The organism is Pseudomonas anatoliensis (assembly GCF_017976235.1).
Taxonomy (GTDB): domain Bacteria; phylum Pseudomonadota; class Gammaproteobacteria; order Pseudomonadales; family Pseudomonadaceae; genus Aquipseudomonas; species Aquipseudomonas anatoliensis.
In genome coordinates this window covers 1-57,671 of record NZ_JACVHC010000006.1, presented here as the reverse complement: position 1 = coordinate 57,671, position 57,671 = coordinate 1, and the positions used below count along the sequence as shown (strand labels likewise).

The 57,671-nt window shown below is 57.8% G+C and carries 45 protein-coding genes, 1 rRNA gene and 1 pseudogene; 15 read left to right on the top strand and 32 right to left on the bottom strand.

What is annotated here, in order from left to right; genetic code table 11:
* Positions 1–235 precede the first annotated feature (235 nt).
* From ICA16_RS19890 to ICA16_RS19870, 5 genes are all read right to left on the bottom strand, one after another.
* Entirely contained in the window at positions 236–1,954 is a 1,719-nt protein-coding gene (locus ICA16_RS19890) for a hypothetical protein (RefSeq protein WP_210701339.1), read from the bottom strand.
* 311 nt (positions 1,955–2,265) lie between these two features.
* The gene (locus tag ICA16_RS19885) at positions 2,266–2,898 is read right to left on the bottom strand and encodes an AbiU2 domain-containing protein (protein ID WP_210701338.1); all 633 of its coding nucleotides are present in this window, start codon (positions 2,896–2,898) and stop codon (positions 2,266–2,268) included.
* Positions 2,899–3,001: 103 nt separating this feature from the next.
* Positions 3,002–4,363, bottom strand: coding sequence for an ATP-dependent nuclease (locus tag ICA16_RS19880; RefSeq protein ID WP_210701337.1), 1,362 nt, complete (start codon positions 4,361–4,363; stop codon positions 3,002–3,004).
* On the bottom strand, positions 4,363–5,319 hold the full coding sequence (locus ICA16_RS19875; protein WP_210701336.1) for a reverse transcriptase domain-containing protein: 957 nt from the start codon (positions 5,317–5,319) through the stop codon (positions 4,363–4,365). Before ICA16_RS19875 ends, ICA16_RS19880 begins: the two co-directional genes overlap by 1 nt.
* Before the next feature lie 1,194 nt (positions 5,320–6,513).
* The gene (locus ICA16_RS19870; protein WP_210701335.1) at positions 6,514–7,314 is read right to left on the bottom strand and encodes a hypothetical protein; all 801 of its coding nucleotides are present in this window, start codon (positions 7,312–7,314) and stop codon (positions 6,514–6,516) included.
* A 170-nt stretch (positions 7,315–7,484) separates the two neighbouring features.
* On the opposite strand from ICA16_RS19870, the gene ICA16_RS19865 reads away from it, so the two are divergent.
* Complete coding sequence (locus ICA16_RS19865) at positions 7,485–8,561, top strand: PliI family lysozyme inhibitor of I-type lysozyme (protein ID WP_228734203.1); 1,077 nt, start codon at positions 7,485–7,487, stop codon at positions 8,559–8,561.
* Positions 8,562–8,667: 106 nt separating this feature from the next.
* On the top strand, positions 8,668–10,074 hold the full coding sequence (locus tag ICA16_RS19860; RefSeq protein WP_210701334.1) for a DUF2252 domain-containing protein: 1,407 nt from the start codon (positions 8,668–8,670) through the stop codon (positions 10,072–10,074).
* Positions 10,075–10,087: 13 nt separating this feature from the next.
* Here ICA16_RS19860 and ICA16_RS19855 read toward each other — a convergent pair whose 3' ends face one another.
* Together ICA16_RS19855 and ICA16_RS19850 are read right to left on the bottom strand one after the other, a co-directional pair.
* Complete coding sequence (locus ICA16_RS19855) at positions 10,088–11,950, bottom strand: hypothetical protein (protein WP_210701333.1); 1,863 nt, start codon at positions 11,948–11,950, stop codon at positions 10,088–10,090.
* 96 nt (positions 11,951–12,046) lie between these two features.
* Entirely contained in the window at positions 12,047–12,733 is a 687-nt protein-coding gene (locus ICA16_RS19850; protein ID WP_210701332.1) for a hypothetical protein, read from the bottom strand.
* Positions 12,734–13,107: 374 nt separating this feature from the next.
* Between ICA16_RS19850 and ICA16_RS19845 the strand changes: the two genes are divergently transcribed.
* Positions 13,108–13,479, top strand: coding sequence for a DUF6124 family protein (locus ICA16_RS19845; protein ID WP_210701331.1), 372 nt, complete (start codon positions 13,108–13,110; stop codon positions 13,477–13,479).
* 271 nt (positions 13,480–13,750) lie between these two features.
* On the top strand, positions 13,751–14,338 hold the full coding sequence (gene rimJ / locus ICA16_RS19840; RefSeq protein WP_210701330.1) for a ribosomal protein S5-alanine N-acetyltransferase: 588 nt from the start codon (positions 13,751–13,753) through the stop codon (positions 14,336–14,338).
* Positions 14,339–14,400: 62 nt separating this feature from the next.
* Here the strand turns inward: rimJ and ICA16_RS19835 are convergent, their stop codons facing one another.
* Together ICA16_RS19835 and pmrG are read right to left on the bottom strand one after the other, a co-directional pair.
* Entirely contained in the window at positions 14,401–15,234 is an 834-nt protein-coding gene (locus tag ICA16_RS19835; protein ID WP_210701329.1) for a phosphatase PAP2 family protein, read from the bottom strand.
* Positions 15,231–15,902 (bottom strand): lipopolysaccharide core heptose(II)-phosphate phosphatase PmrG, encoded by a 672-nt coding sequence (gene pmrG / locus ICA16_RS19830; RefSeq protein ID WP_210701328.1) that lies wholly within the window; start codon positions 15,900–15,902, stop codon positions 15,231–15,233. The genes ICA16_RS19835 and pmrG overlap by 4 nt, the downstream gene beginning before the upstream one ends.
* 251 nt (positions 15,903–16,153) lie before the next feature.
* On the opposite strand from pmrG, the pseudogene ICA16_RS28535 reads away from it, so the two are divergent.
* A pseudogene (locus ICA16_RS28535) lies at positions 16,154–17,215 on the top strand (methyl-accepting chemotaxis protein); the annotation flags it as partial.
* Positions 17,210–18,073 carry a methyl-accepting chemotaxis protein gene (locus ICA16_RS28530; RefSeq protein ID WP_411959666.1) on the top strand — a complete coding sequence of 288 codons (864 nt, stop codon included), beginning with the start codon at positions 17,210–17,212 and terminating at the stop codon, positions 18,071–18,073. The pseudogene ICA16_RS28535 and the gene ICA16_RS28530, both read left to right, overlap by 6 nt.
* 259 nt (positions 18,074–18,332) lie before the next feature.
* Here ICA16_RS28530 and ICA16_RS19820 read toward each other — a convergent pair whose 3' ends face one another.
* The 6 genes from ICA16_RS19820 to ICA16_RS19795 form a co-directional block, all read right to left on the bottom strand.
* A complete protein-coding gene (locus ICA16_RS19820; RefSeq protein WP_210701326.1) occupies positions 18,333–19,706 on the bottom strand; it encodes a DUF1329 domain-containing protein in 1,374 nt (457 codons plus the stop codon).
* Positions 19,707–19,855: 149 nt separating this feature from the next.
* Positions 19,856–21,814 carry a DUF1302 domain-containing protein gene (locus ICA16_RS19815; RefSeq protein WP_210701325.1) on the bottom strand — a complete coding sequence of 653 codons (1,959 nt, stop codon included), beginning with the start codon at positions 21,812–21,814 and terminating at the stop codon, positions 19,856–19,858.
* A gap of 48 nt (positions 21,815–21,862) precedes the next feature.
* Entirely contained in the window at positions 21,863–23,152 is a 1,290-nt protein-coding gene (locus tag ICA16_RS19810; RefSeq protein WP_210701324.1) for a phospholipase C/P1 nuclease family protein, read from the bottom strand.
* Between the two features lie 239 nt (positions 23,153–23,391).
* A complete protein-coding gene (locus tag ICA16_RS19805; protein WP_210701323.1) occupies positions 23,392–24,960 on the bottom strand; it encodes an FGGY-family carbohydrate kinase in 1,569 nt (522 codons plus the stop codon).
* A 20-nt stretch (positions 24,961–24,980) separates the two neighbouring features.
* Positions 24,981–26,573, bottom strand: a complete 1,593-nt coding sequence (locus ICA16_RS19800; protein ID WP_210701322.1) for a glycerol-3-phosphate dehydrogenase/oxidase — start codon at positions 26,571–26,573, stop codon at positions 24,981–24,983.
* Positions 26,574–26,578: 5 nt separating this feature from the next.
* Positions 26,579–28,174: an FAD-binding oxidoreductase gene (locus tag ICA16_RS19795; RefSeq protein ID WP_210701321.1), complete on the bottom strand. Its 1,596-nt coding sequence runs from the start codon at positions 28,172–28,174 to the stop codon at positions 26,579–26,581.
* 209 nt (positions 28,175–28,383) lie between these two features.
* On the opposite strand from ICA16_RS19795, the gene gliR reads away from it, so the two are divergent.
* Entirely contained in the window at positions 28,384–29,400 is a 1,017-nt protein-coding gene (gene gliR, locus ICA16_RS19790; protein WP_210701320.1) for an AraC family transcriptional regulator GliR, read from the top strand.
* A gap of 513 nt (positions 29,401–29,913) precedes the next feature.
* Complete coding sequence (locus ICA16_RS19785) at positions 29,914–30,279, top strand: DUF6124 family protein (RefSeq protein WP_210701319.1); 366 nt, start codon at positions 29,914–29,916, stop codon at positions 30,277–30,279.
* 254 nt (positions 30,280–30,533) lie between these two features.
* On the opposite strand, the gene ICA16_RS19780 is transcribed toward ICA16_RS19785, so the two are convergent.
* The 4 genes from ICA16_RS19780 to ICA16_RS19765 form a co-directional block, all read right to left on the bottom strand.
* Complete coding sequence (locus tag ICA16_RS19780) at positions 30,534–30,902, bottom strand: glyoxalase superfamily protein (RefSeq protein WP_150595137.1); 369 nt, start codon at positions 30,900–30,902, stop codon at positions 30,534–30,536.
* Positions 30,903–31,052: 150 nt separating this feature from the next.
* Positions 31,053–32,510 (bottom strand): N-acyl-D-amino-acid deacylase family protein, encoded by a 1,458-nt coding sequence (locus tag ICA16_RS19775; RefSeq protein WP_210701318.1) that lies wholly within the window; start codon positions 32,508–32,510, stop codon positions 31,053–31,055.
* Position 32,511: 1 nt separating this feature from the next.
* Positions 32,512–33,372 (bottom strand): MurR/RpiR family transcriptional regulator, encoded by an 861-nt coding sequence (locus ICA16_RS19770; protein WP_210701317.1) that lies wholly within the window; start codon positions 33,370–33,372, stop codon positions 32,512–32,514.
* 15 nt (positions 33,373–33,387) lie between these two features.
* Positions 33,388–34,737, bottom strand: coding sequence for a GntP family permease (locus ICA16_RS19765; protein WP_115148412.1), 1,350 nt, complete (start codon positions 34,735–34,737; stop codon positions 33,388–33,390).
* Positions 34,738–35,235: 498 nt separating this feature from the next.
* Between ICA16_RS19765 and ICA16_RS28220 the strand changes: the two genes are divergently transcribed.
* On the top strand, positions 35,236–35,493 hold the full coding sequence (locus ICA16_RS28220) for a hypothetical protein (RefSeq protein WP_228734202.1): 258 nt from the start codon (positions 35,236–35,238) through the stop codon (positions 35,491–35,493).
* A 54-nt stretch (positions 35,494–35,547) separates the two neighbouring features.
* Here the strand turns inward: ICA16_RS28220 and ICA16_RS19755 are convergent, their stop codons facing one another.
* The 3 genes from ICA16_RS19755 to mdaB form a co-directional block, all read right to left on the bottom strand.
* Complete coding sequence (locus ICA16_RS19755) at positions 35,548–36,441, bottom strand: NAD-dependent epimerase/dehydratase family protein (protein WP_210701316.1); 894 nt, start codon at positions 36,439–36,441, stop codon at positions 35,548–35,550.
* A 103-nt stretch (positions 36,442–36,544) separates the two neighbouring features.
* Positions 36,545–37,456: a LysR family transcriptional regulator gene (locus ICA16_RS19750; RefSeq protein ID WP_150617056.1), complete on the bottom strand. Its 912-nt coding sequence runs from the start codon at positions 37,454–37,456 to the stop codon at positions 36,545–36,547.
* Positions 37,457–37,583: 127 nt separating this feature from the next.
* Positions 37,584–38,174, bottom strand: coding sequence for an NADPH:quinone oxidoreductase MdaB (gene mdaB / locus ICA16_RS19745; protein ID WP_150617055.1), 591 nt, complete (start codon positions 38,172–38,174; stop codon positions 37,584–37,586).
* Positions 38,175–38,359: 185 nt separating this feature from the next.
* Between mdaB and ICA16_RS19740 the strand changes: the two genes are divergently transcribed.
* Positions 38,360–38,674, top strand: coding sequence for a putative quinol monooxygenase (locus tag ICA16_RS19740; protein ID WP_150617054.1), 315 nt, complete (start codon positions 38,360–38,362; stop codon positions 38,672–38,674).
* Here ICA16_RS19740 and ICA16_RS19735 read toward each other — a convergent pair.
* Entirely contained in the window at positions 38,664–39,428 is a 765-nt protein-coding gene (locus ICA16_RS19735; RefSeq protein ID WP_210701315.1) for a sulfite exporter TauE/SafE family protein, read from the bottom strand. The genes ICA16_RS19740 and ICA16_RS19735 overlap by 11 nt on opposite strands.
* Before the next feature lie 230 nt (positions 39,429–39,658).
* Between ICA16_RS19735 and ICA16_RS19730 the strand changes: the two genes are divergently transcribed.
* The 4 genes from ICA16_RS19730 to ICA16_RS19715 all read left to right on the top strand — a co-directional run bounded on the left by ICA16_RS19730 (position 39,659) and on the right by ICA16_RS19715 (position 42,038).
* Positions 39,659–40,540 (top strand): LysR substrate-binding domain-containing protein, encoded by an 882-nt coding sequence (locus ICA16_RS19730; protein ID WP_210554465.1) that lies wholly within the window; start codon positions 39,659–39,661, stop codon positions 40,538–40,540.
* Positions 40,541–40,585: 45 nt separating this feature from the next.
* The gene (locus ICA16_RS19725; RefSeq protein WP_210701314.1) at positions 40,586–41,161 is read left to right on the top strand and encodes an NAD(P)H-dependent oxidoreductase; all 576 of its coding nucleotides are present in this window, start codon (positions 40,586–40,588) and stop codon (positions 41,159–41,161) included.
* Positions 41,162–41,209: 48 nt separating this feature from the next.
* Entirely contained in the window at positions 41,210–41,581 is a 372-nt protein-coding gene (locus ICA16_RS19720; RefSeq protein WP_210701313.1) for a MerR family transcriptional regulator, read from the top strand.
* Positions 41,582–41,687: 106 nt separating this feature from the next.
* Entirely contained in the window at positions 41,688–42,038 is a 351-nt protein-coding gene (locus ICA16_RS19715) for a cupin domain-containing protein (protein WP_150617050.1), read from the top strand.
* Positions 42,039–42,220: 182 nt separating this feature from the next.
* Here ICA16_RS19715 and mmsB read toward each other — a convergent pair whose 3' ends face one another.
* On the bottom strand, positions 42,221–43,108 hold the full coding sequence (gene mmsB, locus ICA16_RS19710; RefSeq protein WP_007962098.1) for a 3-hydroxyisobutyrate dehydrogenase: 888 nt from the start codon (positions 43,106–43,108) through the stop codon (positions 42,221–42,223).
* Between the two features lie 10 nt (positions 43,109–43,118).
* The gene (locus ICA16_RS19705; RefSeq protein ID WP_047299658.1) at positions 43,119–44,645 is read right to left on the bottom strand and encodes a CoA-acylating methylmalonate-semialdehyde dehydrogenase; all 1,527 of its coding nucleotides are present in this window, start codon (positions 44,643–44,645) and stop codon (positions 43,119–43,121) included.
* A gap of 149 nt (positions 44,646–44,794) precedes the next feature.
* Between ICA16_RS19705 and ICA16_RS19700 the strand changes: the two genes are divergently transcribed.
* Positions 44,795–45,742, top strand: a complete 948-nt coding sequence (locus tag ICA16_RS19700; protein WP_150617246.1) for a LysR family transcriptional regulator — start codon at positions 44,795–44,797, stop codon at positions 45,740–45,742.
* On the opposite strand, the gene yfiB is transcribed toward ICA16_RS19700, so the two are convergent.
* The 7 genes from yfiB to rrf form a co-directional block, all read right to left on the bottom strand.
* The gene (gene yfiB / locus ICA16_RS19695) at positions 45,739–46,233 is read right to left on the bottom strand and encodes an outer membrane lipoprotein YfiB (protein ID WP_210701312.1); all 495 of its coding nucleotides are present in this window, start codon (positions 46,231–46,233) and stop codon (positions 45,739–45,741) included. The two genes, ICA16_RS19700 and yfiB, sit on opposite strands and share 4 nt — an antisense overlap.
* A 5-nt stretch (positions 46,234–46,238) precedes the next feature.
* Positions 46,239–47,507 (bottom strand): diguanylate cyclase DgcN/YfiN, encoded by a 1,269-nt coding sequence (dgcN, locus tag ICA16_RS19690; RefSeq protein ID WP_210701311.1) that lies wholly within the window; start codon positions 47,505–47,507, stop codon positions 46,239–46,241.
* Positions 47,504–48,079: a regulatory sequestration protein YfiR gene (yfiR, locus tag ICA16_RS19685; protein ID WP_210554460.1), complete on the bottom strand. Its 576-nt coding sequence runs from the start codon at positions 48,077–48,079 to the stop codon at positions 47,504–47,506. Before yfiR ends, dgcN begins: the two co-directional genes overlap by 4 nt.
* A gap of 119 nt (positions 48,080–48,198) precedes the next feature.
* On the bottom strand, positions 48,199–50,307 hold the full coding sequence (gene recD / locus ICA16_RS19680; protein ID WP_210701310.1) for an exodeoxyribonuclease V subunit alpha: 2,109 nt from the start codon (positions 50,305–50,307) through the stop codon (positions 48,199–48,201).
* Positions 50,304–53,993, bottom strand: a complete 3,690-nt coding sequence (gene recB, locus ICA16_RS19675) for an exodeoxyribonuclease V subunit beta (protein ID WP_210701309.1) — start codon at positions 53,991–53,993, stop codon at positions 50,304–50,306. Before recB ends, recD begins: the two co-directional genes overlap by 4 nt.
* Complete coding sequence (recC, locus tag ICA16_RS19670) at positions 53,990–57,442, bottom strand: exodeoxyribonuclease V subunit gamma (protein ID WP_210701308.1); 3,453 nt, start codon at positions 57,440–57,442, stop codon at positions 53,990–53,992. The genes recB and recC overlap by 4 nt, the downstream gene beginning before the upstream one ends.
* Before the next feature lie 154 nt (positions 57,443–57,596).
* A 5S ribosomal RNA gene (rrf, locus tag ICA16_RS28570) occupies positions 57,597–57,671 on the bottom strand; the annotation flags it as partial.

Below are 57,671 nucleotides of genomic sequence, written 5' to 3'. Positions count from 1 at the left end.
TGGTCTTCCACTAGTCAAATGCTATCAAGTGCCTGTCTCCCGCACAACAGGATTGCCTGAGTTAGGTTAATAACCGCCCTTCCCGAAAGCAATCATCGACTCAACATGAACGCTAATACGATCAGCCCCCAATTTAGTAGGCGGTTTGAGCGTCTGGCGTTGGCTGAATTCTACGGGTCATGACAGGCGGATCTCGGCTAAAGCAGACACCCAATAAACAGTTCGCCGCCAGGAATTATTCAGCACCATCGCCAGTAATGGAGCTAGGTAACAAAATATCCGCTCCGTGGATTGGCGTGTCTGGATCAATTTCTGCTTCCAACTGCACGAGGCGTTGATGCCCTGGATGGCTTTCCACTGCAAGCGCGACCATTTTTCTACATTGATCCATGTCCCCTATTAGACGGAAGCGCTCCGCCAGATCCAGTGATACTGCCGCCTCAAACAACCTTGGAAAACGCAGACCGGTAGGCTTTCCACGTCGCTTGAAATAGCTTTCCAATACCTGCAGATGAACCTCCAAAGGCCAACTGGCCACCTTGCCTAAGATGGTATTTGTGATAAGCGCTTCCGCCGAAGGCTGTGAAAGCTCTTTTTGAATAAGCTTGTTGATCGATTCAGATATTGGTGCCCGACTACTCTCTGGCACAACTCCATTGAAAAGCACATATAGAGCAAGATACGGCAAGCGGAGATTCTTTTTGGCGCTTGGCAGGAGCTCCGCCACCGGGATCAGAACTGGCCGCAAATCCGTTAGGGATGCCCCTTCTTCACTCAACGCACAGGGTAAAAATTGCTCTAAAAACCCTTCAAGCTTGCGTCGACCGGCGCTGATCACATCTCCCTCAGCGTTCGCAACCCAGTACTCCGGTGCCATCTCTATCCGGATTACTCCGGTACGCTCCAAGACGTACTCATGTTCCTCGCGTTCCAACGAAGGTTGGCTTTTGATGAATTCAATGATCACATTGCGCATCAAACGAGATAGTCCTTGAAGGGTCAAGAACGTTACACGTTCGTGCAATGCGGTCTCACTATAGCCGTGACCCAGAACAACTGCGTCCGGGAGCTTCTTTAGCTGGTGCACATACTTGGATCGTGACTGATAGGCCATTGCCAAGACTTCTGTGAGGTCTGAGCGCGAGAGAGCCTGATTCACTAGTAGTGAAGCTTCGCGAAAATAACTGGGAGGGGTATGGGATATAGCAAACTCACGAAACCGGCGCGCCAAAGCCGTATGCTCCACCCTTAATAGTGCCCCCCTGACCCGCTGCGCGAGGCCTTCCTCGGCACCAATCAACGCCTCATCAACCGCAAGTCTCTTACGCTCATCATAGGACTCCCAGTCACTCTCATGCTCATCGAAATCCTGGGCTAGAGACTCAACTGAAGCGACTAACAGGGTGTAAGCCAGCTCCAAGTCATCGGCGATACGATGCATACCATTTATGTAAGTCCGGATCGCACGCATGACGCAAAGATATGTGTTGCGAGGCAATCCAATCAGACGTGTAGTGAACTCCTGCAGGAATGCTATTTCCTCTGGCTTGCACCATAGTTCGGAATCGAAGAAGCGACGTACAAATTTTTGCGGAGCCGCACGAGTGGCTAAACCTTTCTCGCCACTCGTCAAACGTCGTGCCAGATCAATATCCGGAGTGCATACGCAATTCAAAGCAAAAGATGCCACAACGGCAAAATCATTCAGATACGGTTCGACACATGATGATAAGAGCACACCTGGTCCACGCTCTTCGGCCTCCATTCGCTCCACCAACTCATACACGAGAACACGAGGGTGAATCGAGTAACTGGTAGACGGTAAAAGTTTACCCACAGCCGTTTCTACCGCATTTTCTTTCGGAAACGTAGCATTGGTGTAAAGCACTCCGCGCAGCAAGTTTTCCCAGCCTACGGGGCGACTAAAGAGCTTTCCAGTGGCGATCTGAAGCATATGTTTTCCTTTTTTAAATCTTGCAGCTCAGCGATTCCATAGACACCAATCATGCAGCCATTCCCCACATCGCTGCAACCTACACTTCCCATTAGGATGTACCGCCGTACGAGTGTCCAATAGATGCATTTCTATGAATCACTTATACGCCGCAATATGCCTATAGCTGCCCTTCGCAATACGCAGCGACCTGCCAAAGGCAACCGATTATGAAGGTTGCTTCCATCTTTGAAAGATATTCATCATGAGGAAGTTAGATGGCCAGATTTATTTTGCTACCGCAAATTACGGCGATCGGTCTTAGCGCACAATTAGATAGTGTTTTCTACGGCGCTGTCACCTTGTAGCCGCTCTAGCTTACGTAACTTTTGTATTAGCAGCCTTGCGCCACTATCATCGACGAAGCGTTCATACAAGACAGTGGTCTCTCTGAAATGGTTATCTAGATGATTCATGACATCTCTCAGTGCTGCGAGCATATTTTCAACTGTGGTTCTACTGATGCCACTCAGAGGATTGGAATTTCGGTTACTGAGATAGTTATGATCTTGATGGGCGATACGTTTATTGCGATGCTCGCGAGCAAACGCTGTCGCCGCCACTGCCTTAGTGCAGAGATCCTGCACCTCCGTCTTTACCGCATAGTCAGTTATTAATAGGGATAGCGACTGCACGGTTAGATTCTTAAATTTTCCTGATCCCGGTGGATCCGTCATTCGTGACACGCCAAGAAGTACACTATCCCAGAGTTCGTCTTGTACTATTTTAAAGAATAACCCCGCCGTTCTGTTGAGTAGCTGAACCGTATCAGTTGTATTTCCGAAAAGCTGTCGGTATTGCTGCCAGAGAATATGAAGCTCCACAAGCTCTACATAAAGTTCGTAGAAATCAGCCCCAAGCTCTTGCCCCATCGCTGAAATATAATCAGCTCGCACTTCATCCATGGATCTGGTCACCATTGAGTACACCCTGAATACTATTTGGCTACACAACTACCGATCTAGCACATCGATTTATACCGCTTCTTGCCCTCTGCAAGCCCCCGGCCTACCCTAGAGACGAATCGAGCCCGTAGGCGTTCGGACGCGCGAGAAAATCTGCCAAAATATCGCAGACAACCTTTGTTTCGTCCGGATAAATCTCATTCAAATAAATATACAAGTCTTGATCAGAGACGCCGTGAACCAACTTAATCGCCTTTCGGAATTGTTTATTATTTTGCGGCTCCCTATCAAAAGGGGAGCTTAGAGAATATTTGCCGCTCTGATAATCTTCAAATACCTTTTTCTCTATACTAGGAAAGGGTATGCAGTAAGTGTTTTTTTGACGCTCGTTTCTTGAGCCGGCATAATCTCCATCCAAAATTGCTATGACATGATCTCCAGGCCCAAAAAAACCTTCCGCCACATTCTTTCGAAGCAACTGTACAACGTTATCGCCGCCACCAACCGGTATTATCTGAAACGAATAAAAAATTGGTATTTTGTGAGTGGCGATTAAAAATTTAAAATAACCTTCCAGCATAGGATCTTCGGTAAGGATATACCGATCCCATCCTGAAAACCCAAATAGAACTGACTTAATATAATTATAAGATACGAGCTTTGTTTTTATAGCACCATCATCACTGTACATGTAGTAAAGCTCTTCATCCAGCATTGTGCGCATGATAGCCATTGAATGCGTAGTGAAGACAACGTTAACCTTTTCGTTTTTGCAAAACCTTCTGAGCCAGCCTATAAGTCGACTCTGGGCTGCAGCATCTAAAGAAATATCAATTTCATCTATTACAATAAGTCGAGATGCGCCCTTTATTTTTCTATATAACGAAATTAAGAAAAACTCTCCCGAGCTAAGATGATCTTCCCTAACATAGCGATCATTCTCTAGCGGAATAATATAATAGCTATTTCTTCCGACTCTTACTTCCTTGAGGGTGGCGAATTTATCATCACAGTACACATCAGATAGTAGCGCAATTAGCTCAGAAGGCGTGTAATACTCTTCAAGCATAACTGCTGTTCGAATATCATTATCTGCGGAGCTTATGCTTTGAAAGGTATTAAATCGCTGCCCCCATGGCATAGGTAGTTCTACTTCGATTTGCTTTTTAAGGTCTATCGGAAAAACTGATTTACTGTTGAGATCTTGGAGATTCTCATCATACTCAAACTTGTAGTCTACACCATCACAATTGTATACGATTTGACTGCCTTTCTTTATTGCTCCGGGCTGAGCCATCTTAGAGAAAGTATCAGCGACCTTAACATTTCTTATTGATTTTATCAGCGTAGTCTTTCCAACCCCATTCTTCCCTACTATGCACATCAATCCATTTCTACCGAGATCAAAATCAATGGAAAGATTATTTATATGCTGAACATTATTGAGCTCGATATGTAATAGCATCAGGACCCCACCGAGACATGTATAACTCTGTCCACCGCAGTGGCCCCATACTTCCTTCTAAGCTTATCCAAGAAACTCGGATCTACTGTATTTATATAATTTAGCTGACCTGAGAATTTCTTTAGCGCCTTGTCAAAATCACTTTCTTTTAAAAAAGAAATAAATTTATCTTTGTCGTTAAGCAAGCAATACATTGCGGTTTCAGAATGTTTTTTCAATCGCCCATCAACTGAAACTTTTCCATTGGGCAAGATTGCAACCCCAAGAATCCTAATTTTCTCGCCCGGACGTAAAAATTTGGTTTTTCCGGTATTTAACTTTATTTGACCTTCGAACTCGCAATTCAACAACTCTATTATCTTGGGAGCAATAAGATGCATTTCATCTTCGCCACCACCGGAAATTATCAAGTCGTCTGCATATCGACTGTAAATGAAGTTATTTTTTTTACACCAATCAAGGAATCTCTTATCAAAACTATAAAGACAGGCATTGCTTATTGAAGGTGATGTCGGATATCCAGGAGGTAGTACGTCATTAACGGTAACCATATCCAGTATTCTTTCCAGCCACTGCTCAATATCAGATATAGGGCAGGTATCTAATGCAGACAAAATAGATTTACGGATCGTACTCCGACTAATACTTCCAAAAAAATTCTCTATGTCGGACTGTAAAAAATATCTGTTAGCACTATGCTTTTCTACTGCATTTACAACGTTCACGCCCTTTCTATACGAGAACACCACATCACTCTCTACAGGAAGTCGATCGAACAAGACCCTACTTAAAAATCCAAGATATTGTTTTAAAAGCTTATCAGGACTATAAACCACACGCCCGTCATAATCCTTCTTCGTATAGGCGGAATTAACATCAATTTCTAAAAAATCGGCAAACCTCTGCTTATCTCTAAACATTGCAAAAAACAATTGTTCTAGCGGGCGTTTATTCATAGCTCATTTTGCCTATCAACTGGGCGATACGCAGCATTCATAGTGTTTTAAACGATACTAGCTGATCTTCCGAGAAAAATCGAGAAAGTCCTCTCTTAACGTGGCTGCAGAGTCATGTAGGCAACTTAAAGAAAATCGATAGCGCTGAATTACAAAAGCATAGCGTATAAAAGTTCGGGAAATGAGCTTCGCGCGGGAATTCGGTCGAATATTGGGGGGGGAGAGAGGAGGCGGAGAGGCGGAGGCAAATTAGCTTAAGCTGAACCGGGACTTGATAGCCCTTACTATCTGTGTAGGCCAATGCCGTTTTGCTCAGCATTAACCCACACAAACGTAAGACGGAGACTAGACACCTGTAGAGGCCAGCATTCCAAACCGACTGGAGGTACTCCTAGTCACTGGCATGAAGAGACTATAAGCGAGGCTCTCTCTGTAGACAAGCCCATGCTAGGGAAAGCTAGTGATATAGGCTAGGTAAGATGCAGCCACTGCGGCTAAACGATACCTGTTTCAGGTAGATGTACCGCCCTACACACACCGGTGCGTCAGCTGTTGACCAGAAAACTGAGACAGGACAGCAGCTATTGGCCGAAAGCAGTCTTTGCGACTGCCTGAAAATTGCTGACACAAGTGATGGCCTGATGCCAGGTGATTACCGACGGCTAACCATTACTTACGGTCGGTCAGCCAGTTGGAGCGCCCGGCTCTCATCTGAGACTGTTACACGACTTGACTCAGTTACACGCTTGAAAATTGGTGTGTCAGATCGGTGTAACTCAAACAAAACTCAATAAATACAATATCTTACTGATTTTTGTTACACCAGTTACACGAGTTACACCACATTTTGAACAGATACGAGCCCCGCTCCCCGGCAGCACCAATCCCTCCAGCGGACTTCAGGCGCATCTCCCGCGTTCTGCCGGGGCCCCTGAGGTTTTCATTGAGACACGGGGTCGGAAACCCGCAGGACCTTGTTAGCGGGAGAACTCCCAGCTTAGTGAACAGGTGAACCCGGTGAACTGCCGGTTCACCTGTGCATTTGCCCTATGGAATGACCTATCTGAGGTGACCATTACCGAAACGGTAATGGTGGTTGTTTTTCGATGTGTTTCTTTCAATTTCAATGACTGAAATTTCAGTAACTCTTGAGTCCTCCCACTAACGAAGCCCCGCGGGTTTCCGACCCCGTACCTATGCCTTTTCTCCAGGGGCCCCCGCCTGATTCGCAGCAGCGGAAGCGGGCGCATTGGCATCGGAGGAAAGAAAACTGCAATTTGCGAGTGCGAACGTAGACGTAGCATCTAAAAACTCTTCGACTTTCGCTGCACGATTGCGTACGCGGACAACCCATTCGCGGGTGAGCTTTCGGTAAGCTCTTTCCCTCTCTTTTTTCCAGGACAAGCCGCTCGGTGTCGTGGAGAGAGCATGAGCGAGAAATACCCTATCGATTGCCTGATCTTTAAAACGCTGATGGTGATGGACTGAGTTCCTGGCGCGAAGCTCCGAATCAAATTCCTTATCGAACGACTTTATAAAACGACCAATTTCAATCCGATGACTGGGTAGGGCACGATCGAGAGCGTTGAGGTAATTCTTGAGCCGCTCTCTGAACTCATAAAATCGGCCAAAATACATCTCGCAAACATTCGTGATGTGGTCTGAGTAACTGATTGGCAAGCCGTGGAAAGGAAAGCGTCGAAAGTAAAACTCACAGTCGCTCAAAACGTGAACTGTCTGGTGTAGACCTAGATACTGGAAGGCGACGTCGTACTGCCTTTCCATATCATCGGAAAAAGTAAAGTCCCCTAGAGGCTCACGCTCCTCATCTGTCAGCCAATCGTCATCGAGCAGCGTCCGGTTGAATCTTTGTGTATTCCACTTTTTCCATCCCGGATAGTCGTCAAGCCGCTGAATCCACTTAAAGACTGCTTCTATCATCTCTTTGTTGTTCGGCAGCGTCGTGTGCCTGCCATGACCGTTCCAATTAGTCATTTGTCCAGCCCCTGCCTTCCGTCGCCAAGTGATGCTCAGAACCTCAATTTAAACGTTTCTGTCAGGCCGTGGATGCACAACACCCCTCAGCTTGTATCCCTATATGTATCCCAACCATGCGGCTCGACCAGCAAACCCAATAGAAACAGGCATCTGGCCGCCTAGTTCAAATGCCCCCGGCCCACCAACTCAACAACAAAGCCCGCCCAGTGCGGGCTTTGTCGCATCTGAAGATCGGGATTGATCAACAGCCCCGTTGGACGCGCGTGCCGCCCCGCATCTATGCTTCGGAGCACTCTGGCAATAACCCAAGGAATCTCATGAACATCTGGCTCGGCGCCGCACTGGCTGCTCTACTTTCACTGTCTGCCCACGCCGCGACTACCGAAATCTCGCCAAGAATCCAGCTGGTCAACTACAAAAGCGGCCACGGCAGCGTGCAGTTCAAACAGTCGATTAAGGGCTATAAAACGGCGGAGTACAAAATCAACGCCAAGGCTGGGCAGATACTGACCGTGGACTTCAAGCCCACCAACACGTCTGCCTACTTCAACATCACCGCCAAAAACTCCGATTACGCCCTGTTCAACGGCTCGATGATGGGCAATCACTTTCTCGGTTCGCTGCCCGCCGATGGCGAGTACACGGTGCAGGTCTATCTCATGCGCAATGCTGCCCGGCGAAATGAAGTGGCCGATTACGAGATCTCACTGATCCTCGCCAACGGCGACGCTGTGGATAACAACCCGGCATTCGACCAGAACCTGGAATTGCAGGGCATCCACTTTCATGTAAAAGCGGATCAGGTCGACGGCAAATCCATCGTGCGCATCGAACCCAAGGGCCTGGAAATCGACAACACGGTGCAGACCCGTCCGCTTAACGGCAACATCGTCCGTGCCGAGATTGGCGATCTGAATAACGACGGCTCACCTGAGATCTACGTCTTCACTCGCACACCCGGGCGCGGTATGCCGGGCGAACTGATCGCCTATTCCGCCAACAACAAAAAATCCCTGAGCGAAATCTATCTGCCGCCCATCAGCGAAAACCCGAAAATCGCCGACGGATATCAGGGTGAAGATTCATTTGCCGTGGTGGAGAACACGCTCGTGCAGCGCTTCCCTGTTTACAACAGCGCCGACGCGGGTGCCGGCCGGACGGGGAAGATGCGGCAGGTTCAGTACAAGTTGGTGGCGGCAGAAGCAGGATGGATTTTGCGTGAGGACAAGGTGACGGAGTATTGAGCGAGACGCTTTTCCAGTCGACAAGACAGAGCACGCTGCAACCTGGCGGATAAACCCCAAAAGCGCTTCTACACTCACAGCGCCCACTCCGCCAGAAAACGCCGCCATGAACACCCTGAAAGACCGTATGCAACTGGGCAAGGACGCCCGCAAGAAATGCCCGCGCAATGCTCAAGCCTCCACGGGCAAGATGAATCGCGACCCGATTCCGCTGATCAAGGCGTCAAGTCAGGGGCGTGTCGAGTCGCTGGTCGAGTTGCGTTACGGGCGCATGCTGGAGTCGCCCTTCAAATTCTTTCGTGGCAACGCGTTGTTGCAGGCTCATGATTTGTCGGGCACGGCGAACATGGGGCTGGTTTCGCCGATTTGTGGTGACGCTCACTTGCTGAATTTCGGTGGGTTCGCCACGCCTGAACGCAATCTGCTGTTCAGCCTCAACGATTTCGATCAGGCCCATCCCGGTCCGTGGGAGTGGGATCTGAAACGGCTGGCGGCAAGTTTCGTGATCGCTGCGCGGGACTTGCGCCATGGTGAATCGGTCGAAGAGTCAGTCTGCCGCGACATGATCGGTGCCTATCAGGCAACGTTGTTTGAGTGCGCCGAGCAAAGCTCAATGGAGACTTGGTACGAGTCGATTACCCACACGGATCTGCTCGCGCAGGCGAGCAAAAGTACGCTGGAGCATGTGGAGCGCGCCATCGAAAAAGCCGAGCGGCGCACTCACGTCCAAGGGCTGCCAAAGATCATTGAGCGCGACGCCCATGGGCGTCTGATGATTCGCGATGACTTGCCGGAAATTTTCCATCTGCACAAAAAAACTACGTTGCTGGATGCCGAGGATGACTGGCTGCGGTTGGCCGATTGGCGGCCTCTGTGTGACACGCTCATGCGCGAATATCGCGGCACGCTGCAACCCGACCGTCGCGAACTGTTGTCGCGTTTTCATGTGCAGGATCTGGCATTCAAAGTGGTCGGCGTGGGCAGTGTCGGCATGCGGTGTCTGGTGGTGCTGTTGAGCGACGATCAGCAATTCCCGCTGTTCCTGCAATTCAAGGAGGCGCGGCGCTCAGTGCTCGCTGACTACGTCAAAAGCAAATCGCGGGTGCGCCACGAAGGTCAGCGCGTGGTTGAAGGTCAACGCTTGATGCAAGCGGCCAGCGATCTGTTTCTGGGCTGGACCACCGGGCCCAATGGTCGGCACTTCTCTGTGCGGCAATTGCGCGACATGAAGATTTCCGCCGAACTGGAAACCTTCGATGTCGAGACTTTTGCTGCCTATGGCCGGGTTTGCGGACGCGCCCTGGCCCGCGCGCATGCCAAAGCGTCCGGGCTCGCCGCGCAGATCAGCGGCTATATCGGCAAGGGCGATGCGCTGGCAGATGCCTTGCTGAAATACGCGAAAAGTTACACCGCGCAGAACGAAAGCGACTTCGAACGCTTTCAGATAGCGTGTCGCAAGGGCCGGTTGCAGGCACGTACGGAGGCTGATTTCGCTGCCGATCACGTGCCTTGAGCCGAAACCACTTCTACCACGACACCGCCTGTGCAACTTGATCCGCTTCAGCACTGGACCGACTATTGTCCGTGACAGGAGCCCGCAGCATCGACCTTTGTTCTTTGCGATCGACGATCCAGAACGTCATTTTCGTCGGTGTTTTACGCACGGCACCCGAGACAGGTTTTTTGCTGGAATGATCTTGTTCTTCCGGCAGCGGTGCCACCTCGAACTCCCACTTCTGGCCGATTACCGAGACGCCTTCATGCACAGCCGACCGGGGTGAGAACTTAGCCTTACGTATACCTGCGGCTTGCAGCCCCAGAGTTTTCGACATGAAGGAACGAAGCGTCAGTTCCAGCTCCTGCTCGGAGGATTGTGGCATGCCTACTGTCAGGCCGATTTGTGCCCCGCTCTGCAGGTTTTCGTAGTAGAACCGCCCGTGTGTGTCCGGACGTAGACGGTAGTCACCCACGCGCAAGGGCAAATGCACGCCTTGGCGGTTGTTGACCAAGGCGTTTTCATCCTTCGGCACTGACCAGCCCAACGTTGCATCACTTTCCTGCCATTCAATCAGTTTGCGATTCAGTGCCACGGCGTCTTGGCTTCGTCCTTGGCGATAGGCGATGTCGGCGGCGTAATCCAGCGCATTGCGATAAAGAACATCATTGATGAAGGAATTCTCCCAGGCAGGCACGGCCAGACCCAGCGCTCGGCGGGCGGCGTCGAAGTTTGCGCGCCGATATTGATCCACGCCTATGTAAGTCTGCATCTGCGCAATCTCTTCCGGGAAATGCGCATCGGGCAATGCCTGCTCCGCCAGTTCAGCAGCCTTGGCTACGCCATTCGCAAGTGACGCGGCCACCTCGATATTCCGAATCTGCTCGGCCAGCGGTCGCTCACGAAACAGCGGCGGCGCACTTTGCCATTTCAACGCGGCAAACAATTGATGCATTTGCTCAGTGGCTTTGGCCTCGTCGTGTAATCCAAAGGTGACATCGATGTCCATGCGCCAGTCACCACGAAACGCCAGCCAATGAACATTGAGGCATTCCTCGCCTTCACATACCGACTGCTCTCCCCGCTTAAAAGAAGTCAGACCGTCGAACGAGAGATCGGGCATTGCCGTTTCGAGTGCGCTTGGCTTGTGCCGCTTAAGATAGGCATCCGCCGACTCTTGCCGCTCGGCTGCGCTCTGCTTGCGTTGAGCTTCGTCATAAGACAGGGCAATCTCGGCACTCAGGCGGCCGCCCGGCAACTCCTGTGTATAGAGAACAATAGTGTTGGAATCGCGTTTTTGTGCTGGCTCGAATTTGGTCAATTTCCACTGCCCCAGCATGAGGGGCATCGAGAAGTCAGCGAGGTCGTAGCGCAAGCGCGGTTCATCCGGCAACATGCGCCATAGACCGGGATCGGGACTGACGACCGCGAACAGCTTCCCTTGCAGGCGTGCGACCTCGGTTCTTTCACCCGCCATCATGCTCGCTTCGATGGCCTGACCCAGCCTGTGCGTGACTCGACTGTCGCGCCTGCTGGACCTCCCGCTATCGGCAGCTTGTTGCTCCCAGTGCGCAATCTGCTCTTCTGCGGCGCTGCGGGCCTCGTCGTATCGGGCCTGCTTGTACAGCAGATCAATCAGCAAGGCTCCAGCGTCAAGTTCTGTAAAGTCGAGCCCACCCCTTTTGCGGCCGGCCAACATGGCCGCTCGGGCAGCGTCCGAGGCCTGTGCCAACGAGCCTTCGCGGTTCAGGCGTTGCGCCTCGCGCATCAGTCCGGCCGCGTCCGGCATTTGCGTCTGCGCATTTACGTTGGGCGTAGACCAAGCGGCCATGTTGGATACCAACAGGAGCGCGGCAAGAAAATGCCAGTGCCGGTTTGTTAGTGAACGGTTCATCTTTTCTCTCTGACACGTTTCTTATGGACGCAATCCAAAGGCATTGGAAGGTGCACAGTTCGGCATACGCGTGGCACTTGAATCACAACGCCTGATTTACCGAGGCCGTTTCACCTGCCATGTCTTTATGGCGGGGTCTATCGGCAACCCGTTCTCTATTTCGGTCGGCGTTTGGCTGAGCGTCATACCGTTGCCACAGAACGCCGTGAATACATCTAGATTGAAACTGTAGAAGTCGATACTCGTTACCGTTTCACAGGCATCGCTCGCCACTATTTTTCGAGCGAATTTGACTCTCGACGACTGATAGGTGTCGTACCAATCTTTGAAATAGGCTTTGGACCGGGTCGCCGACGCGCCAGGATTGAGGATATGGCTGGCAACCCGGGCGTCGAGAGGGCCAGATGAGAAGCTTGAGTAGGGTTGGATATCTTCGGGATCAACGGCATAAAGACGGGCATCACCCAATCGCATGTTGAGCCTTACCACTTTCAATTCATCCTCTTGCGGATAAACCTTGTAGACGACATCCAAAGGCCCCAAAAGAGGACTCGAAGAGCGCTTACCCGTATAGATGAACTTTTCGTTTTTTTTCAGACTGAAGCGCTCAATTATCGAGTCGATGCGGTCAAGCCGCTTACGCTCTTCGAGGTCGCTCTGCGCAATCGCGACAGGCTTCAGATTCTTCAAGTCATCAGGGACCGGCATTACCTGAATCTGAACTTGCGCCTCGGCGCTACAGACTGCCGTAGCCAAGACCAAGGGAATAACCTGATTCAACATGCTTTCTACTCCTTGTAGAAAAATCTTCCGGGTGTTGCGACGCCTGATAGATATCAGAGGGAGATCCGAGCAGCACGCCAGAGAGGTCCGCCCTGACGATCGCCGCAGATGATGACTGCACGCAAAGCATCGCGCCATCAGTTCTTTGCAAAATATTATCAAAGAAGATTTCAGCTTATTCACGACCCGGCAGTTACTCTTCACGGCCCTCTTTTCCTACATTTCACGTCCTAGGAAATTTCCTTCAACACGCGTCGACTTTCATGAACTGGTGCACCGATTTCCACGGCGCTACCCTCCACGCTTCGCTGCCATCCAGCGGGCGGTTTGCCAGGCCGCATCCGCAGAGATCGTCCACTCCACGGAGCTACGTCATGAAAAAAATCACCCGACTCACGCTTGTCGGTCCGGTCCCGGCCGACGCGCAAACGCCCGGCCAGAAAACCCACGCCAGCGTCACCGGCTCAAACCAACGCAAACCCCGTCGTACAGTGCCGCTCAAGCAAATGTTCAGCGTGCGCGAAGATGTCGACACGATGACCCTGCTCACACATGCCAGTGACCTTCTCGAATCCCTCGCGCTCATCAGCGCAAACTTTGCGGATGAGTGCGACGGCACCCAGCGCCATGTTGCGGTGGCAATCAAGCAGTTGAGTGCATTGGCCGAGATTGTGGTTTGCCGGGCACGGGATCAAGTTGTGCAACAGGGGTCGCCCACCTCACCGCCCCCTGAAGTGCGCCATTGATGGCTGAAGTGGGCGCGGACCGACCGCTGATCAGACCGGGTCGGAGCAGTTTATCGAGATGAATTTTTCTTCACTGCTGCGGCCCAGCCAACGCTGTAAAGTCCGCTCGCTCATTCAAGAAACTACGGTTCGCCCGCGGCTCTCCCGCGGGCTTTTTTTTGCCTGTTGTTTGGCTTCGAAGCGAAACAGGCTTCAACAAATCACAACCCGTTTGTATTTTCCCCCGCACCGGGCAATTCTGTCCTTTGACAACCCTTGCCCGGAGCGCCCGATGTCGTTGTTGACCCTGCCCTGCCAACGCCTGAAGCTCGCCATCCTTGCCCCGGATCAGGCAGAACTGGAAAGCGATTTCTATCAACGCAACCAGCGTCACTTGGCGCCGTGGTCGCCAATCCGTACGACTGACTATTTTTCCACCGCACAGATTCGCCGCCGTCTCGAAATCCAGGCCAGCGCCTTCGACGCCGGGTTGGCGATGCATTTCGCGCTGCTGAGCGTGGACGGCCAGCAAATGATCGGCGCCTGCAATTTCAGCGGCATCATTCGCGGGGCGTTTCAGGCGTGTTATCTGGGGTACCACATCGATCAGGCTCAGCAAGGTCAGGGCCTGATGCAAGAAGCGCTGGAAACCAGCATCGGCTACATGTTCGAGACACAGAACCTGCACCGGATCATGGCCAACTACATTCCTGGCAACGAGCGCAGTGCACGGTTGTTGGAGCGACTGGGCTTCGAGCAAGAAGGCTATGCCAAGGCGTATCTGAACATTGCCGGACGTTGGCAGGATCACGTGCTGACTGCGCTGGTCAATCCGGGCTTTGAAGCTCCGGATCAGCGCTGGTCACGACGTCTGGCATGAGATTCACAAACTATTCAACATTGGCGATTTATGGTCGGGCGGCACGCTGATTCAGTCGCGGCTCAATTGAACGGCATTTCCAGCCCTGACGGGTTTTGGGCAGGCAGACATTGTTCATGTTTCTGCAACACAGGTCTCTCCAACCGCGCCCGCCCGTAAAACGCCAGCGCCGTCAGCAAACACGCCAACCAGACAAAGATTGCGGCCCAGAACGTGTGGGACATGTAGTGCCAGCCCTGCAGAACTCGCGTCGTGCCGTAGATGAAACCCAGCAACAACGAGCCCCACAACAAGGCACTGGAAAAGCGCCACCGATACCGGCGGCCCACAAAGTACAGCGCCAGCATGGTGAAGCCGCCGGAGGCATGCCCGCCCGGCCAGCAGCGGCCACTTCCGGCTTCATGGAACAGCTGGAAATTGCTGTACCACTCGATGTGAGCCATTTTGCCGCCGTACAGCGTTGTCTCGATCGGGCAGTAAACGCTGGTGTGGGATTTGAGGAAATGGATCACGCCCGTGCAGACCGCAAAAGCGACCACCACAAACAGAAAATCCCTACGGTGATCAGTGGTAAATCGCAGCACGGGGGCGACTTTGCTGCGTTCAAGAAATGCGCCAAGTCGCGGATGCTTCTGCGGATTGACCAGCGGCCAGACCACCGACAGCATGGCGCCGATCAGGGCAATCTCGGCGGTCCAGTTCGGAATGATCCGCGCCCATTTGTGAGTGATCTTTTCGAACAGGTGAATCTTGTCGAGCGGGAAGGTCTGGGTCAGCGGATCGAACAAAAGGTTGCTGAAGGCGATGTCGATGCGGGTCATGTCGAACAGTAAAAACACCAGCGCCGCGCATGCCAGCGGGATGCCGAAGTTGTACGCGTAAAAACGAGAATTCATTGCGTGGTCACCGTGCGCCAGTCGGAGGCCTCAATAAAGCCGAGCATCTGTGGAGCCGCCGGGTTGGCAGCGGAAACAAACAACGAAGCGCCGTAACCGAGGTCGGAGCCCGCTACTTTCAGATCTTTTTCCAGTTGTTCCATGCACTCGCTGTGCGTCACCAGAATCAGGTTGCGACCGGCGATCTTGTGGGCAAGCGCATCGCGCAACATGCGGCCCTTGCAGTTGATCAGCCAGTCGTCGCCAGTGGCGGCATGATTGAACATGTAACCGGCGGTCTGCACGGTACGCATTGTCGGGCTGTTATAGATATCGGCGTTAGTCAGACCCAGTTGCTCGAACTGCGCGCCGACGCTAACCGCTGAACTGCGAGACCGATCGGTGATGCCATCATGGCCACTCAGACACGGCGCCCTGGAGTGATCGCAGCGCTCGACGTGGCGCACCAGCACGATCATGTCGCCCTTGGCCCATCCCTGCGCCAACGCCCGCGCGCCGGCGATGTTGCCGTGGGCAAGGTCCGGCACTGCCGCCGGTGCGAGCAGCCACAGGGTCAACGGAATCACCAGCAGCGATGCCGCCAACACCACCCAGGTGTTTCGAAAACGCGCCAGACCACTCAGATTGATCGAGCGATTGACGCCAAACAGATTCAGTCTCAATTCCACAAAAGCCGCCTCGCCAGCATGCATCACTTGTCATTTGATGCGACAAAGCTACCGACGCCCGCGTGGGCAGCCAGTGAAACCCATGTGAAAAAATTCTTGGGATGGCTTGTTACAAATTCTGTCCGACAAAAACCTTTCAGCTCTCGCGTTTGCTGCCGATACAGACCTGCTAACACCCTTGCTGGCTCAAAAAACAACAATCTTCCAGCTTACCGACGATCAAGAAACACAAGTTTCTGGAGGATATTGTGATGAATAGCTGGTTCGGCAACATCAGCGTGAACATGAAACTGGGCCTGGGCTTCGGCCTTGTCCTGGCACTGACCTGCGTTCTGGCACTGACCGGCTGGACCAGCCTGGGCGGCCTGATTGACCGCAGTAACTGGATGAGCGACATCACCCAGCTCAACTCCGGCCTGACCAAACTGCGCGTGGTGCGCCTGCAATACATGCTGACCAACGGCGACGAAACCGCCGCGCAGAATGTGCAGACCACCCTCGACGGCTTCGCCGCGCAACAGCAGAAGCTCATCAGCAGCTTCAAGAGCCCGGAAAACGTCAAACTGCTCAAGGCGCAGGCGGCGACCATCGCCGAGTACCAGACGTCCCTGAACAAAATGCGTAACGCGTATCGCACCGGCAACACTGCGCGCGACACCATGGGCGTCAACGCCGATACCGCATACAACTTGATCGAATCGATCAGCAAGCGCGTTCAGCAAATGGACATGAGCGAGCAGCGGTTCGAGCAGTTCCAGGCCATCAGTGCCGCAAAGGAAGCGTTCATCCTCGCACGCTATGAAGTGCGCGGTTACACCGCCACCACCAACGCCGAAACCGAGCAGAAGGCCATCGGCCAGATCGACGTGGCGATCGCCAGTCTCAAACAGCTGAACGTGCATTTCGCTGATACTCAGCAAGATGCCCTGCGTCAGCTGGAAACGGCGTTGACCAATTATCGCAGCGCGTTGATGGCTTATAAAAACGCCAACAGCGAAGCCGTGCAGGCGCGTAAGGAAATGACCGATCAGGGCGCCACCATCGTGACCCTGAGCGAGCAGCTGTATCAGATTCAGCTCGATCGTCGCGACATCGAAAGCGCTCAGGCGCGTACCTTCCAGTTGATCAGCACCCTGCTGGCCCTGCTGGTTGGCGTGATTGCCGCGGTCATCATCACCCGTCAGATCACCCGCCCACTGCGAGAAACCCTGGCCGTGGTCGAGCGCATCGCCAGCGGCGACCTGACCCAGAACGTTACCGTTACCCGCCGCGACGAACTCGGTGTGCTGCAACAAGGCATCGCGCGCATGGGCGTCACCCTGCGCGACTTGATCAGCGGCATCCGCGACGGCGTGACCCAAATCGCCAGTGCTGCCGAAGAGTTGTCGGCCGTTACCGAGCAGACCAGCGCCGGTGTAAACAGCCAGAAGATCGAAACCGATCAGGTCGCCACCGCCATGCACGAGATGACTGCCACCGTGCAGGAAGTCGCGCGCAACGCCGAAGAGGCTTCGCAAGCAGCCGCTGCGGCTGACGGCGAAGCCCGTGAAGGCGACAAGGTCGTGAACGAGGCCATCACGCAGATTGAGCGTCTGGCCAGCGAAGTGGTGCGTTCCACCGAAGCCATGAGCGTGCTGCAACAGGAAAGCGACAAGATTGGCAGCGTCATGGACGTGATCAAAGCCGTCGCCGAACAGACCAACCTGCTGGCACTCAACGCCGCGATTGAAGCGGCACGTGCCGGTGAAGCCGGTCGTGGTTTCGCCGTGGTCGCCGACGAAGTCCGTGGTCTGGCTCAGCGCACGCAGAAATCCACCGAAGAAATCGAAGGCCTGGTCGCCGGTTTACAGAACGGTACGCAGCAAGTCTCGGCAGTGATGAACAACAGCCGCGCCCTGACTGACAGCAGCGTCGCCCTGACCCGCAAGGCCGGTGCATCGCTGGAAAACATCACCCGCACGGTGTCGAACATCCAGTCGATGAACCAGCAGATCGCCGCCGCTGCCGAACAGCAAAGCGCCGTGGCCGAAGAGATCAGCCGCAGCATCATCAACGTGCGCGACGTGTCTGAGCAGACTGCCGCCGCCAGCGATGAAACCGCCAAGTCCAGCGTTGAACTGGCGCGCCTGGGTGGTCAATTGCAGCAGATGGTGAGCCACTTCCGCGTTTGAAGTTGATTTCGCGCTGAAGCAATAAACCAATCGCGGGCAAGCCCGCTCCCACAGGGTTCTGAGTCGTTCACAAATGTTGTGTTCGACTCAGAACGTGTGGGAGCGGGCTTGCCCGCGATTGCGTTAGAACAGACACCTCAGAATTTCCCCGCCTTATGTAGGAGCTGCCGCAGGCTGCGATCTTTTGATCTTGTTTTTAAAACCAGGATCAAAAGATCGCAACCTGCGGCAGCTCCTACAGGGGATGTTGTGTGGCGCTTTAGCGGGTGCCGCGTTGGCGCAATGCCGACGGCATGAAGTACGCGTCCTCAGGCACAGGTTGGGCGAAGTCGACGGTTTCTGATTCTTCGTTGTCGAGGTTCTGCACGTAGTAACGGCGCGCCTGCAAGTCGTGGAAAACGTCGAGCGCACTCCAGGTGGTGGGCAGGTCGTAGAAGTTTTTCAGGTAGGCCATCGACACGCGCCACAACTCCCCTCGCCCGTCGTATTGATCGACCAGCGCAGCCCCCCAACTGTCCTCATCCAGAAACAGCACGCGCTTGGAATAAATGTGCCGCGAACCGGGTTTGAGGTTGCCTTCCACCACCCACACGCGGTGCAGCTCATAGCGGGTGAATTGCGGGTTGAGGTGACCGGGGGTAAGCAGTTGCGCGTACTTCACGTCGGGGCTGGCGACTTTGTAGTTGTTGTAGGGGATGTAGATTTCCTGCTTGCCCTTGAGCTTCCAGTCGTAGCGATCCGGCGAGCCGTTGAACAGGTCGGTGTCGTCGGCAGTGCGCAGGCCATCGGACGAGGCGATTGGCGTGTCGTACGCAAGGTTCGGCGCGCGGCGCACGCGGCGTTGGCCGGCGTCGTAGATCCAGGCCTGGCGCGCATCCTTGAGCTGATCGAGGGTTTCGTGCACCAGCGCTGCACCGCCCGCCAGCCGTGCCGGACTTTTCACAAATGCCACGTAGTAGAAGAGGATGTTTTTCAGGTCGGCGAACTGCCCGCCGGGACGGTAATAGTTGAACAGCGCTTCCTGCTGCGAGGTCACCAGCGCGAAGCTGCCGTTGCGCTGGACCGGCGCCTCGGAGGCGCGACGTACAACGTAGATGCCGCGGTAACGGGTGATGTGATTCCAAAGCACTTCGACGCCATCCTTGGGCACCGGAAACGGCACGCCGCCATAGGCATCGGAGAACCCGCTGCCACCGTCGAGCAACTTGGCCGAGGTCGCATTTTTCAGGGTGTTGTCGTACAGCCATTGCGGTGCAGAACCTGATCGACGCGAAGGATAGACCGGCATCTGGAAGGTGTCGGGGTAGCTGTTGAACAGTGCAATCTGGCCCGGGCTGAGATGGGATTTGTACTGATCGAGATTGGCTTTGGTGATGGTGAACAACGGTTTGTCCGCCGCAAACGGGTCCGGGTGATGCTGGCCCGGTTTGTAGCCTGCCGGGGCCTGAGTGATGCCGCCGGTCCAGGCGGGGATGGTGCCGGCGGCGTTGCCGGTAAGCTCGGCGCCCATGGGGGTCAGGGTAGTTTTTAACTGCTCGGCTTGCTGGGGGGTGATGGCGGCCAGTGCAGTGCCGGCGGCCAAACTTAGCAACAACGCTAGTGATGTTTTTGTCAGCCTTGAAATGTGAAACATGATCTTCTCCAGAATGCAGAAACCTGTTGGAGCTGGCTTGCCAGCGATTACGGTGGATCAGCCACCATTGATGTCGAATGTGCTGCCGTCATCGCGGGCAAGCCCGCTCCCGCAGGGGGCCGGGGTGCCGCAAGATTTGTTCTGGGCAATCAAAGGAAATACTTGAGGTTGAACCCGACGTTGTCGCGATCGCGAATGCCGTTGTTCTGCCCGCCGCCGTAGAACTCGGTGTACTGCAACTCGGCCTCGAGCTTGTTCTGGTAGTTGGCCTTGATCCCCAGTGTGTAGGCCTTGCGACCTTCGATGGTGTTGCCGGCCTGATAGCTGTTGCCCTTGAAATCATCCTTGTAGACGACGTACGGCGAAACGTTGACCCCGGCATACACGTCGTTCCACGTGCCGTTGAGCATCGCCGTGTAGCTGTAGGAATCGCGGTTGACCTGATCGTCACGCTCACCGCCGGACACATAGGAATAGTTACCGGTGCCGGCGTAGTAACGATTGCTGCCGTCGAAAGCGGTGTATTGCAGATTGCTGCCGCGCAGGTGTTCGGAGGCCAGTTCGAAGATGCCGAACAGCGAGTCGAACGACCCGGTCGGACCGAAGTTGTAGATGGTGCCCAACGAGGTATTGAACGCTTCAACGCGCTCGGCGTTGTTGATCTGGCTGTCGAGGGTGACCATTTGCCCGCCGACATTGATCGACTGGCCCGTTACCGCCGCAGCCGCACCGTTGGCCAGATCGCCGATCAGGTCGTTGGTGGCCGCAACGCCGATGGGCAGGTTCGGTCGATAGGCCACTTCACCGAACACCGAGGCCTCGCCCAACGTGGTGTTGAAGCTGAAACCGTACATGCGAATGTCTTCGGCATAGCGCCGATGCGCCTGGATGTTGCCCATCACATCCGCCGTGGCCAGACCATCGGCGAGTGCCCCGGCCTGACTGCCGGCGACACCGGCCAACAGGTTGGTCAGGGCGTTCATATCGATGCCGTTGTACCCACCCAGATCCGCCGCGATGGTCGGTTCCTTGGCGTGGTAGTTGACCAGGTACAGGCCAAACTCGGTGCTGTTGAGCTGTTCGGCGATGTAGCGAAAGGCAAAACCAAACTGGCCGTCGTTGCGCGCGTTGTAGTCCTTGCCGACGGACGCCACTTTGAGCGTGTTGCCGTACGCCGGGGTCACACCGTTGGCGTACAGCCCGGTGGATTGCAGGACGGGGCCGAGCAACGGGTTGTTGCCCAATGCGCTGTACAGACCGATGACGTTGCCAAATCCTGGCACGGGCGTGTCGAGAGCGGTGCCGCTGAAATCGTTGTAGCCGGTGTTGCCACCGTCGGCGAACAGATCGGTTTGCGAGTAGAACGTGCCGACCGGATCGATGCGGGTTTCCTTCCAGTTGGTCTGGTAGAAACTCTCCAGGGTCAGGCTGTCAGTCAGGCCGATGTTGAAGCTCAGCGCCTCCACCGGCACCAGCACTTCCTTGACCTCGGCGCCGGGCAAACGGTACTTGGCCGCGTCCACCGGATTGGTGGTGTTGATGCCGCCGCGATAGAAAATCCCCTCGCCCCAGTTGAACACCTGACGGCCGACGCGCGCCGTCACCGGCATCTGCGCCACGTCCCAACTGCCGTGGACGTAAGCGTCGAGCATCTCGATCCGGGTGCCGGCGATGTCGCGGGTCTGGCTGGTGAAGCGGTCGTCCTGCGGGTAGCTCTGGCTCGGTTGTGACGGATTGTTGTTGCGGTAGTAATCGTTGCGCTTGTCCATCAGTTGGGTGTCGTAGAACGCGGTGCCGCGCACGAACAGGCCGTAGTTCTGATAGTTGGCCTCAAGCTCCGAGGTGATCTTGTACACCTCGGAAACCAGTCCGGTGTCGAAGTTGCGATTACCGTCGTTGGTGTTGACGTCATCGTTGGTTTTGTCGCGGCCCTGCACCCGCCACAAGCGACCATAGGACAAGGTCGTGTCGAACGAACCGGTGACCTGTTTATCCAGCACACTGAACTCGGCGGCCTGCACCCCGTCGACCGCGCAGAGTTGCAGCAGCCCTGCCAGGCCGACACCGGGTAGCACCGCACCAGACAGGCGCAATCGAGTGTTGATCATCTCTTCCTCCTTCCCTGTTTTTTATTGTTTTTGGTCCTGCCGCGATGGCTAGGGCGCTAGTCCCGCACTGACATAAATCCGGCTGTGCGCGCCGAAATGGCCGAGCAGTCTGAACAGCTGTTGATTGAGTGCCGGATGGTCGAAATCTTCCCGGCGCAACTGATTGCCGCTGCTGAAATCATTGGTGACCGGCGCCGTCTCCAGCCACTGGCCGATGGCTTCATCGAACGCGGCGGAGTCATCAACAGACTCGGCGCTGACCACCTCGCGCAGGTAGTCCACGGAGTACGGTGGATACTGTTTGTCCTGGGAAAAATCGGTGTAAGCGTCGAGCATCGGATGCGCTTGCCCGGCGCGCAGCAAGCGTCGCAGCCAGGTCGATTGGTATTTCTCGACCTCCATATGCCGCGTCGCAACACGCTCGATTGACGCCTGTTTGTCGCCCGCAAAACCGGCCAGCGCCTTACCTTCCAACAGCAGCAGACTGGCAAGATCGACGCCGGGCAACGGCTTGGCGTGATACGGCTGGGTCAGGTCCTGGACGTGGTGCAGGCCCCAGCCGAGGAAGCGATAGCCCCAGTAGGGATGGCCGCTGGCAAACGCCAGTCGCGCCAGGCCCATGTATTGATACGCGCGCCAGTGCGGCCAACTGCGCTCAAGAAAACCGGCAGCGGCATACACCACCGGGCTCTCGTGGAAGAAGCCCATGTGGAAAGGCGCCTGGGAACTGTACTGATACCGCGCATCGCCAAAAGGCTGCGGGCCGAAGCCGTATACCGCGCCGACTTCGCCCGGGTTGTCGCTGAACAGATTGATGTCGTGACCGTAATCCGGCTCGTCGGCAGCGCTGGCCAGCACCGCAAGGGGCGCGACTTTTTCGCCTTCAGCGACAACGATGAAGCGCTGCCGATTCCACGGCGAGAGCGTCTGCTCGACCATGACTTGCTCGGCGCTGAAGTGCTCGCGGTCGGGCAGATCCTTGCCCGGCAAAGGCTGGATCACCATCGCCAGATGGATCTGCGGATTGATGCGCAGCGCGGTGAAGAAATCGTGGCGCAGATTGTCCCCCGGCACGGCGGGCAATTGCAGATTGTCGGGGCGCGGAGGGTATTGGGCGAAGTGCTCGCGAGCGAAGCTTTCCTGTTGCTCGAGCAGCGCAACCACGGCCGGATATTGCTGCGCAAGAAACTGCTCCAGCGGCTCGACTTCAATGTCTGAAGCATCACGCAGCGCTGGCAAATCCTGCAACGCCAGGTAGCTGCCCACCGTATGGTTCGACCAGCCCCAAGCGGTCGGGGCCGTTGCAAAAAGCAGCAACAGGAGGAATGTCAGCTTCATTGCTTGTGATTCTTATTGGAGATGCCGAGGGGGATGAGCCTAACAACCGACCCCGCCGCTGACACTGTCCAATCTCACCAGAAAAGGTCTCCGATAGCGCCATATGAGCGTCGTCGCAATTTGCCCCTCTCCCCTGTAGGAGCTGCCGAAGGCTGCGATCTTTTGATCTTGTTTTTTAAGATCAACATCAAAAGATCGCAGCCTTCGGCAGCTCCTACAGGGGGGGTTGCGGTGTTTTTTCAGGCGGGGTAGCCGGTGATTTTCCGGATGCTTTGGTACAGCGGCTTGAGCTGGCGATACATGCGCAGGTAGACCTCTTTGTACAGCTGCTCATAGATTTTTTGCGCCTCAGGCTGCGGCATGAACATCGCGCCCACCCGGGTCATCGCCGCGATGGCCGTGGGGAAATCCGCATGCAGTCCCAACCCCACCGCGCAGCAAATCGCCGCGCCCAAGCCGGACGCTTCGTACACGTGCGGACGCTCGGCGGGCAGGCCAAAAATGTTCGCCGTCAGCTGCATCGCCGCATCACTTTGCGAACCGCCGCCAGCAACACGCAGCCGTTTGACCGACACCTTCGAACGCCGCTCGATGTTCTCCAGGCCCTGGCGCAAGGCATACGCCAGCCCTTCCAGAATCGCCCGGTAAATATGCGCGCGGGTGTGCACATCGCCGAAGCCGATCATCGCGCCTTTCGCCTCCACGCCCGGCTCGCGAATGCCTGGCGACCAGTAGGGTTGCAGCATCAAACCCATCGATCCCGGTGGCACCGCCTCCACCAATGCATCGAACAATTGCTCGGGCTCGATGCCCTGCTCCTTCGCCTGCTGCATCTCGCGCAAACCGAACTCGTTCTTGAACCAGCTGACCATCCAGTAACCGCGATAAATCATCACCTCGCAGTTGAATTGATCCGGCACCGCCGACGGATAAGGCGGGATCAGCGGGACGATTTCCAGATAGCGCGAGCGGGTGCTGGTGATCGTCGCCGTGGTGCCGTAAGACAGGCACACCGTGCTCGCATCGACCACGCCGGAACCGACCACCTCGCAAGCCTTGTCGGCCCCCGCCGCAATCAGCGGCAGCCCTTCGGGAATTCCGGTGTGGCGGCTGGCTTGCGCGGTGATGTAGCCGAGGGTTTCACCGGGTTTGTGCAGGGTCGGCAGTTGCTCGGGGCGCACAGCCAGGGCCTGCCATTTCCAGTCACTCGGCGCGGCCCACTTCAAGCGTTTGAAGTCGAACGGCAAGTAGCCGACGCAACACCCCACCGAATCTACAAAACGCCCGCACAAGCGATGGGTGAGAAACCCCGAGAGCAGCAAAAACTTGTCGGTCGCCGCCCACACTTCGGGCTGATGGCGGGCGATCCAGTTGGCCTCGGCCTGGGCGCGAAAATGATCCACGGTGACCTGCGCACCGACCAGTTTGAACAACCAGCCCCACGGCCCTTTTATCCCGCCTTCGACCTCACTCTGGCGTTGATCGAGCCACAGAATCGCCGGGCGCAACGGTTTGCCTTCGGCATCGACATTGATCACGGTGCCGCGCTGCGTGGTCAGGGAAACGCCGGCAATCTCTGAGCGATCAATGCCGGTTTGTTGCCAGACTTGCTGGCAGGCCTCGCCGAGTTTCGCCCAGTAATATTCCGGGTCTTGCTCGGCCCAGCCCGGTTGCGCCGAGTAATAGGCCTGCAGCTCGACTTTGCCTTTACCGAGCAAATTACCCTGCAAATCGAAGAGCAGCGCGCGCACGCTTTGGGTGCCGTTGTCGATAGCCAGCAGGTAGCGCTTGTTCGGGTGGTTATCCATGGAGCTCTCTTCAAGGGGCATCAAGGCGTGGCATCCGGCAAACCGTGATGGCGCTGCCACAACGCCTGATAACGCTGTAATTCATGCTGCCAGTATTCGTCGCTCCAACCCAGTCGCGGCTGACAGAGTTGGCGGATGGCGGCGAAATAATCTTCGCCACCGCGTGGCAGCAACAGGCCCAATCGGGTGCGGCGCAGCAGCAGGTCATCGAGGTGCAGGACCATTTCTGCTTCGCAGGCGAAGGCCAGTTCAGCCCACAAGGTGTCGGTGTTGCCGACCGTGTCGTGGCCCAGTTCCGTGAGCAGTTGCGCCAGCCTTGGCAGGTCCCGGCCATGCCGGCCAGCCAGACGTCGCCACTGCTGCGCGCCAAGTCCCGCGATCGCCAGCGGCGGCACGGCGGCGAACACCGGCGCGGCGTCATCATCAAACGGCCGATCAAGCATCGCCGCGCAAGCCTTGAGTACTTCGATGGCTTGCGGGCGAAACGTCGTCAGTTTGCCGCCGGCCAGGGTCACGCAACCCGGCTCTTGCCACAGCACGTGCTCACGGGTTTCATTCGAGGGTTTGTCTTGATTCGCCCCCGCGCCACCGACCACCGGACGCACGCCCGACCAGGTCGATAGCACATCGGCGGCAACCACTTCGGCGCCGGGGAACTGTTGCGTGCAAGCCGCCAACAAATAGTCGAGTTCTTCAGCGCTGATGCTCGCGCTTTGATCCAGATTTTCGTGATGATCCAGATCCGTGGTGCCGACCACTGTCGCGCCTTCCCACGGAAAAACAAACACCGGTCGCCGATCACGCTCATGCAAAAAGGTGAACGCCTGCGCCACCGGCAGTCGCCAGCCCGGCAACAACAAATGACTGCCGCGCAACGGGCGCAACTGCCGTGGTGCCTCGGCTGGTCGTAGGCGTTCAGCCCAGGCGCCGGTTGCCACGGCCAGCACGCCGCAGCGCAATTGCAGGGACGCGCCAGCCTCGCAGTCCTCAACCTGAACCCCGCGCACGCGCCCGTCCTCACGCAGCAGATGCTCAACGCGCACGCCGTTTAGCACCACCGCGCCGTCGGCCCGCGCCTCGCTCAATACACGCATCACCAGCCGCGCATCATCGGTCAGCGCATCGACAAAACAGGTGCCGCCGAGCAGTTCGGTTTCCTTTACCCCCGGCGCCAGATATCGCAGTTGCTGCGCGTCATGAAAACGGTGGCTGCGCCGCCCGGCCAGAGCGTCGTACACCGAAAGCAAACCACCCAATACCCGTGGCCCGGGAAAGCCGCCGCGATAGTGCGGCATCATGAAACTCATCGGCTCGACCAGCCCCGGCGCCTCGTCAAGCAGGCGCTGACGCTCGCGTACCGAGTCGCGGGTCAATCGCCATTGACCCTTGGCGATGTAGCGCAAACCGCCATGGACCATTTTTGAAGATCGGCTGGACGTGCCCCAGGCAAAATCGCGCTGCTCCAGCAGCAGGCAGCGCCAGCCACGGCGCGCGGCTTCACGCAGGATTCCGGCGCCACTGATACCGCCGCCGATGACGATCAGATCCCAGGTCTGATCGGCCAGCGTCGGCAAAACCTGCTGGCGCCACGCGGCGTTCCAGTGCGCAGTCATGGCCGTCACTCCGGCAACAGCGTGCCGGGGTTGAGGCGCCCGGCCGGATCGAAGTGCCGGCTCAGCGCCTGCAAGGTGTCCATCGCCAGCGCGCCTTTCTCGCGCAGCAGGTACGGCGCGTGATCCTTGCCCACGCCGTGCTGGTGACTGATGGTGCCGTGGTTGTCGACGATGGTCTGGCTGGCCGCGTGCTTGAGCGCCTGCCAGCGCGCCAGCGTCGCGGGGTAATCCGCCGCCGGGCGAAACACGTAGGTGGTGTAGATGCTCGACCCTTCACCGTAAACGTGGGACAGGTGAGTGAACACATGCACCCGCTCGCCCTCAGCGGCCAAGGCATCGCGCAGGCTGTTTTCGATGAGAGTGAGCAGGTTGTCGACGTTGCTCCAGTCGGTCGCGGTTTCGAGGGTGTCGACCACGTAACCGGCGTTCCACAGGTTCTCGCGCAGGTACGGGAAACGGAAGCGATTCTGTGCCCATTTCTTGCCGAGCAAGGTGCCGGTGAATACGCCGCCAAAGGCTTTGAGATGCTGCCGCGCTTGCCTCAGCGACAGCGCATTTTGCCGACGATTGCCGGTCACGCCGAAGGTCAGCAGGCACTTGCCCTCGCCTGCGCCGCGCAGGCTCAGGTACTTTTCCAGCCAGGCGATTTGTTGCGGGTGACCGGCCAACGCCAGTTGCGTTTCGGTCTCCACCGCGTTGGACAGGCGCAGCATCGACAGCGGCACGCGCGCCTGAGCCAATTGGCGGATGGCTTGCAGCGCTTTGGTCCAACTGGGCAGAAATACACCGTAAAAACGTTCATCGGCGGGCAGTGCGCTAATCCGCACCTTGACCTCGGAAATGATCCCGAAACGGCCCTCGCAGCCCAACACCACTTCACGCAGATCGGGGCCGGCGGCCGAAGCCGGGAACGTGGGGATTTGCAGAGGGCCGGCGAACGTTTCCAGCGTGCCCCCGGCGAACAATTGCTCGATCCGTCCATAACGCAGCGATTGCTGGCCGCTGGAACGGCTGGCAACCCAACCGCCCAACGTCGACAGCTCCCACGACTGCGGAAAATGCCCCAGCGTGTAACCCCGCGCCCGCAACTGACTTTCCACCTGTGGACCACTGGCACCGGGGCCGAACGTTGCCAGCAAGCTTTGTTCATCAAGGTCGATCAGACGATTCATCCGCGCCAGCGAAACCGTCACCACCGGCCGTGCGGAATCCGGCGGATTGATGTGCCCGGCCACCGACGTGCCGCCGCCGTAAGGAATCAGGCACAGGTCTTGTTCATGGGCGAGCACCAGCAATTGGCGAATCTGCTCGGCCGTCTCAGGGAACGCCACCGCATCGGGATAATTGCCCAACGTGCCTTCGCGCAACGCCAGCCAATCCGGCAGGCTCTGGCCGCGAGCGTGCAGTAACCGGTCATGAGCATCGACGCTGTACAACGTGTGAGCCCGCAACCGCGATTCAGGCACGCGGGCCAGCGCCGTTTCCAGCGTCGCATCGGGCAGCGCTCGACCGTCGCCCAACCGTTCGGCGAGAAAACTCGCGCCCTGGGCCGGCAGTTCGACCACCGTGGTTGCATCTCCCCAGCCGTTCCAGCGTCGCATGCGTGTGTCCTTTTTCGGTTCTTATCAGCGATATTTCAGGCGTCCATACTAGTCGGCGGCCGAAAAGTGTCACGGTCGCATCCGGCCAGTTCGTGTAGCCAATTGAGTCAAACGTCGCGCAAGCGTCAGCCATTTACTTTAGCCGTGGTTTCAAATTACCTTTCAGGCATTCATCCGCTCATGCACGCTTTGATCAAGGGAATACGATCATGCAATCGCTCGGCTTCACCTCCGTTCCGCCGCTGCTCAAGTACCTGCGCCATGCCGAGCAATTGGGCATGGCCATCGAGCCTGCGTTGGCGGCGGCCGGGTTGCAGGCGCAGCAGTTGAGCGACAACACCCTGCGCTTGCCGGGTGAGGCGCATGAAAAGTTGCTCGACTATTTCTGCGAGCACTCGGGCGATCCGCTGTTCGGGCTCAACGCAGCGAATTTTGTGCTGCCCAATTCATGGAGCGTTTTGGGTTACATCACCATGAACTGCGCGACCCTGGGCGATGCGATGAGCCGCATCATGCCGTTCGAGAAACTGGTGGGCGACATGGGCGTCAGCCGCGCCGAGATGCAGGATGGCCAAGTACACCTGATATGGACCTGCCGCTATCAGCGCCCGCGGATTCGTCGGCATCTGGTGGAGAACGTCCTCGGTTCGTGGCTGCAATATGCGCGCTGGATTGCTGATACGCAGATGTCGCCAGCGGCAGTCTGGCTGGAACATTCGTGTCCAGACGAGGTGACGCTGGCGCAGTACGAAGCGTTTTTCGATTGCCCGGTGCTGTTCGATCAGCCGTATTCGGCGTTGATTGTGCCGCCGGCGTATTTGCAGTTGCCGCTGCGTCAGGCCGATGCGCAATTGCTGCGCACGCTGGAAGAGCATGCGATGGGTTTGATGGCGACCCTGGAGGATGCGTCGCTTGCGCAACAGGTGAAGAGCATTTTGCGTCAATTGCTCAAGGAGGGACTGCCGCGCAAGGAGCAGGTGGCCGAGCAGCTGGCTGTGTCGGTGCGCACGTTGCAGCGCCAATTGCATCAGGCGGGGACGTCGTATCAGCAGATTCTGGATGATCTGCGCCAGGAGTTGGCTGAGCACTATCTGTTGAACAGCACGTTGCCGATTCAGGACATTGCGCAGTATTTGGGGTTTACCGAACCGCGCTCGTTTCATCGCACGTTCAAGAGCCGGCGCGGGATGCCGCCAGGGGAGTTTCGGCAGACGCATCGGGGGTGATTGTGCGGGCCTCATCGCTGGCAAGCCAGCTTCCACAGGTTTCTCGGTGAACCACAAATTCTGTGTACGACTCGGTCACTGTGGGAGCTGGCTTGCCAGCGATGGCGTCAGTGGCCGCACCAAAAACCCGACAGGCAAATCCCAAATTTCCGATCGCAATAAACATCTTTTAGCGCAGACGTTTAAGGACACTCAGCGTTACGCGAAACCACCCACAAATCCTTGCGCCGCTGCCTACGCCTAAGCCAGAATCCGCCGGCTTGTGCGCCCTGGCCTTGCTGCGTAACTTGGATCCGTCACTGATTTCCAGTGATCGGGTTTAGTAGCCCGCGGTAACTCGGCTGGTCGTACATTCATCACAGGTGCTCTCGTACCTGAGCTTCATGGTGGCTGTACGCAGGGCGCTTCGGCGCGCCGGCTTAAGCTGGGTTCCCCGGTCTACTAACCTGCGTACAGCTGCCACCCTTTCGTTTAGTAGCAAAAGGGTTGCCGCTCAACAACGGGAACACAGCTATGTTCAAAATCACGCCAAACCCGCCGGTCACCGACCCGGCCTCGCCCTACGAATCCCCCGATTCAAAGAAATTCCACGAAGCCGCCGAACGCGCCCTCGACCACTACCTCGGCCCACCAACCGCCGAGATCATGGCCACGCCTTACAAACCCAACGCGCTGTACATGGCCAGCCCCGAGTCCGATAACGAATCCCTGCTGGTGGATGCCAGTGAAACGCTCGGCTCGGCCACCGTCATGCTTCAAAACCACGTCGCAATGGTGGAAGGCACCCACCGCAAAACCCTGCAAGGCATCGCTCAGGTGGTGATGCTGGCAGAGTTGGCGGTTAACCGGGTACTGGACAGATTAGTGCCGACTGAGTAGCGAAAAAGCCCGCTGGCAGACCGTAGTGGTTTGGCAGTGGGCTTTTTGTTTGGCTTGCGATTTTTTTACCCTCACCCCAGCCCTCTCCCGGGGGGAGAGGGCTGGGGTGAGGGATGCTGGCGAGTTACGCCGACCTGCAAATACCGCTGTGAATCCATAATCGCTGCAAATCTTTCAGGTCGATGTACAGCGCATGACACCTCGGTCAGTCCCCTCTCCCTCTGGGAGAGGGTTAGGGTGAGGGGATTCCAAGCTCACACACAAATAGCATTGGTAAACACCAACCGATTACCAAACGGATCGGCAATGGTCATGTCCTGACTGCCCCACGGCGTCGCCTGTATCTGCGGATGCGAAAACTTGTATTCCTTGGCCACCAATTGCTGCTGAAACGCCTCAAGCTCATCGGTCTCGATGCGTAACGCCGAACCCGGCGAGGCATCGCCATGATGCTCGGATAAATGCAGCACGCATTCGCCACGCGATACCTGCAGATACAACGGGAAGTTCGCTTCGAAACGATGCTGCCAGTCGATCTTGAAACCGAGGAAGTCGACGTAGAACTCTACGGCTTTGGCTTCATCGAAAATCCGCAGGATCGGGGTAGTTTTGCCGAAGCTCATGGGGTGCTCCCTGACTGGTTGGCCCAAGAGTGTAACCGGGCTGGATGTCAGCACTTCGGCTTGGGATGGAGTTTCTTTAATTGCACAGTGCCACTATGAGACGTAGATCAAAAGATCGCAGCCTCCGGCAGCTCCTACAGGAGTTTCCGATTAACTGAAACCTTTGCGCAAATCTCCTTCCCGCGCAAGAAACCGCCCTTCCCTCTTGCCATTCGCCTGACCATCGCTGTAACTCAAAACACCGTTGATCCATACCCCGTCAATCCCCTGCGCCGCCCGTTGCGGATCATGGAAATCCGCCACATCGCGCACGGTCGCCGGATCGAACAACACCAGGTCCGCCCAGTTTCCCTCACGAATCTCGCCTCTTTCCTTCAAGCCAAACCGCGCCGCCGACAGACCGGTCATCTTGTGCACCGCCGTGTGCAACGGAAACAGTCCGACGTCACGACTGAAATGTCCGAGCACCCGTGGGAAAGCGCCCCACAGGCGTGGGTGCGGGAACGGATCTTCCGGCAGTCCGTCAGAGCCCACCATCGACAGCGGGTGCGCGAGGATTCTTCTTACATCGGCCTCGTCCATGCCGTAGTACACCGCGCCCGCCGGTTGCAGGCGTTTGGCGGCATCGAGCAGCGGCACGTTCCATTCGGTGGCGATGTCGATCAGGTCGCGGCCACTGACTTCCGGGTGCGGCGTCGACCAGGTGATGGTGATGCGGTGGGCGTCCGTGACTTGTTTCAAATCCAGCGTCGAGGAACTCGCCGCATACGGATAGCAATCGCAGCCGACTGGATGGGTTTTCGCTGCCTCTTCCAGTGAGGCGAGCAATTGCGGACTGCGCCCCCAGTTGCCGACACCGGCACACTTGAGGTGGGAAATGATCACTGGCGATTTGGCGTGGCGCCCGATCTGAAACGCCTCATCCATCGCCTCCAGCACCGGGGCGAATTCGCTGCGTAGATGAGTGGTGTAAACCGCACCGAATGCCGTCAGCTCTTCGGTCAGTTGCATGACTTCATCGGTGGAGGCGTTATAGGCGCTGGCGTAAGCCAGACCTGTGGATAATCCAAGCGCGCCAGCCTCAAGACTTTCGCGCAACTGCTCGCGCATCGCGGCGATTTCGGCAGGGGTTGCGGTGCGAAACAGGTCGTCGAGATGATTGCTGCGCAGCGCCGTGTGCCCCACCAACGCGGCAACGTTCAACGTGGTGTTGGCCGCTTCGACCGCTGCGCGGTAATCGCTGAAGCGTGGATAAACAAACGCCGCGGCGGTGCCGAGCAGGTTCATCGGATCCGGCGGATTGCTTTTCAAGCTGACCGGCGACGCGCTGATTCCACAATTGCCGACGATCACCGTGGTCACGCCTTGGCTGAGTTTTGGCAACATCTCTGGCTGACGGATGACCACGGTGTCGTCGTGGGTGTGCACGTCGATAAAACCCGGCGCCAGCACGCGGCCGGCAGCGTCGATTTCTTCGCTGGCGCTGGCATCGTGCAAGTCGCCGATGCGCTCGATTCGACCGTTGAGAATCGCCACGTCAGCGCTATAACCGGGCGTGTTGCTGCCATCGATGATCAGGGCGTTGCGAATCAGGGTGTCGTACAGCATGTCAGTCTCCCAGCGGCAGGTGATCGTCGCCGCCACGGTATTCGTCGAGGGCGAGTTTGATGCGCCGCAGACGTTCTTGATTGTCTTCAGGACTGGCCAGCGCCAGCTCGGTCGCGAGCACGTCGATGGCAAGCAATATGCCGTAACGCGCTGCCGTCGGTTTGTAGATGAACGATGTTTCTGCGCCTTGCAGCGGCAGGACGATGTCGGCCAGTTCCGCCAGCGGCGAGTCGGCGCGAGTGATGGCAAGGATGCGCGCGCCGTAGTTGCGCGCCAGTTCGACGGTCTCCAGCAGCTCCGGGGTGATGCCGGTCAGCGAGCAGACGATGACGACCTGTTCGGCGTTGAGGCTGGCGGCGGTGACGCGCATCATCACCGCGTCGTGGCAGACCGCAATCGGATAGCCGAGCCGTACCAGACGCACCTGCAATTCATCGCTGCACAAGGTCGAGCAGCCGCCCATGCCGAAGGCGTGAATCATCCTCGCTTGGCCGAGCAGTTTTACCGCATCGACGAAGCGTGATTCGTCGAACCCGGCCAAGTGCTGACGCAGGGTGGTTTCGATATCGCCGACAATCTGGCCATAAAACGCCGACTGTTCAGGCGTGCCCGCCGGGTCGAGAAAACGACTGCCCACGCCGCTGGCCTGGGCCAGTTGCAGGCGCAGATCACGCAGGTCACGACAACCGACGGTGCGGGCAAATCGCGACAATGTGGCGGTGCTGACTTCGGCACGTTGCGCCAGCTCTTCGAGACTGGCGGAGGCGGCAAAGCCGACGTCATCTAGCATCAAACGGGCGATGCGGCCTTCGCCGGCGCTGAAGGAATCCTGACGGGCGCGGATCTGGTAGAGGATGTCCATGGCGACGGACTCCGGTTACAGCAGGTAAGAAAGGCCGACGGTCAGACCGAAAGCGACCAGCGAGATCAACGTCTCAAGCACGGTCCAGGTCTTGAACGTCTGCGCGACCGTCATGTTGAAGTATTCCTTGATCAACCAGAAGCCGCCGTCGTTGACGTGGGAAAAGATAACCGACCCGGCGCCGGTCGCCAGCACCAACAGTTCGGGGTGTGGATATCCCAGACCAATGGCCACGGGCGCGACCACGCCGGACGCGGTGGTCATCGCCACGGTTGCCGAACCGGTAGCGATACGCATCAGAGCGGCAAATAGCCAACCCATGAGCAGCGGCGACAGATGAAATTCATGAGCGAGACCGACAATCTGATCGGTGACGCCAGCGTCGACCAGTATCCGGTTCAAACCACCGCCCGCGCCGACCAGCAAGGTGATGCTGGCAGTCGGCGCCAGGCATTCATTGGTGAACTTGAGGATCGATTCGCGGTTGAAACCCTGGGCAATCCCAAGCGTCCAGAAGCTCAGCAATGTCGCCAGCAAAAGCGCAATCACCGAGTTGCCGATGAACAACAGGAACTGGTTGAAACCGCTGCCCGGCGTCGAAATCAGGTTGGCCCAACCACCGATCAACATCAGCACCACCGGCAGCAGAATGGTCGCCATGGTAATGCCGAAGCTCGGCAGTTTGTCGCGTGGTTCGCGGTCGAGAAATTGTTTTTCCAGCGGGTTATCCGCCGGCAACTGAATGCGCGGCACGATGAATTTGGCGTACAGCGGGCCGGCGATGATCGCCGTGGGAATCCCGATGGCAATCGCATACAACAAGGTCTGCCCGACCGACGCCTGATACGCCTGCACCGCCAGCATTGCGGCCGGGTGCGGCGGCACCAATGCATGCACCACCGAGAGGCCGGCAACCATGGGCAAACCAACCATCAGGATCGACACACCCACCCGTCGCGCCACGGTAAACGCAATCGGCACCAGCAACACAAAACCCACTTCGAAGAACAGCGGCAGCCCGACCAGAAACGCGATGCAGACCATCGCCCAGTGCGCGTTCTTCTCGCCGAACTTATCGATCAACGTGCGCGCCATCTGGTCCGCGCCACCGGACTCGGCCATCATCTTGCCGAGCATCGTCCCCAGCGCCACCACCAGCGCAATGTGCCCGAGCGTCTTGCCGACCCCGGCCTCATACGCTCCCACCACACCCGACGGCGGCATCCCCGCCACCAGTGCCAGACCAATGGAAATCAGCGTGATGACAATGAACGGATTGAGCCGATAACGGGCGATCAAGACGATCAAAGCGATGATGGCCACGGCGGCATAAACCAGCAGCCAATAGCCGAAAGAAGGCGTCATGCGGTACTCCTCGAAAGGGTCACGTTCGAATGGGTTGTGAAACTCATAAATCATTTCGAGATCGAGATTTCAAACCGCATGAAAGTAATTTTCGTGGAGAGGCAAGGCGTGTCGCGGATGGATATGTCTTGTCGTGATTAATGAAAATTGGGGGGCGGGATTTTCATGCTCTTTTGCCAAACACAAAACCCTGTGGGAGCTGGCTTGCCAGCGATGGCGGCGGCACGTTCAACATAGATGCTGACTGGTCGACCGCTATCGCTGGCAAGCCAGCTCCCACAAGTTGATCGAGTTTCTTCAGGTGGAATGCGGACAACCTGTAGGAGCCAGCCTGCTGGCGATGGCGTTTTCACATTCAACATAGATGTCGGATGATCAGCCGCTATCGCTGGCAAGCCAGCTCCCACAAGTTGATCGAGTTTCTTCAGGTGGAATGCGGACAACTTGTAGGAGCCAGCCTGCTGGCGATGACGTTTTCACATTCAACATAGATGTCGGATGATCAGCCGCTATCGCTGGCAAGCCAGCTCCCACAAGTTGATCGAGTTTCTTCAGGTGGAATGCGGACAACCTGTAGGAGCCAGCCTGCTGGCGATGGCGTTGTCACATTCAACATCTCTGTCGACTGATCCACCGCTTTCGCGAGCAAGCTCGCTCCCACAGTTTGATCAAATTTCTTCAGACAGAAAGCGGACAACTTGTGGGAGCTGGCTTGCCAGCGATGGCGGCGTCATGTTCAACATTGATGCTGGATGATCAGCCGCTATCGCCAGCAGGCTGGCTCCCACAGGTATTGTGGTGTTGAAAGAATCACACCATTTCGTTACGAATCCATTCAACCACCGATGTACGTTTCGGCGTCCAGCCCAGCATTTCGCGGGCGTGTTTGCCGCGTACCCGGCTGTTGGAGCCGAGGCCGTAGTTGGCCATTTCATAACCCCACTCGGCTTCGGCATCCGGAAGTGGCCAGTCTTGTGGCTGGCCCAGATTCAGGGCTTCGGCCATGGCGGTGGTCATGTCGATGAACGACGCTTCGCCGCTTTCGACAAAGTAGAACGTGCCCGCGACGTTTTTGGTCAGCGCCAGCAGGTACAGGGCGACGACGTCTTCGATGTGTACGTTGGACCAGATGTTCTGACCCGTGCCGACGTGGCGAACCACAGCGCTTTTGCGCGCCTGTTTCAGCAAGCGCGGCAATTGCACGCTGTCGCGGTTGACGCCCAGGCTGTGGCCGTAGATCAGGGTGTTGCAGATGACGGCCGAGTTCACGCCGTCCTTCGCTGCATCGAGGATCAGGTTGTCGATGGCCACGCGTGCGGCTTTGTCGACGGTCGGCTCGGGGAGGTTGTCTTCGTAGTAGATGACGTCGCTCGACTTGCCGCCGGATGCATCGCCGACGATGCTCGAACCGCTGGTGTGCAGGAATACTTTGTTGGAGCCGCGCAATGCATCGAGCAAGGCCTCAACCGCTGCGCGATGGTCGCTGCTGGCGGCGTTGATCACTGCGTCGGCGGCGCGGGCCTGTTCGGCGAGCAGTGTTTGGTCGTCGAGGGTGCCGATCACCGGGGTGATGCCCAGTGCTTTGAGTTCATCGGCCTGTTCGGCGCTGCGCACCAGACCCGTGACGTTATGCCCGGCCTGAACCAGACCGGTAGCGATGGAGCCGCCGATAAAACCGGCAGCGCCGGTGACGAATACGTTCATGGAGAAACTCCCTGCGTGAGTAAGTGATGGAACGAGTATCGACCGACGACGGCGGCCGAAAAACCCGCGCTCGCCCAAATCACTGTTGCGCAGAGGTCACGAATCAACCTTTGAAATCGGCGCTGGCGTAGGCTGCGAGTTTGCTCTGGATGAAGTCGAGGAAGCACTGAATGCGCAGCGCCAGTTGCGAGTTACGGTAGTAAACGGCGTTGATCGGTTGGCGATAACCGCTGTTGAATTCCGCTAGCACGACCTTCAAACGCCCGGCGCGGATGTCGTCGATGGTCATGAAGTGCGACAGGCAGGCGATGCCCTGTCCTTCCAGCGCCAAGTGCCGAACGGTTTCGCCGCTGGAGGCGCTGATGGCTGGGGTGATGGGCCAGCGGTCACCGTGCACGTAACGCAACGGCCACTGATTGAGGCCTTCGTTCTGGGTGAATCCGAGCAAGGTGTGCTCGCTCAGTTCGGCGACTTGCAGCGGCGTGCCGTGTTTTTTCAGATAGGCAGGGCTGGCGACGATCAGCAGCGGACTGCAACCCAGCGAACGCGCATGCAATGTCGAGTCGGCGAGCGTGCCGATACGGATGGCGACGTCGGTGCTTTGTTCCAGCAGGTCAATGATCAGGTCATTGCTGTTGAGTTCGAGCTGGATGTCCGGGTAGAGCCGGCGGAATTCGTCGATGTAGGGCACGACGGCGTGCAGCATGAACGGCGACGCGGCGTTGATCCGCAGGCGTCCGGACGGGGTTTGCTGGCGTGAGGACAGGCGTTCTTCGAGTTGCTCCATCTGATCGAGAATCAGCTTGGCCTGCTCAAAGAAATACTTGCCCTCCTCGGTCAGGTCCATGCGCCGCGTGGTGCGGTTGATCAGCGTGGTATCAAGCTTGGCTTCCAGCCGCGACAGCGTGCGACTGACCGCCGACGGCGTCTGCCCGACCTGCTCGGCAGCGGCGGAAATCGAACCGCACTCGATCACACAGACGAAAATCTGCAACTCATCGGATCTGGCTTTCACGGGTGTCCTCTTTGAAATCGCCAAGATCGCAGCCTTCGGCAGCTCCTACAGTGAAATGCGTTCCCCTGTAGGAGCTGCCGAAGGCTGCGATCTTTTGCTGTTACAACCGATAGTAGCCCGAAACCACTCAAGCCTTGAGGCCAAACACCTCACTCAAATGCTGCTCGTAGCGCGCCACATCATTTTCAATGTTCGGACGTTTCATCACATCGACACACAGAAACGTCGGTAACCCGGTCATGCCCAAAAACTCGTTAGCCTTATGAAACGGGAAGTACACCGCGTCCACGCCTTTGCCTTCGAAGAAGTCAGTCGGGTCATCAAACGCTTGCTGCGGGGCGTTCCACGTCAGCGACAGCATGTATTGCTTGCCCTGGACCAGACCACCACTGCCGTACTTCTGCGACGCATCGGAACGGGTGCGACCATCGCTGGCGTAGAGGCTGCCGTGGCCTTCGGTGAAGACTTCGTCAATGTACTTTTTTACTGTCCACGGCGCGCCCATCCACCAGCCCGGCATCTGATAAATGATCACGTCTGCCCAGAGGAATTTGGCGACTTCTTCAGCGACGTCATAACCCTCGTCGATGAACGTCGTTTTGACGTCGACACCGCCGCGATCCAGCACGCTCAGCGCAGCTTCGTGCAGGGTGGTGTTGTAGCGACCGTCAGAATGGGCGAATTTCTTACCGCCATTGAGTAACAAAACTTTTTTCATGAGAAAGCCTCGGCGCAGCCACTGGGCTGGAGGGAGAAGGGAAAAATGGAATGGCGGCAGATTAACGATCCGCCTCGCGCGGAATAAGCCGTGGTTGCGCAAAATACATTTGAGTAAAACGCACGAATCGGACGCAGATTGTTGCCGTAGGATTGGCCGCCATCTGAACTTGAGGAGTTTTATCGATGAGTGAACGCCAGGGTTTCATCCTGCACGCCAAGACCCGCCCGGAGAAATCCGCGGCCTTCGAAGCGCTGTTCCGCGCCTATGTCGAGCCAAGCCGCGCCGAGCCGGGCTGCATCGAATACCACATGCTGCGCGATAAAGAAGATCCGACGCTGTTCATCTTCTACGAGATCTGGGAATCCCAGGCGCATCTGGATGTGCACTCGAACCTGCCGCACATGAAGGAGTTTTCCGAGCAGCGCATGGACTATCTGGAGCGGGATTTCGACATTCGCGCGATCGACATGCTCAGCGAATCTTCGGCTAGCCGCTGACCAGCAAGTGGGCGCCGAGCGCGCCCAGACCGATGAAGAACACGCGCTTGAACAGCACCGCGCTGATTCGCTGACGCAGCCATTGGCCGAGCAACATGCCAAGCACTGCCGGAATCAGCGCCAGCAGCGAAGCGCTCAATTCGCCGCCACCCAACGCGCCACGCCAGAGCAAGCCGCCGGCCAGCGCCAGGGTCGAGACGGTGAACGACAGCCCGAGCGCCTGCACCAGTTCATCGCGATTCAAGCCTAGCGCTTGCAGGTACGGCACTGCCGGAATCACGAAGACCCCGGTGGCCGAGGTGATGATGCCGGTGATCGCCCCGCAGACCGGGGCAAGCCATGGCTCATGGCGCGGGTGTATGTGCAGCGTCGGCAGGAACAACCCGCTCAACGCATACAGCAACAGCGCCGCCCCCAATCCGCGCACCACCCAATGTCCGCCGGCCATGCCGATCCACAATGTGCCGATAGCGGTGCCGAGGAAGATCATCAAGAGCATCGGCCAGAGGCGTTTGATCAATCCTTTCAAGTGACCGCCGAACGCCAATTGCCAGACGTTGGTTAACGTTGCCGGGATAATCAGCAACGCGGCAGCCTGTGTTGGCGCCATAGCCAGACCGAGCAGCCCCATGGCGACGGTAGGCAGGCCGAGGCCAATGACGCCTTTGATCAGACCGGCGAGCATGAAGGTGGCGATGACCAGCAAGGAAAGGGTCAGGCCGAGGTTCTGGTAGAAGCTTGCGAGTGTGTTCATGGCGCAACTGTGCGCCAGATGAGTCGGGCTGGAAATCTGCCATATACTGAGGCTGCCTCTGCCAATGCAAGAGGCTTAGAAATTCATTAAGGCAACTGGCCCCATCGCTGGCAAGCCAGCTCCCACAGGTTTATCGGTTGCATTCAAAACCTGAGTACACACAAAACCCTGTGGGAGCTGGCTTGCCAGCGATAGGGCCAGTCCAGACACTGCAAACCCAGGCTGACAACATGCACTTCGACCTCACCGACCTGCGCCTCTACCTGCAAATCCTCGACACCGGCAACATCACCGCCGGCGCCGCTCGCAGTCACCTCTCGCTCGCGGCGGCCAGTGCGCGAATTCGTGCAATGGAAGCCTCACTCGGCGCTGACTTTCTGGAACGCGGTCGCCGCGGTGTCACCCCGACGCCGGCCGGCAAAGCGTTGGCCCACCACGCACGCATCCTCCTGCAACAAGCCGAACGCATGCAGCAGGATCTCGCCGAGTACGCGCAAGGCGTCAAAGGTCAGGTGCGGTTGTTGTGCAATACCACCGCAATCACCGAGTACCTGCCGGAAGTGCTCGCGGACTTCCTGCGCAGCCATCCCAATCTCGACATCGATCTGCAAGAGCTGCCCAGCGCCCGCATCACCCACGCCTTGCGACAGGGGGCGGCGGATCTTGGGATTGTTTCCGACGCGGTCGACACCAGCGACCTGCAAGCCCAGCCCTTTCGCGACGATCCGCTGGTACTGATTCTGCCGCTGGATCACCCGTTGTCTGACGCCGTCGAGGTCAGTTTCAGTGATGCCTTGCGCTACGACTTCGTAGGACTGAGCGCCGACAGCGCACTGGCGATCTATCTTGAAGAACAGGCTTTGCACAGCGGCTCGCGCATGCAGATCCGCATCCGCGCCGACGGTTTCGACGGCGTGATGCGCATGGTTGGCCACGGCGCCGGAGTGGCGATCGTGCCGCTGGCTGCCGTCGAGCGCGCAACGCCACGCTCATTCAAAAGCGTTGCCCTCGACGAGCCTTGGGCGCGCCGCACGTTGATGCTCTGCGCCAGAGATTTCAGCGCGCTGCCGAGTTACGCCAAGGCGCTGCTGAAAGCCTTGACTCTCCCCTAAGGGGCAGACTTCATCCTTGGCCTTTTTACAGCAAGGACGATGACCATGGGCAAACGCATTCTGCTGATTCTCGGCCATCCTTCTACCACTAGTTTTTGCGCTGCACTTGCTGAGCGCTACGCTCAATCAGCACTCGATGCCGGACACGAAGTGCGCCAGTTGCGCCTTGGCGAGATGGTTTTCGACCCGGTGTTGCGCGACGGGTATCAACAGATCCAGGCGCTGGAAGATGACTTGAACGCGGCACAATCCGACATCCTCTGGGCGGAACATCTGACGCTGGTTTACCCGATCTGGTGGGGCGGTATTCCGGCGCTGCTCAAAGGTTTTTTTGACCGGGTGTTGCTGCCGGGGTTTGCTTTCAAATACCGAAAAGGCAAAGCGTTCCCCGACAAGTTGTTGAATGGCCGCACCGCGCATTTGCTGGTGACCATGGACACACCACCCTGGTATTACCGCTTGATCTATCGCATGCCCGGACTGCATGAAGTACGCAAGACTACCCTCCAATTTTGCGGGATCAAACCACTGCGCACCCTCACGTTCGGCCCGGTGCTCGGCTCAACCGATCAGCAACGAAGAAGCTGGTTACAACAGGCTCAGGCTATCGCACGCCGCTGAGTCTGCCGATAATGCGCCGCGCTGTTACTTGTTGAAAAAAGGACTTTTATGTACATCGGCCAAGCCGCGCAACGTTCCGGCACCACCATCAAAAGCATCCGCCACTACGAGTCGATCGGTCTGTTGCCCACACCCCGGCGACAGGGTAACTACCGTCTCTACGATCAGCAGAGTGTCGAACTGCTGATCTTCATCAAGTGCGCCAAAGACATGGGTTTTCGGCTCAAGGAGTTGCAGGCGATCTTCTCCGGACATCAAGGTGAGGCGATGCCGTGGGCGTTGGCACAACAAGCCATAGAAGCGAAAAAAAGCGAGATCAATCGCACCATGGCCGAGCTCACGCGCCAATACGCGCAACTCGAAGGGTTTGAAGTCGAGCTGGAGCGAGCCAGAGTCGAATGCCCGCTGGAGAAACTCTAACGATTTGCGCGTTTCTGAGCAGCTCGATGTCGAGCACAGACAACTGACCGGCGACCGGGCGCTATAGGGTGCGACTTCAGTTCATAGCCCACAGCCCGGAGTTCTCATGACCGCGACCGCCCCTATCACCGTTCTGCGCGATACCCATCCGCTGCCGGTACTCGACGCCTGCAAATGGGAAAAACTCGCAGGCGACCCGCACACCGTCAACCTCAACGCCTACACCAGCGAAGACGGCAGCAAGATCATGGGCACCTGGATCTGCACGCCGGGCAAGTGGCGCGTCGATTATGTGAAGTGGGAGTACTGCCATTTCCAGGAAGGCTACTGCGTGATCACCCCCGACGGCATGGAACCCATCCACCTGCGCGCTGGCGACATCTTCGTGGTTGAGCCGGGGATGAAAGGCACGTGGGAAGTGGTCGAGACGGTGCGCAAATATTTCGTGTTTGCCTGATGCAAAAAAGCCGGGGAACCACCCGACGTGGTTTCCCGGCAACACTTACTAAATTCTGATTGGCACTACATGCGTGACACCTGAGCACGCGTTTTAACTGACGCAATGCAGGGGGCGCTTCGCGCCCCATCGGGGATAAATCCCCTCGCCACAAAGAACCTCACCACAGCCTTATTGAACAGTTATTGCGGCTTGCGATAGCTGTTGATAATCGCCGAGAAATCTTTCCCCCCTTCCCCGCGCTGGCTCATCGCCTGGTACAACTGCTGCGCCACCGCGCCGAGCACCACGGGCTGATGTGCCTGACGCGCCGCTTCAGTGGCAAGGCCCAGATCCTTGAGCATCAATTCCGCACCGAAACCACCGGTATACCCACGTGAGGCCGGCGCCGTTTCGACGATGCCCGGCCATGGGTTGTACATTTCCGAACTCCAGCAACGCCCGGTCGAACTGTTGATGATCCCGGCCAGCACCGACGTATCGATCCCCAGCGCATCGCCCAGCGCCATCGCTTCACTGACGCCGACCATCGAAATCGCCAGCAGCAAGTTGTTGCAGATTTTGGCGATCTGCCCGGTGCCGACTTCACCGCAATGAACGATGTTGCGGCCCATTTGCGCCAGCACCGGTTGCAGGGTGGCGAACAGTTCCGGCGTGGCGCCGACCATGAAGGTCAGGGTCCCGGCAGTCGCACCGCCCGTACCGCCGGACACCGGCGCATCGGCCATGGCCACCCCTTGTTTGGCGGCAGCCGCGGCGACGTCACGAGCAGTCTGCGGATCGATGGTGCTGCAATCCACCGCCGGCACGCCTTTGCCGATGCCAGCGAGAACACCGTCTTCACCGAGCCAGACGCTGCGCACGTGCACGGCGGCCGGGAGCATGGTGATCACCAGTTCGGCGTCCTCGGCAGCCTCGCGGGCCGAAGCGCGGATGGTGCCGCCCAACTGCTCCAACTCCGCCAACACGGTTTTGTTCAAGTCGACCAGGTTCAGCGAATGGCCAGCCTTGATCAGGTTGCGCGCCATCGGCGCGCCCATATTACCCAGACCGATAAATGCGATTTTCATGGCACGTTCCTCAGCGCAGGTTGATGGTGGTGTTCACGCCGTCGTTGACGCTGTCGTCATCGAACCAGCGCGCCGTGACCGTTTTGGTCTGCGTGTAGAACTGCACCACCTGCTTGCCGTACGGGCCGAGGTCGCCGAGTTTCGAACCGCGCGAACCGGTGAAGCTGAAGAATGGCACCGGCACCGGAATCGGGATGTTGATGCCAACCTGCCCGACATCGATTTCCGTCTGGAATTTACGCGCCGCCGCACCGCTCTGGGTGAACAGACCTGTGCCGTTACCGAACGGGTTGGCGTTGACCAGCGCAATCGCCTGATCAAGCGTATCGACTTCCAGCACCACCAGCACCGGGCCGAAGATTTCCTGGGTGTAGATCTGCATGTCGGTGGTCACGCCCGAGAACAGGGTCGGGCCGACAAAGTTGCCTTGCTCGTAACCCGGCACGCTGATGTCACGACCGTCCAGTTCAAGCTTGGCGCCTTCCTTGATACCGCTTTCGATCAGCTCGAGAATCCGTGCCTTGGCCTTTTTCGAGATCACCGGGCCGACATCCGTGCCCGGCTCGTTACCGGCGTTGACGGTGAGTTTCTGCGCCAGCGCTTTCAAATCCGGCAGCCATTGTTTCGCCGCGCCCACCAGCACCACCACCGAAGTCGCCATGCAACGCTGCCCGGCCGCACCGAAACCGGCACCGACCAGCGCATTCAGCGCTTGCTCGCGATTGGCGTCCGCCAGCACCACGGCGTGGTTCTTCGCACCCATCATCGATTGCACGCGTTTGCCGTGTTTGCCGGCCAGGTCATAGACGTGAGTGCCGACAGCGGTCGAACCGACGAAGGACACGGCTTTGATGTCCTTGTGGGTGCACAGGCCATCAACCACGTCTTTGCCACCGTGAACCACGTTGAGCACGCCCGCAGGCACACCGGCTTCAATCGCCAGCTCCACCAGCAGCATGGTCGACAGCGGATCTTGCTCAGAGGGCTTCAATACGAAAGTGTTGCCGCAAGCGATGGCCATCGGGAACATCCACAGCGGAATCATCGCCGGGAAGTTGAACGGCGTGATGCCGGCGCAAACGCCGATCGGCTGGCGCAGGGTGTAAGTATCGACGCCACCCGCGACGTTCTCGGCGAACTCGCCCATTTGCAGGCTGCCGATGGAGCAGGCGTGCTCGACCACTTCCAGGCCACGGAAAATATCGCCCTCGGCGTCGGCAATGGTTTTGCCCTGCTCGGCGCTCAGCACCACGGCGATACGCTTGGAGTGCTCGCGGATCAGCGCTTGCAGCTTGAGCATGATGCGCATCCGCGCGCCAATCGGGGTCAGTTTCCAGGTCTGGAAGGCACGCTGGGCGGCGCTGACGGCGGCATCGACTTCAGCGGCGGTCGCGAACGGGACTTTGGCCAGCACTTGCTGGGTCGCCGGGTTGACGATGTCGTGCCACTCGGTGGTTTGCGACTCGACCCACTCGCCGTCGATCAGCAGCTTGACCTTCTGCAGCGTGGTTTCGTTGGGCGTAAGCGATGCGTTCATGCTGGTCTCCGAAACTTGTTTTTATCGTAGGAGCCAAGGCGAAAGGTTCGCCTTGAGATGAGGCGTGTGTCACGAGTTGGTTGTCGGACTGTTTTTGGAGTATAGATGTGCAAACTTCTAATAAGAACGCACATAAAAGCCCGTCCATCATGCAAAAAAACATCACCTCTCTAGGTTCGCTGAACTGGGACGACCTCAAGTTTTTCCTCGAAGTCGCCCGCACCCGCAAGGCCAGCACCGCGGCCAAACGGCTGGCGGTCGACTACACCACCGTGTCGCGGCGGATCAGCTCGCTGGAATCGGCGTTAGGCACGTTGCTGTTCGAGAAATCGCGGACCAGCGGCTTCGTGCTCACCACCGAAGGCCAGCGTTTGCTGGGATACGCCGAATCGATTGAAAGCACATTGCACATGGCCTGCGAGCAGGTTTCAGGCTCTGGCGTGGCGCTGTCCGGGCATGTGCGCATGGGCTGCACTGAAGGTTTCGGCAGTTTTTTCATCACGCCGCAACTGAGCCATTTCGTCGACGCCTACCCGGCCATCTCGGTGGACATCCTGCCGCTGCCGCACTTCATCAGCCTGTCCAAGCGGGAGGCCGACATCGTCATCGCGCTGGAACGCCCGGAGCACGGGCCGTACGTCTGCTGCAAACTCTGCGACTACCGCTTGCAGCTCTATGCGACCCAGGACTATCTCGACAAACACCCACCGATCCGCCGCCCGGCAGACTTGGGCAAGCATCAATTCATCAGTTATGTGGATGACCTAGCGTTCAGCTCGGAGCTGCTGTACCTGGCGAATGCACTACCGGGTGCCAGCGCGAACTTGCGCAGCACCAGCGTGATCGCGCAATTCGTCGCGGCGCAGCAAGGTCGCTCACTGGCGATTCTGCCGTGCTTCCTCGCCGCACAGGACCCGCGCCTGTTGCCGGTGCTGCCGGAAGAAATCGACATCACCCGGCAGTTCTGGATGTACTGCCGGGAGGATCTGCGCAAGTTGAAGCGGATTACCCTGTTGTGGGATTACATCCGCGAGGTGACCGAGCGCAATCAGGGTCTGTTGATGGGTGAGACTCGTGAAATGCAGTTCGCCGATTAATCGGCGCTGACCACAATCGAAACCCGGCGGTTTTCCGTGCGGCCCGCGGCGGTGTCGTTGGATGCCACCGGCTCGCTGCTGCCCAGCCCGCGCAGTTGTATGTTTTCTTGCTTCATGCCAACCGTGCCCAACACGTTGGCGACGCTCTTGGCCCGGCGCAATGACAGTTGCTGGTTGTAGGTTTCCTTGCCCGACGCATCGGTGTGGCCGTCGACCCGTACCCGCTCAATGCCCACGCCCAACAGGGCTTTGCCGATGCGCGAGACGATCTCGGTGCTCTGCGTATTGAGGCTCTCGACATCGCTGCCGAACAGCACTTTGCCGGACAGGCCAAACTCCCAGCCATCGTCAGTCAGCTCGAAGCCTTGTTGCTTGAGCACGGCAACCTGCGCCGGAGACAGGCCTTTTTGCGGGGCGGTCTGGCAACCGCTCAGCGCCAATACGGCCATCAACATCAGCGTGGAAAACAGTCGAACAGAAAAAGTGAACACGGAAATTAGCTCCTGGTTTGAACGGGATTGACCGGGTACTCCGACCCCGCCGTGGATTGAGCGCCACGCGACAGGCGCTTGGCTTGATACATCGCCGCGTCGGCGGCGTTGAGCAGCGCACCGGGGGTGGCGCCATGATCGGGGTAAACCGCGATACCGATACTGAGCGACGTCACGACACTGCCATCACCCGGCAGGGCGATCGGCATGTCCATGCTCGCGAGAATCTTGTCAGCGATGCGTTCGGCGTCTTCGACCTTGTGCAGAGGCGCGAGCAGTACGGCGAATTCGTCCCCGCCCAAGCGCGCGACCAAATCCCCTTCACGCAATTGCGCGCGCACCCGATCGGCAACCGCCACTAGCACCGCGTCACCGGCCGCATGACCAAAGTTATCGTTGATGCCTTTGAAACGGTCGCTGTCCAAAAACAGTACAGCCACGCGTTCCTTGAGTTTGCCGGCATTGCGCAGGGCCCGAATCAAGCGACCCTCGAAATAGGCGCGGTTCGGCAGCCCGGTCAGACTGTCGTGACTGGCCTGGTGGGCCAGGGTCTCGTTTTCGTTTTGCAGATGGGTTTGCCACGACTCCAGCTCGTCGAGCAAGGCGTTGAAGTCGTTGCCGAGGTTGTCGAGTTCAGCGATCTGCGCTGGCGGCACACGCCGATCCAGCGCTCGTTCGCTACGGGCGGCGTGGGCCACGGTCGCGAGGCTGCGCAACGGGCCGATGATCTCGCGCAATTGTCGGCGTGCCAGATAGATCGCCACCCAGGCGCTGATGGCGGTACAGAGAAGGATCCCCGCCAGACCGCTGAGCAGAAAACGCATCAGACTGCCGCCGTGACCGGTGAGCAGAACACGTCCGATCTCGCGATTCTGATGGATGATCGGCAAGTCGATCGGCTTTTCCAGAATCGCCCGGGCGAGTTGCATTTCCAACTCAGAGATCAGACCGGTTTCCGGTCGCTGCCATCGCGCGAGCAGTTTCCCTCGAGCATCCAGCACCTGAGCGTCTGCCACTTCTTCGGCCGATGCGATCATTGCCAGCGACTCAGTGGCGGCAGCCTTGTCGTTGAACACGACCGCCGCTTCCACGGTGTAGCTGATCGACCGGGCGATCAAATGCAGGTTGTGATCGGCATAAACCCGCAACGCCAGAACGCCCAGCAGGGTCAGCGAGACACTGGCCATCGCCACTGCGACCAGTGCGACCGTCAAGTGCCCACGGCCGAGAACCGAGCCTAGCGTTGGGCGCGTATTGGATCTGAACAGTCTCATTGTGCCGCCGATTTGCGGCGTGACAACTGCAGCACGCTTGGATGAATGCGTACGCCGCTGCGGGCAACAGAGTCGAGATTGACTTCGAAGGACACCTGCTCATCGCCGACGCGCAGACAGAACAGGCTGCCGACTGTGCACTGATCGTCGGACTCGCTGATGCTCAGCACCGGGTGCCCTGTCAGCGAAGCGAATAGCCGAGTGCGTTCATCTGCGGTGAGTTTGCCGATATACACCGCATCGCATTCGGTGACGATGGCCGGGTTGTCGGCCAGCAGACGATGCACGACAACTGGCCTGCCGGTGGCCTGAGTAGTGCCTTTGACCAGATCATCGGTGTATTCAGTGGGGCCGACGATGCACAGGCGCAGTTGCGCAGGCTCTACCGGCCAGCGTGCGTAACTGAGAATACCCAGCACAACTTGCGTGACCGCCTGCGCCCGCTGTTCGGCCATGCCCGGCGGCGTTTGCGGTTGCGCGACGGCAGCGCCCGCCAGCAAACAGAGCAGACCGACAAGCACTGCGTGCTTGCAGCGAAACACGCGCTCTGTCGCCCAGACAGCCACCTTCATGCAGGGATTCTCTTGGATCGTAACGGGATGATGCCGCAACGATAGCACAGCGCAGAATCACCAGCGAGGCACGGACTCCTGACCGGATGGTCAGTACTCAGCCTCATCCACCGAAACCTTCATCCTCGGGGCTCGGCGCTCTCCTCCAGTTCCAGCATCAACCCGCTCAAGCGTTTTACCTTGCGCTGCACGGCCTCTTCAAAAACTCCGGCACGCGGTTCGATCAAGGTGAACCAATGCTTGGCGCGGGTGATGCCGGTATAGATCAGCTCCTTGGTCAGCACGGGGTTCAAGGCGTCCGGCAGGATCAATGCGGTATGGGCGAACTCCGACCCCTGAGATTTGTGTACGGTCATCGCGTAGACGGTTTCGACATCATTCAAACGACTCGGCAACACAAAGCGCACGCCACCCTGGCCATCGTTGCGCGGAAAAGCCACACGCAGCACCGGTTTGCCGGCGTCAGGCCCCTCGCGCTCGGGCAGTTTGAGGGCAATGCCGATATCCCCGTTCATGAGGCCCAGACCGTAGTCATTGCGAGTCATCAGCACTGGCCGACCTTCGTACCATTGCTGGTCGTTGTCGATCAGGCGCGCCTTGAGCAATGCAGCTGTGATGCGCTGGTTCAAACCTTCCACACCCCATGGCCCCTTGCGCACCGCACACAGCAGCTGGAAGGTGTCGAATGCCTGCAAGACCTCCCGGGCCCAGTTGACCCAGTCCGGGTGTTCGAGCGGCCTGCCGAGCGGTGGACGCTGATCACGCAGCACGCTCAGATAATGCCGATAGCCTTGCGGTCCATCGCCATGGCCCTCAAGCAAGAGTCGCTCGAGCTGGTGATCGTGCTCGCCCTTGAGCGGCAACGAATACACATCGTCATAGTGCCCCGCTACCAGCAACTGACGCGCCTCATCCGGCAACTGCTGATTGACCCGGCGTGCGAGCTGGCCGATACCGCTCCCTTCGCCGAAGCGCCGCGAGTGACGCAACATCACCACTTGTTGCGCCAGCGGATGGGAGCCGTCGAGATCCTCATGCAAGCCGCTGGCCTGCAACGATTCACCGCTGACCGACTCCAGCCATTGCCGAGTCTGCGGGCTATACCAACCGCTTTCGGCATCTCGGCACAAATCCCCCAACACGGCGCCGGCCTCTACTGACGCCAACTGATCCTTGTCACCCAGCAGCACCAGACGTGCATGGGCCGGCAGGGCGTCGAGCAGGTTGGCCATCATTTCCAGGTCGATCATCGACGCTTCGTCGACCACCAGCACATCCAGCGGTAAACGGTTGCCGGCATGGTGGCGGAAGTGTCGCGTACCGGGACGACTGCCCAGCAAGCGGTGCACAGTGGTCACGTCGCAGGGGATTTTTGCGCGTACGTCTTCGTCGACTTTCAGCGATTGCACTTGTTGGCTGATGGATTCGGTCAATCGCGCAGCCGCTTTGCCTGTCGGTGCAGCCAAGCGTATTCGCAGCGGATGACCAGCCTCCACCGCTGGCGCTTGCAGCAACGCGAGCAAGCGCACCACTGTGGTGGTTTTGCCGGTGCCCGGGCCACCGGTGACGATACTGAATGCACCGCGGGTAGCGAGGGCACAGGCGAGTTTCTGCCAGTCGATCACCTCATCGGTTTTAGCCACCCCGAACAGTTCATCGAGCCGTTGCGGCAGGTCATCCGGCGTCGCCTCGCCTTGGGCGAGACGCTGGCGCAACGCCGTATCGATGCGGCGTTCGTAAGCCCAGTAGCGCCGCAGGTATAAACGTTTTCCGGACAACACCAGTGGGCGATTCTGCGCGGCTTCGCTGGTATCGGCTGCCAGTGCGACCAGTCCACTGCCCGCCAACGCCTTGCACCAATGTGCGCCATCGAGCGCTTCAAGCAATTGTGAGGGCAGCAACAACACGCCCCCTTGCACGTCGCCTTCGGGTGGCAGCGACAAGGCAAAATCGGGGGCTTTAAGGGTTTCGAACAAATCCAGACAAACATGACCGTGGCCGAGTTGGTGACTGGTCAACGCCGCAGCGAGCAGTACCAACGGATCGGTATCGGGTTCAAGCTCGTGAAGAAATGCAACGAATGCCTTGTCCAGCGCACGCAGCCAGCCACGCTCGACCCAGCGGGTGAGCAACAGCAACAAGTCATCGGCGCTTGTCAGGGGCGAGAGTCTCGACAGGCTGTCGGCTGCCAGCGGTGTCGGCAACAGATCGGCAAACGTGCGGCTCATAGCAGGACTCCCTGTTCCCATGCGGGTTCGGCCTTGGGTTCGGGTTTGCCCTGGAACATCCGGTCGAGACGCTCGATCAACTCACGAGGCGGTCGGGCAAAGTACACACCACGGCTGTCTGAGCGAGTGCCACGCAAGAACAGGTACAACGCTCCGCCAACATGCCGGTCGTAATCGTAGTCGGGCAAACGTGCCTTGAGCTGACGATGCAACGCCAACAGATACAACACGTATTGCAGGTCGTAGCGGTTGTCCAGAATCGATTGTTCCATGGCCTGCTCGGTATAGGCCAGATCGTCCACACCCAGCCAGTTGGACTTGTAGTCGGCCACGTAATAGCGCCCATCGTGTTCAAAAGTCAGATCGATGAAGCCTTTGAACATGCCGTTGAGTTGCACCGGCTCTGCACCAACCCGGGCCACACCGTTGTGGGTGAATTGGCGTACCAGTTCGTCGAGTTTCAGCACGTCGACTTTATGGCTGGCGAACCAGAACTCCATCTCGACACGGTACTGAGTCAGTTGTTCGAGAATCACCGGTGGCTGCCCGCCAGCGATTGGCAGTGGCGACTTGAGCAGGTGTTGCAACCAGTCACTGAGGGTGGTGATCCAGCCTTCCCAGCCACGCAGGTTGCAGCGCCGGCCAATCGCATCCTCCAGCGCCTCGCGGGAAACGGCGAAACCGTCATCACCCGCCCACTCCAGCAAACCGTGAAGAAACGTTCCCGGATTGGGGCCGCGGGGGAAGCGATGGATATCGGCGCCGCCGGTTGTAATCTCTCGCGGTGCATCCGGGTCGAGGCGTTCGTCATCGAAAAGCTTTTGAGCTTGCGGGCTGTCCGGTGCTTCATCACTGCCGACACTCAGCACATCACTGATGCGCAGCGCGCTATAGGACGCGATCCACCAGTTTTCACTGGCCTTGCGCTTGGGCAGCAACGTGGCACTGAGAACGGCGTCATTGCGCGGAGGCTGGTAATGCTCGTCGGTGGGTTGCGGCATTTCGCCGATGTCGATAGCCGGGCAGTCTTGTTGCAAGTCTTGCAACCAACGGTTGAGTCCACTGGATTCACCCAGAGAGGCACCGCCACCCAGCAGATAGCCCAGCGCAGAAAGGTGCAGCACCGAGCTGTTGTTATTGCCGCGTTTGAGATCCGTCACGCCCAACCAGCAGGCATGTTGCGCGCGAGTCAGGGCGACATAGAGCAGACGCAGATCTTCGGCGAGACGCTCTTCGTCCGCTTGCGCAATCAACTCGACGGTCGGCTTGAGACTCACCTGAGCCTTGCCCGTAGCGTCGTGGTAATGCAGCGGCAATCGACTGCCGTCCACGGGTTTCGCCGAGCAGATGAATGGCAGGAACACCAGTGGATACTCAAGGCCTTTGGACTTGTGGATGGTCACAACCTTGACCAGTTGCTCGTCACTTTCCAGGCGCAGGATCTGCTCTTCACCGGCCTGCCCCGACAACGCCAGAAGCTCGGCCAGATGACGGATCAGCGCTTGCTCGCCGTCCAGCTCTGCGGCGGCCTGTTGCATCAGTTCGGACAGGTGAAGAAGGTTGGTCAGCACCCGCTCGCCATCGCTGCGTGTCATCAAGGTCTGTGGCAAATGGAAGTCGTGAAGCAAGCGACGCAGCATCGGCAGCACGCCTTGCTTGCGCCAGAGTTCGCGATAGCCACGAAACTGCATGACTCGAGCTTCCCAAACCAGTTCGTCCTGATTCAACCGCTCCAGTTCAACCAGTGGCAAGTTCAGAGTGATACAGGCCAGCGCGGCTTTGAGCGAACGTTCGACATCCGGCTCGGCGCAGGCTTTGAGCCAGGACAGCAGGTCGTGGGCCTCCTGGGCTGCGAACACCGAATCCTTGTCCGACAGATAAACGCTGCGCACACCGCGGGCGGCAAGCTCGCCGCGAACCGCTTGAGCCTCTTTACCGTCGCGGACGAGGATCGCGATATCCGAAGGCCGCAGCCCTCTGAAATCTTCACCGTCCTGAACAAACCCCGCGCTGCCGTTTTGCCCGCCATTAAGCAATGCCGTTATTTCGCTGGCGCAGGCAGCCGCCAACTGTTGCCTGTAAACCGCTCCCGACAGCGGTTGATCTGTGGACAAGTGCCAGACATTCAATGCGCCAATGTCTTGTCCGGCAATCTGCAGTTTCTCTTTACGACCTTGAGATTCCACCGGTTGAAACGGCACCGGGTTCTCGCCGTTTTTCTCCCGGAACAAAAACGCGCCGCGTCCCAGCTCTCGGGACTCGGCGCGTTCGAATACATGGTTGACCGCTTTGACCATGCCGTGACTGGAGCGGAAATTGGTGCCCAGCGTATGCAGTCGGCCGGTGGTGGCCTGACGGGCACGTAAATAGGTGTAGATGTCCGCACCGCGGAAAGCGTAAATCGCCTGCTTGGGATCGCCGATCAGAAACAAACCGGTATCGGAGTTGTTGTCTTCGATGCGATAGATGCTTTCGAAGATGCGGTATTGCACCGGGTCGGTGTCTTGGAACTCGTCGATCAAAGCGACCGGGAATTGCTCGCGGATCAACGTTGCCAGACGCTCGCCACCGTCGGATTGCAGCGCGGCATCCAGGCGTAGCAGCATGTCGTCGAAACCCATTTCGGCACGACGGCGCTTCTCTTCTTCGAAGCGCGCGCCGACCCATTTGGCGGCGTGCTGCAGGACAGCGGCATCAGGCGTTGGCAAAGAATCAAGACTCGACTTGAGCCCCGGCATGGCATCGAGCCCCGGATGATCCGGGGCCTGCCCCTTCCAGGCTTCGGCCATGCCGTCGGGGGTCAGTCGGGTGAAGCCGGTACCGATGTCGAGTTGTTCCAAAGACTCGTCTTCGGCCCAAGCCTTGAGCTTCTCGAACCAAGGCTCGAAGTAACGCGCCTGCATCTTGCGACCATCGACAGTCTTGCTGGCAACGCCTTGATGACAGATGGCGAGCAACTCGTCCGCCCATTGACGCCAAGGCATCTTCAACTCGATCAATGCCGAGCGGCGCTCCTGCAAACACTCCTCGATCAGCTCAGCGGGTGCCTTGCCTTCATCGCTGTCGCGCTCACTGGCGAACAGTCCGCGCACTCGGGGTAGCAACGCTGCAGGTCCACCCCAGTTGCTACGAACCCAATTCAGCGCATCACCCTGCATCGGGTAACAGAACAGCCGCCAGTAATCGCGCAGCACTTCACCCAGTAAATCGCTGTGATCGGTTTCCAGGGATTGAGTAAACAGGCTGCCGCTGTCGAACGCATGTTCGCGCAGCATGCGCTGACACCAGCTGTGGATGGTCGAGACGGCGGCTTCATCCATCCATTGCGCGGCAATATCGAGGCGGTTGGCGCAACCGGGCCACTGCAGAGGATCGAACTGATTGCGCAGATCAGCGATCAATCCATCAGGTGCTGGAGTCTCGTCGCGGAAAAACCTCGCCGCCTCCGCCAGTCGCGTACGAATTCGCTCGCGCAGCTCTTTGGTCGCGGCGTCGGTGAACGTCACCACGAGGATCTGCGGAGGCAACAATTCGCGGGAAAACCCGCTCGATTCGCCGCCGTGCCCGAGGATGAGCCGCAGATAGAGCGCAGAAATGGTGAAGGTTTTGCCGGTACCGGCACTCGCTTCGATCAACTGGCTGCCACGCAGAGGGAACGCCAGGGCCAGCGGTGTCTTCGTGCTCATGAGCGTGGACCTTCGCTGGACAATGACCGCCAAGGGGCTTCATGCAGGGGGCGGTACAGGGTGTCGCACCAACCGGAGAACGTCTCATCCGTGAGTAATGCGTCGAAGTCGGCAAATTGTCGAGACAATGCCGGGCTTTCACGGCGTTCGCCCTCGCTGGTCTGCCCGTCACCTTCGTAGGCTTTACGGGCAGCAGCGTCGGCTTTGACTGGATCGGTCTGCGACAGCCAGGCAAATGCGGTCTTTACCGCAATCGGCAATGGTTGGCGCATGCCGGCCTGCCAGGCGAGGAGTAAATCGCCAAGGAAGCTAAACGCGCGGGCTTGTTCCATCGGCTCCAGCAGCAATGTGTCGTCACTGGCGACCAATGCCGTGGTCAGTGAAAGTCCGCTGGCGCAGGCGGCAAGATGATTGACCCACGGTTTGGTCAACCGATGCCACTTACGACTTTTGATCGAGCCGATGCTGTTGGGAATGGTCGTGACGGCTAACAGGCCACCATCAGCGCGCTGATGCAGGCCTGCGAGCCAGCCTTCAAGCCGCAACCCCTGAAAATCGAGATTAACCGGGATCGCGCTAGTCACCGGTGTCGGCCACAACGTCAGTAGCTGTTGATAACGCTGCAACAGGTCAGGGAGCGGTTCGATCAGTTCCCTCTGCAAGCATTCGCCAAAACCGGCCATGGGCAGCAATCCGCTGTTTTGCAGCCTTCGGGCCTGAGCCTCGAGTGCCTGATCGATATTGTCCGGTTGCATGAGAGCGGCTTCGAGCAGGCTGTCGCTGAGCGTATAGCGCTGCAATGCGTCCAGCACAAAAGGTTCTTCATCGGCCAGCGGAGCTTCGGCGGCTTCGAAATACACCTTGAGTCGTTGGGTAAAAAAATGTCGTGTCGGGTTACGCAGGAAATCCTGTAGCAGGGCCAGGCTCAGAGGTTCTTCCTGAATGTAGGGCGTGAGCAATTCTGCGTGGGCTTGGGGCGCATGCTGTTGATGCAACACCTGCCACTCACTGGCATAGCTGAACAATTGATCGCCTTCATGGAAATAGCGCGCACTAAACGGCTGCAGCGGATGCTCTTCGGTCATGGCGCCTAACAGATCCTGGCTTTCGTCGATCAATCGCCAGCCGCTGGCGAGGTGATCACGCAACTGGCCAATCAGCACCGACGCCGGTCGCTCGCTGTTGTCGCGAATGCTGCGGCCGACCCAACTGATATAGAGCTGATCACGTGCCGACAGGAGCGCCTCGAGCAACAGATAGCGGTCATCTTCTCGCCGAGAGCGGTCTCCAGGACGGTAGTCGCTGCCCATTAGATCGAAGTCCAGCGGGGGCTGCGCGCGAGGGTAATCGCCGTCGTTCATCCCCAACAAACAGACCAGCTTGAAGGGTATGGCGCGCATCGGCATCAACGTACAAAAGTTCACCGCACCGGCCAGGAAACGCTGAGACAAACGCCCCTGATCCAGTCCGGCGAGCCAGGCTTCACGGACGACCGTCAGCGGCAGTTCATCTATCAGACCTACCGTCTCACAGGTCTCCAGCCAGGTTTCGCGAAGCTCTTCCAGTTGGGTTAGCAAGTAGTCGTCATGTTCATTACTGGCTTTGAAGAACAGCTGCATCAGCGCTTGTAGTCGCTGTCCCCACTCTTTGGGCTGAGCCGGTTGTGTGAGCTGCTGATGGGCGAGCTCCAGAGCATCGAGCAATGCCACCAATGGCCCGATCAATGCGGCATCCAGGCCGCCGATTTCATCATAAGGTTCGATCCCTGAGCAGGCGTTGGCGCTACCGACGGCGTAACCCAAGAGCATTCGGCGCAGGCCAAAATGCCAGCTGTTCTGCTCAAGCTCGTCCGGCAGCCCGAGCCCGGCACGCTGCTCGGCGTTCATACCCCAACGGACGCCCGCCCCTTCGATCCAGCGATGCAGTGTTGGCAAGTCCCGCTCTTCTACGCCGAACCGGGCACGTAATGCCGGAACGTCGAGCAGGTCGAGGATTTCGCTGACGGGGAAACGACTGTCCGGCAGCTTGAGCAGGTGCTCGACCGCGATCAGTAATGGGTCGCGGCCACGCTGCCCCTGATCCGCCAATGTGAAGGGAATGAAGCGTGGGTCATACCGGTCGAGTTGACCAAACACCGCGCGTATATGCGGTGCATAACTGTCGACATCCGGCACCATTACGATCACATCGCGAGGGCGCAGATCGGGATTGGCACTGAAGCGCGCCAGTAACTGGTCATGCAGGATTTCCACTTCGCGCTGAGCGCTGTGGGCAATATGAAAACGGATCGAATCGTCTTCATTGAGATCAACAGCAGGCCAGTGCTCGCGGGTCTCGTTGAGTGGACGCAGCTCCAGGATATCGTCCTGAAGTTGATTGAGCAGATTGTGTGGCTCAGATTCGCTGAACAGGTCAATGCGGCCATCTCGAAATGCGGCGCGGTAGCTGTTCGGATCATCGTAACTGTCGAGCAGGTTGATGTAGTCGCGACCTTGCTTACCCCATGCTGCCAATAATGGATGGGCATGTTGGTGCAGTGTTTCGGGATCCAGCACGACGGGCATTCCACTCTTGCGGGACTGTCGCTTGTACTGGTGACGCAGCAAATCCTTGTCGGCGACGATATCGGCCCAGTGGTGACGGCAAGGGTTATGCACACACAACAGAACCTGACTGAAACGCGCGAGTCCAGCCAGCGCTTCAAGGACCTGGGCCGGTAACGACGAAATCCCGAAAACGATCACTCGCGATGGCAGTCCAGCAGGAGCCTTCGCAAGGTTGTTGATACGCTCGATGAATCGCTGGTGAACGCCGGCGCGACTCTGCGCCATGCCTTGTTCACCTACGTCATTGAGTAGTGCACGCCACAATTCGGCTTGCCAGCAACTGGTCTCGGGCAGTGGTTTTACTTCGCCTCTGACGTTACGCAATTGATGCCGCCCTTCGGCCCAATCCTCAAGCCAGTCAGCCCGATACACCTGGTATTGGTCGAAAAGATCCGCTAGACGCTCAGACAATTGATAACGCTTGCGCAAATCAGTGTCGTGGGTGAGGAAGCGTTGCAACGGCTCGAAATGCGCGCGGTCGATGACCTGGGGTAGCAAACGCATGAGGCGCCAGGTCAGTGGCGCTTTATCGAGCAGGGATTTGGCCGGAATTTCTTCACGTCCCAAAACCATGCGGTAGAGCTGCCACATGAAGCTACCAGGCAGTTGCACATCAATCGCCGCAGCAATGCCGCAGCCACCGAGGTCGCCTTCTTCTGGGTCTTCAGCCAGGGCCAGTTTTAGCCATTGTGCGATACCGTTACTCTGCACCAACGCAATTTCGTTCTCCAAGGGAGCCAGCGGATAGCGCCGCATGATGCTGACCACCAAGCTGCGCAGTTCGTCCAGGCTATTGCTCTGAACCACCATGAATGCAGCGTTGAGGGACTGGGCGTCCGGCATAAAGACTTCCTTGGAAAAATACGAAAACCAGGTCAGAACCTTAGCATTGTCGGCAGGCTATGACAGCCGGACGATGTCCGTGAATGCTGTAAGAACTTTCCTGCGGGCAAAACAAAACCCCAACTGCTTTCGCAATTGGGGTTTCGGAATTTAATCTTGACGATGACCTACTCTCACATGGGGAAACCCCACACTACCATCGGCGATGCATCGTTTCACTGCTGAGTTC

Bases quoted from the DNA above. Each gene is read 5' to 3' on its own strand.
- ICA16_RS19890 (WP_210701339.1), bottom strand. From the start codon at position 1,954: ATGCTTCAGATCGCCACTGGAAAGCTCTTTAGTCGCCCCGTAGGCTGG.
- ICA16_RS19885 (WP_210701338.1), bottom strand. From the start codon at position 2,898: ATGGATGAAGTGCGAGCTGATTATATTTCAGCGATGGGGCAAGAGCTT.
- ICA16_RS19880 (WP_210701337.1), bottom strand. From the start codon at position 4,363: ATGCTATTACATATCGAGCTCAATAATGTTCAGCATATAAATAATCTT.
- ICA16_RS19875 (WP_210701336.1), bottom strand. From the start codon at position 5,319: ATGAATAAACGCCCGCTAGAACAATTGTTTTTTGCAATGTTTAGAGAT.
- ICA16_RS19870 (WP_210701335.1), bottom strand. From the start codon at position 7,314: ATGACTAATTGGAACGGTCATGGCAGGCACACGACGCTGCCGAACAAC.
- ICA16_RS19865 (WP_228734203.1), top strand. From the start codon at position 7,485: ATGCCCCCGGCCCACCAACTCAACAACAAAGCCCGCCCAGTGCGGGCT.
- ICA16_RS19860 (WP_210701334.1), top strand. From the start codon at position 8,668: ATGAACACCCTGAAAGACCGTATGCAACTGGGCAAGGACGCCCGCAAG.
- ICA16_RS19855 (WP_210701333.1), bottom strand. From the start codon at position 11,950: ATGAACCGTTCACTAACAAACCGGCACTGGCATTTTCTTGCCGCGCTC.
- ICA16_RS19850 (WP_210701332.1), bottom strand. From the start codon at position 12,733: ATGTTGAATCAGGTTATTCCCTTGGTCTTGGCTACGGCAGTCTGTAGC.
- ICA16_RS19845 (WP_210701331.1), top strand. From the start codon at position 13,108: ATGAAAAAAATCACCCGACTCACGCTTGTCGGTCCGGTCCCGGCCGAC.
- rimJ (WP_210701330.1), top strand. From the start codon at position 13,751: ATGTCGTTGTTGACCCTGCCCTGCCAACGCCTGAAGCTCGCCATCCTT.
- ICA16_RS19835 (WP_210701329.1), bottom strand. From the start codon at position 15,234: ATGAATTCTCGTTTTTACGCGTACAACTTCGGCATCCCGCTGGCATGC.
- ICA16_RS28530 (WP_411959666.1), top strand. From the start codon at position 17,210: ATGGGCGTCACCCTGCGCGACTTGATCAGCGGCATCCGCGACGGCGTG.
- ICA16_RS19820 (WP_210701326.1), bottom strand. From the start codon at position 19,706: ATGTTTCACATTTCAAGGCTGACAAAAACATCACTAGCGTTGTTGCTA.
- ICA16_RS19815 (WP_210701325.1), bottom strand. From the start codon at position 21,814: ATGATCAACACTCGATTGCGCCTGTCTGGTGCGGTGCTACCCGGTGTC.
- ICA16_RS19810 (WP_210701324.1), bottom strand. From the start codon at position 23,152: ATGAAGCTGACATTCCTCCTGTTGCTGCTTTTTGCAACGGCCCCGACC.
- ICA16_RS19805 (WP_210701323.1), bottom strand. From the start codon at position 24,960: ATGGATAACCACCCGAACAAGCGCTACCTGCTGGCTATCGACAACGGC.
- ICA16_RS19800 (WP_210701322.1), bottom strand. From the start codon at position 26,573: ATGACTGCGCACTGGAACGCCGCGTGGCGCCAGCAGGTTTTGCCGACG.
- ICA16_RS19795 (WP_210701321.1), bottom strand. From the start codon at position 28,174: ATGCGACGCTGGAACGGCTGGGGAGATGCAACCACGGTGGTCGAACTG.
- gliR (WP_210701320.1), top strand. From the start codon at position 28,384: ATGCAATCGCTCGGCTTCACCTCCGTTCCGCCGCTGCTCAAGTACCTG.
- ICA16_RS19785 (WP_210701319.1), top strand. From the start codon at position 29,914: ATGTTCAAAATCACGCCAAACCCGCCGGTCACCGACCCGGCCTCGCCC.
- ICA16_RS19780 (WP_150595137.1), bottom strand. From the start codon at position 30,902: ATGAGCTTCGGCAAAACTACCCCGATCCTGCGGATTTTCGATGAAGCC.
- ICA16_RS19775 (WP_210701318.1), bottom strand. From the start codon at position 32,510: ATGCTGTACGACACCCTGATTCGCAACGCCCTGATCATCGATGGCAGC.
- ICA16_RS19770 (WP_210701317.1), bottom strand. From the start codon at position 33,372: ATGGACATCCTCTACCAGATCCGCGCCCGTCAGGATTCCTTCAGCGCC.
- ICA16_RS19765 (WP_115148412.1), bottom strand. From the start codon at position 34,737: ATGACGCCTTCTTTCGGCTATTGGCTGCTGGTTTATGCCGCCGTGGCC.
- ICA16_RS28220 (WP_228734202.1), top strand. From the start codon at position 35,236: ATGATCAGCCGCTATCGCTGGCAAGCCAGCTCCCACAAGTTGATCGAG.
- ICA16_RS19755 (WP_210701316.1), bottom strand. From the start codon at position 36,441: ATGAACGTATTCGTCACCGGCGCTGCCGGTTTTATCGGCGGCTCCATC.
- mdaB (WP_150617055.1), bottom strand. From the start codon at position 38,174: ATGAAAAAAGTTTTGTTACTCAATGGCGGTAAGAAATTCGCCCATTCT.
- ICA16_RS19740 (WP_150617054.1), top strand. From the start codon at position 38,360: ATGAGTGAACGCCAGGGTTTCATCCTGCACGCCAAGACCCGCCCGGAG.
- ICA16_RS19735 (WP_210701315.1), bottom strand. From the start codon at position 39,428: ATGAACACACTCGCAAGCTTCTACCAGAACCTCGGCCTGACCCTTTCC.
- ICA16_RS19730 (WP_210554465.1), top strand. From the start codon at position 39,659: ATGCACTTCGACCTCACCGACCTGCGCCTCTACCTGCAAATCCTCGAC.
- ICA16_RS19725 (WP_210701314.1), top strand. From the start codon at position 40,586: ATGGGCAAACGCATTCTGCTGATTCTCGGCCATCCTTCTACCACTAGT.
- ICA16_RS19720 (WP_210701313.1), top strand. From the start codon at position 41,210: ATGTACATCGGCCAAGCCGCGCAACGTTCCGGCACCACCATCAAAAGC.
- ICA16_RS19715 (WP_150617050.1), top strand. From the start codon at position 41,688: ATGACCGCGACCGCCCCTATCACCGTTCTGCGCGATACCCATCCGCTG.
- mmsB (WP_007962098.1), bottom strand. From the start codon at position 43,108: ATGAAAATCGCATTTATCGGTCTGGGTAATATGGGCGCGCCGATGGCG.
- ICA16_RS19705 (WP_047299658.1), bottom strand. From the start codon at position 44,645: ATGAACGCATCGCTTACGCCCAACGAAACCACGCTGCAGAAGGTCAAG.
- ICA16_RS19700 (WP_150617246.1), top strand. From the start codon at position 44,795: ATGCAAAAAAACATCACCTCTCTAGGTTCGCTGAACTGGGACGACCTC.
- dgcN (WP_210701311.1), bottom strand. From the start codon at position 47,507: ATGAGACTGTTCAGATCCAATACGCGCCCAACGCTAGGCTCGGTTCTC.
- yfiR (WP_210554460.1), bottom strand. From the start codon at position 48,079: ATGAAGGTGGCTGTCTGGGCGACAGAGCGCGTGTTTCGCTGCAAGCAC.
- recD (WP_210701310.1), bottom strand. From the start codon at position 50,307: ATGAGCCGCACGTTTGCCGATCTGTTGCCGACACCGCTGGCAGCCGAC.
- recB (WP_210701309.1), bottom strand. From the start codon at position 53,993: ATGAGCACGAAGACACCGCTGGCCCTGGCGTTCCCTCTGCGTGGCAGC.
- recC (WP_210701308.1), bottom strand. From the start codon at position 57,442: ATGCCGGACGCCCAGTCCCTCAACGCTGCATTCATGGTGGTTCAGAGC.